This window comes from Paenibacillus dakarensis, from assembly GCF_001373415.1.
In the GTDB taxonomy this organism is placed as follows: Bacteria; Bacillota; Bacilli; order Paenibacillales; family Paenibacillaceae; genus Paenibacillus_AQ; species Paenibacillus_AQ dakarensis.
Genome location: NZ_CDSE01000025.1, coordinates 1 through 57671, shown reverse-complemented (window position 1 = coordinate 57671; position 57671 = coordinate 1). Strand labels below are relative to the sequence as shown.

The following is a 57671-nucleotide window of genomic DNA, read 5'->3' as shown; positions in this document are numbered from 1 at the left end:
GATTGCCGAGGAGCATATGACCATGGTGATCGTAACCCATGAGATGAGCTTCGCGAGAGATGTGGCTGACCGTGTTATTTTTATGGATAATGGTGAAGTGGTGGAGTCCGGTACGCCGGAACAAATATTTAATCATCCAAAAGTGGAGCGGACAAGAGCCTTTTTAAACCGGGCGCAGCAATAAGACTTAGAGAGAGGGAAGCTGGCATGAATGGTGCCGGCTTTCTTTTTTTATGATTGAAAAGATGGTCAGGGTGCAGGATGAGAATAAAATGAGAAGTCCTTCACAATATTAATGAGGCAAAAGCAGCGCTGTACATGCAAGTAACGAACAGGAGCAGGAGGGAAGTTTATGGATCAGCAGGAGCCGGATCATCTCGTCAATGCAGAACATATTTCGGAAGAGACACTTGAACAATCGTATGCTGAATTATACCGGAACATTGAACATTGGGTGGAACAATCCGAAGGAATTACGAATGTTCCGAGGCCCAATGTGTTTGAAGATCAGGAAGACACAATAGTTGACTCAATAAGCGATATGGATAAACAATAGTATAAAGTGATTATCAATCAATATTTGTAGCCGCTAAAAGATGGATACTTTAATTCATATTAGCGGTTTTTTAGTGTCATAATTATTTTTGATAAGTTGGGAACCAGACATTCGTAAAATGAGTCTTATTGTTTGAGGTGAATAAATTGGAACTAGATTTAAGTCATTTACAATATACGAAAGTCATGGATCGCCTATCATTGGAAGCAATAATGGATCAATATGGTATGGATGTTTGGAATGGTATGGACGGGCCAAGAAAGGTCCGTTCGAGAATGATGGCTTTACTATAAAGCACAAACAAGCAATCATGATGAAGATAGAAGAGAACGAACGATCAATGACCGGATATAAAAAATCGAATAATTCTCGTAAAAATATGCAGTGGGGTGTTTCAATTACAATCATATTATTCGTTGTAGCAGTGAGTTGGTTATGGAAATCGGATATATTAAACTCAAACTTAGTCTACAGAGCTCATAACATGCTAATGGAAACATCTTCTGAGGGGGTGTCACCTGCAATTTGGAATAGTGCCAAAACAGCAATGCTTGAAGTGGTAGGTAAACCGATGGAATTTGTAGATAGCAGGGAAACAGATAATAACGAAATATTATTGTCTTTCAGTGGTGAGGGGAAAGATCGTGCAAGTTTATGGATTGACAAGTCATCTAAAAAAGTAACAAAAGTGGATTCAATTGCAATATTACCGAAAAGTTCCGTTTCATCATTAGCAGATCAGACAGAAATGGAGTTACAACAGTTAAGTTATTCAGGTTCATTTGATTATTCTGTAGAAAGACAAGTTTTATATCGAGTTTGGAGTGATACTCAGAATGTCGTGAATACAACCTTTAGAAGTGAAGATGTGAACGTGGAATTTGAGAACGGCGATATGAAGCGAATCTGGATGCATAAGAATATTCAGGATATATCTGCTGAAGTTGATAATGAGGGAAGTATAGCGCTGAAAGAACTGCGTGGTGCTAGTGAGGTTCCCACGCTGTCCAAGGCATTTTATACAAAGTACTACAGTCTAGGATATGAAATATTGGAACTTCATTATGGTGAGGATGCCATTGTCTATGTAGATCTAGGCCGGGGTGAAATTGTACAGATTAGCGATTTATCCTTAAGAAATGCTTCTGATGGAAGCACAAAAGTGACGGATGTTAAAAATGTTAAAGACACAGTTGCTCCTCTTATAGATAAAATACTTGGTGTAAATATTAAAGATTACCAGGTGTCCATTGATAAGAAAAAGCCAGGACATTATATGTTTGTAAAAGAGGGAGTGCCAAGTATAACGGTTGCTTACAATTCGGAAAATTATATTTATTCGATCCGAAAAGAGATTTATGAAGAATAATTGACCTGCCATTAAGTAAATTTTAGTGGGAATGCTCGAAGCAGCGGAGGGGACGAAGCGTTTCCGGACAAGCGAAAGCGTTCGCCTTTGTGCTCTAATTTCTACGATATACAAGAATCATTCAGGAAATTAGAGCACAAGAGCGATGGGAGGAATGATTCGTATCCGTAGCGCCTCCCATTAGCAAAATGGGGCTAATCTCAAAATCTAAGACATTTGGGATGAACCCACAGGAGTGCAAATCGACATTCTACCTCAACATCATAATAATACTACCTATAATCGGCGTACCAATCATGGCGAATCGAAGCAATGCTTTTGGAGCTCGTGCCGTAAATTTGGCACCAATATATGAACCGATCATAGTTCCGGCAACGACCTGTAAAAGGAGGCTCCAGTCGATATAACCAGCTTGGAAATACCCGAATCCTCCGAATAATGCGATCGGCATAATGACAAGCATAGTTGTGCCCACAGCCAGTCTCATTGGCATATGAAACAGGATCATAAGGGCGAGCTGAATAAAGGGCGTTGAACCGATGCCGAACACACCGGACATACCGCCCGTAATAAGTCCCGAGATCGCTGCCATCAACCAGAAATGTGGTGATCGGATGGAAGTCAGTAAAGGACGACTGGAGATTGTCACTCGGGTACGAGCCCAGATTAGAATCCCGGAGAGAAAGAGCATCATGGCGGTAAACCATACGAGCTTGTCCTCTGGAATAAGTCGTGCTGCGAAGCTGCCCGAATAAGCACCGATGGCTCCGAATAAGCCGACAGCCAGACCTACCGAGAAGACGGTGTTCTTTTCCCGCATATGGCTGATTGATCCTGAGAGCATTGTAAACACCATCGCGGCGATCGAGGTGCCAAGCGCGGTATGGACTGGAATGTGAAACAAGGTTACGAGCAAAGCGATGATAAATCCGGAGCCGCCGGCACCAACAAATCCAAGGATAAGTCCCATCATCAGCATAGTGAAAAATATAGTCATGAGCATTCGCTTCCTTCTTGGGGATGTAAACAACTTATTCATTAAATACTAGGCGTCGGCTTCGCTTAATCATGATTCGAATGAAATTACTCCTTCACGATGAGTCCGAATATCTTGGTGAACAGGATTGATTGGGCCGGCGATATAATACAACCCTGCAGGTCCTCTAATGTACAGCCTAGGTTATGAAATTCTGCTCTGCTAAGATCAATTCCCGCCAGCTTCGTGCCAGAGAACTGTGCCTGGTCGATATTTGTCTCTGCAAAATCCACCTTCGAGAGGTCCGTATGATAGAAATCGGATTTGGTCAGAGACGTTGAGCGGAAAGATACCTGCTTCATATTCGAAAAACGGAACGTTGCATAATCTCCGGTACAGTGATGGAATGAAGCATTACGGATGGTTGCAGCTGTGAGATCAAGACCTAGTATTTTGCAGTGATTAAACTGTACCCGGTGAATAATAGCCTCACTGAAATCAGCATTCGATAAGTCACAATGATTAAAGACAACATCGGTCAGTTCCAAATGCCGGAGTGAAACATGCTCAAACGTGACATGATCAAATACGGTCTGGTCGAACATGACTTTATTGGCGTTCAGATAAGATAGCCGTCCATCCTGTAGTAAAGCCTGATTGAAGCTGGATTCATCCTGAATCTCAAGCTCAGGTATGTCAACACATTCGGGTGCCTTAGGGATTTTGGGGGATACAATTTTGATCGTTTCTTGGGTCGAACGTGAAGATTGGGACATTGAGAATTCCTCCGGTTATGAAAAATAGATCAGTTCAGCTGCTTATTTATTTGTTCATATTGCTTCAAAATTTGATTGGCCTGAGAGATGACCCGCTCTTTAAGTTCTTCAGGATGGGATACCTGAATATACGGGCCGTGGGACAAAATAATCTCGCACGCAGATTCTAATGTGTCGAATTGAACTTCCGCTTTCAGCCAGTGTTTCTTATATGGAGAATAATTAATAATTTTTACATAACGCTCTCTTTCAAGCCGGTTTAATCGAGATGCCTCTATTAAGAGCACAGCTGGATATCGCGGTAAGTTCTGCTTGAAATCGTTCATCGAAGCCTCCCAGTATTGAGCCAAATGAAAGTCAGCGGGGCGCTCGAATGAATCCTCAAGCATTTTGGCATCCAATAACCTTGATATCCGGTATGTGCGAATATCCCCTTCGGACTCCGCAGCAACATACCAAACGTTACGTTTGGCGATAAGCCCTAGTGGATGGACCACCCGTTCAACAATCCGGTCCTCACGCTTATAACGAATGGAGAGCTTACGTTCCAACCATACAGCATCTTGAACGGTGGATAAACAAGCTAACGTGTCCAGGACCGGACTCCAGCCGGCACCGTCAATATGGATGCGGGACCTGACCATTTCGGCGTCTTTACGAATGGAATCCGGAGAGGACGCTAATAATTTCTGAAAGGCGGATTTATAATGCCTCCTGATGCCTAAATCTGCTAACAGATTGTCCGGATTGGATATCAGCAAACTCATGAGCTCTTCTCTTTTCATGCCTGTCAGTTTGGTTTGATACTGTTCGGATAGACGCCAGCCGCCGTGAAGACCCCTTTCTGCATAAACGGGAATACCGGCGGCACTTAGTGCTTCCATGTCACGGTTAATCGTTCTTTCCGATACTTCGAGCTGTTCAGATAGACTGCGGGAAGTCATTTTACCGTTATTTTGCAATATGAGGAGTATGGACAGCAATCGGTCAGCTTTGATAACGTTCACATCCCTTACGCTCAAGTAAAATGTTTATATTAGTGTAACATGAAAATAGGACAAAGGATGTCATATATCATTTGCTACACTAAATACATAGATGATTATCCCAAAGAACTGGAGGTATAGATTATGAATAAAAAGCCTTTAGCTGGAAAAGTGGCGGTCGTTGCCGGAGCAACCAGAGGGGCAGGCCGCGGAATTGCAGTTATGCTGGGTGCTGCTGGTGCTACCGTATACTGTACGGGGAGAAGTACAAGAGAGAGCCGTTCAGATCTTAATCGTCCTGAGACCATTGAGGAGACGGCTGAGATGGTCTCAGCCCGCGGAGGAGTGGGTATTCCGGCTCGGGTTGACCATACACAGGAGAAAGAAGTGGAAGCATTTTTCAAACGGGTAGATGAAGAGCAAAATGGACAGCTGGATATTCTGGTCAATGATATATGGGGAGGCGAGCAGTATGTCCAGTGGGGTGTTCCATTTTGGGAGCATTCTCTCGCTGATGGTCTGTTGCTTCAGGAACGCTCAGTTAAAGCGCATCTATTGACAAGCTATTACGGAGCACCGCTTATGGTAAAGCGCAAGCAGGGAGTCATCATCGAGATGACTGATGGTGTCGGGTACCACTACCGGGGACAGTTATATTACAGCTTGGCCAAAATATCCCCGGTTCACTTAGCTGCCGCAATGGCGGAGGATCTTCGCGATTATCAGGTAACAGCGGTGGCTGTGACGCCAGGTTTCCTCCGATCCGAGCAGATGCTGGAATACTTCGGGGTAGCTGAGGAGAATTGGCGTGACGCCGTAGCGAAGGAGCCGCATTATATTGAGTCAGAGACGCCGTATTTTGTAGGACAGGCGGTAGCAGCACTGGCTGCAGACCCGAACGTGTTTAAGTATACGGGCAAATCGCTGAGCAGCTGGGGACTCTCAGATGTTTATGGATTCAGTGATATTGATGGAAGAAAGCCGCACTGGGGAAATTATGCTCTGAAGCAGGGGCTGATGGATAAAGAGAAGCTGGGTATGGAGTGATTTAATATATTGGGGATTAATAAAAATGGATTCATTTCATTGTAATAAGTTGGTTTACCATTGCTGAATATACCTTGGGGAGTATGGGTAATTATATATGAGTGTTATTTTTTCCTGAATAAAGAAGGAGGATTCATCATGTTTCATTACACCGTACAAACGAACAAATCGCCTAAACAAGCGATTTCGGATTTGACCGAAAATCTGAAAGAAGAGAAGTTCGGGGTTCTTATGGATTTGAATATGAAAGAGAAGCTGCATGAAAAGGGTGTAGAACTCAATCAGCTGTATCATATTCTTGAGGTATGCAACCCTGTTGAAGCAGAGAAGGTGTTGTCCGAGAATGCACTCGTTGGTTATTTTCTTCCCTGCAAAATTGCAGTCTATGAAGACCAAGGGGCAACAAAGATCGGGATGCCGAAGCCGACAGCACTCATCAACTTTATTGAGAATGATAAGCTGTCAACGATTGCAAAGGATATCGAGCAGCGTCTAATCCAATGTATTGATAAAAGTATTTAATATGGAGTCTGAAAAAGAGGCCTATTAGGCCTCTTTTTCAATGCGGAATTTTGGAAAAAATTCAGTGAAAGACAGCAGCGGCTTATAATTACCACGAAACGCTTTGTTTCTCAATACGTAGAGTAGGGAAGTGTAATCGTTATTTTTGGAGGGAAAGTAAATGAACAATGAATATGTTGTAGGGTGGGGGACACTCGCGCTCATAAATGCAGGTATTGCTCAGGGAAAGAATCGAAGCGGACTTAACTGGTTTTTACTGTCATTATTATTTGGTCCGGTGGCCACATTCTTTCTTGTGATCTCGGATAAAAGATAGGCAGGAAGCTTCAGTTGACACGGAGTAGTGTTCTTATTATCATATAATGTATACCCCTAGGGGTAATAAAAATGAGCTGTATTAGGGAGGAAATAGTTTGAGCACGATTGCTTTGGGTCCATTGATGATCCGGGCGGATTTATTGGCTTTTATTATATCTGCTGTCACGGGCTATATCGTTCTGAAAATGCGTCTTCGCGGTCGGGAAGAATCACACTGGATTACAGATGTCTATACGAATGCACTAATCATTGGGTTTGTTGCATGGAAATTCGGTATGATCGTGTTTGATCTTGTGCGGACAATTCAGAATCCATTATCACTGTTGTATTTAACGGGTGGGGATAAAGGCATTCTCCTTGGGACTGCATTAGCCCTCTTGTATATTGGATTCCAATTGAACAGGAAGCGGTCATTAACCATCCCCTTATTGAAAGCATCGGCTTTGGCTTTTTTAGCGGCAAGCTCTGCAAGATATGCGCTTCTAGGGTTGTGGCTTGATACCTCCGGATGGGACGATCTGTTGTATGTATTGCTTCATGCAATATTCGCTGTGATCGTTTGGTTGAAATTTGATTCTTCGATTCGATATTTTAACTCACTCGCTTTATGGTACAGTATTGGCTCAGTCTTTATTCGATTCTTTGATCCGGATCGTGACATTGTCATAGCCGGCCTTAGTGCTATTCAGATTGTATATGTCATTATGGCAATAATCCTATTGGCTTCTGACATGATCATTAATAAACCGAAACAGGACAACGTCGGCTAATCTTAGGAGTGAAATAGTCGAGGGAGAGGGAGCTTTATGAGGAAAAACTGGATTGCTATAGTAATTTTGCTGGGCCTGGTTTCCTGGGGCATTTATGATTATTCCAATAAGCAAGAAACGGGTCAAACCGGGACGAATAATGTGACAGTAGATCACTCCATTGAAGAAGGGCTTAAGATTGGAAACAGGGCACCTCAGTTCACATTGGAGACGAAAGATGGAGAACCGGTTAAACTATCTGATTACGCCGGGCAGACGGTTTTTTTGAACTTTTGGGCTTCATGGTGTCCGCCATGTAAGGTCGAAATGCCGTATATGCAAGATTTTTATGAGGAATATAAGGACAAGGATATGGTGATCTTAAGCGTAAATATGGCACATTTAGAGAAGAATTCGGACGATGCTAGTGCATTCCTTGACGAAGTAGGGGTTACATTCCCGGTTGCATATGATTCCAGAGGAGTTGTGACGGATCAATACCAAATCGTTGCTTATCCCACGACATATGTAATTAATGCACAGGGCGTAATTACGGATCGCTTTCAGGGAGCTATTGATCACAGCATGATGGTTAAAGCCTATGAAAAATCCCGCTGAAATAGTCAGCATAATAAAAGAATCTATATAAAGTAGACGTTTGTATCGGACATGGACTCACCTAGTGGAATAGAATAAATCAATTCAACGGGTGAGGAGGATGAGCGGTGCATAATATTTATCCGCTAACAGTAGAGACATGTAAACCATATGTAGGCCGTCAGGTCTGTGCTGTACTGCATGACGGTTCACAAGTAAGAGGAACTCTTAAAGGTGTAAGTGAAAGAGGCTTGGAGTTTGAGGAAGTGTATCCTTCTGTTGGCATATTGTCTACAAAATCCCGCAAGGCTAAGAAACAACCCTCTTCTAGTGTGAAGAAGAACGCAGAAGTTTCTGCTTTTGGTCCGGGATATGGCTACGGTTATGGCTTTGGATATCCTGGTGCTGCATTGGCGTGGACCTCCATTGCGCTGTTGTTCTTAATACCGTTTTTCTTTATCTGATATTTTCTGGAATGGCTGGGTATCAATATGTATCATAAAGCAGCTCTTAGCGGAGCTGCTTTTTTCGTGTTGTTAACACAGGGTTATCCGAATTAGTGACTTTAGACGGATCTGTTTCTTTAAGATCGGGAAAAAATGGACCCAGAGATTCATTGTGGACCGGGTATTCAAATTTTAAAATAGAAAAATGTGGTTATTGGGTTTTAGGGATGGTTAATAGTTTCTGAATTGATTTATATCCTTAGACAGGTTAATTCTAAAGCGCATAAGAAGGAGCGTCTTGTCCATGTCCAATCGTATTTTGATTACTCCAGAGCACATCAATCAGGTATCTACGCAATTTGCCCAATCGGGTCAGCAAAGCAGCGAAATTGTTCAGAGGCTTCAACAGTGCATACAGCAAATGGAAGGACAGTGGGAAGGAATCACCCGCGAAAGATTTTACGGTGAATATCAGCAGGCAAGAGTCACCATGAACAAATTCGTAGAATGCTTACATACGGTATCCACAGAACTGAATCAAATTTCTGTGAAATTCCGAACTACAGATGAATCAAGTACAAGCCCTTTAGCTAATAATGTGATGGCTGGCGGGGCTATGGCTGCCGGAGCAGGGGCTGGAGTTATAGCCGCAGGATCGGGAGCGGCGGCTGCAGGCGGTACGAGCACTGCAGCGAATTCAAAGAAAGATAAATCTCTGGTTGATAAGATGATCGATGGCGCCTCGGTCAGCGGAAGTGTGATCGAAAATGAGGAAAACGGGTTTTATACCAAGGCTATTTCTGGTGAAGCCGGAGCAAGTCTTACCAGCGGAGCGCATGCCGAGGCCACAATTGTTGAAGCAGGTTACTCAAATGATTATGTAGAAGGCTCTGTAAGCGTGGGCAAGGCAGAAGTGGAAGCTTCTATAAAAGAAGGAACATTGAGTGTAGGAGCTGAGGCTACACTGAATAAATATGAAGGCGGGTTAAAAATCCCTTTACCATTTACAGATAAAGAGTTAAACATCGGCGGATCTGCTTCGCTTGGCGTTGTTGGAGGATCAGCTGAGGTGGGAAAGTCAGGCCTGAAATTCCATATTCCGCTCGGTCCAGGAGCAAGTCTCGTAGGCGTAGGCGGAGAGATCACGATCGATTAGGACTGATCAAGGCAGAGGGGAGTCTGAAATCTTTGAGCGATAAACTTATTAAATTCAAGCAGATTATGATCGCTATTGCAATTATCGGGGTTCTAGGAACCGTGATACCGAATCTTTTGGATTCCAGTACTCAAGGTGTGGAAAAAGCGGTAATCGTCATTACTTTTCTAATTACGATTCCACTTGTTGTTACAGCTGTCTATTTTATCGGGAAGAAAATAATGAAGGGATGAATGGAATTGGAACTCATGCAAGCGGAACTCTTACCTATAGGATCTGTTGTAAAATTTAAAGATTGGGATCAGACACTGATGATTTATGGAAGGATGCAGAACGATTCCAAAACGCTGAAAAGATGGGATTATGTCGCCTGTTTCTATCCACATGGAAATTTGACATCGGATTCGAATATATTTTTCAACCATAAGGATATTTCAGAGGTTGTCTTTAAGGGATACGTAAACGATGAGGAAATTGCTTTTCGTGATGCATTGGTAAAAGGAATTGAGAAAGCTGAGCAGGCAAATTAAAGGACACCCAGGTGGGTTGTCATGGCCTCTTGGTATGAGAGGGCTGTCTCTGAAACAGAGTATTCTGTTGCGGAGCAGCTTTTTTTATGAGTGCAATAAATCATTGCCGAAAGACAATACATAAAGTAAACTGATAACAAAATAAAACAAAAGAAAACAAATATAAATAAATATTTGAAAACTTTTGTTACTGGAGGCGATGAGCATGCAAACCGAGTTTCTGCATCCGGCTGATCAATTGTTGATGATGATGGAACGGATTTACGGCTATGGAATGACAACGACATCGGGAGGTAATTTGTCCATAAAGGATGAGAACGGGGATATTTGGATTACTCCTGCCGGAGTTGATAAGGGAGCTTTAACGAGAAATGACATCGTATGTGTAAAACCGGATGGAACTGTATCGGGTCATCATAAGCCTTCAAGTGAGTTTCCATTCCACCGACTGATCTACCATACACGTCCGGACTTGAAAGCTGTAGTACATGCACACCCTCCAGCATTGGTGTCATTCAGTATTGTTAGGAGGATACCCAATACAAAGCTGCTTCCGAACGAAGAGCTTATAGTCGGTGATGTGGGAATGGCCGAATACGCACTACCTGGCAGTGAAAGGCTCGGCGAGAATATTGCCGCCGTATTCGCTCAAGGGATCAATAGTGTGATGCTTGAGAACCATGGTGTTGTCGTTGGCGGGTACAATCTGTTCGAAGCTTTCCGGGCATTTGAAACATTGGAATACTGTGCAAGATTGGAGATTAATGCGTATAGAATCGGGAAACCAATTGCGCTGAAGACGGTTAACAGGGATAAACCGCAATTATCAATGGATGAGTTTCATCCGGGAAGTTATACCACAGAGGAACGTGAAATCCGCAGAGAAATGTGCAAGCTCATATCGAGAGCTTATGATCAGGGGCTGTTCACCAGCACCCAGGGAACATTCTCACAGCGTCTGTCAGACGGATCATTTGTTATTACTCCATATGGTGATGATCGTAAATATCTACAGCCTGGTGATTTGGTACGTGTAGAAGAGGGACGACATGAGTCAGGTAAACTGCCAAGCCGGTCTGTTCAGTTCCATGAACTGATCTATAAAACACAACCACATGTCAAATCCATTATTATTGCGCATCCACCCAATATTATGGCATTTGCTGTTACGGACACTGCCTTTGATTCACGTACGATTCCGGAAAGTTACATTTTGCTGAGGGATATGCCGAAGCTTCCGTTTGGAATGGTCGTCCATAAAGCGGAAGAAGCGGCAGCCTATTTTAAGAAGGATACACCGCTTGCTATTGCTGAGAATGACTGTGTCATTGTCACGGGTTCGTCCCTTCTAAATGCATTTGATAGACTCGAAGTGGCAGAATACAGTGCAAAAGCTTTTATTGATACATTTGTTTTAGGTCCGGTTCAACATATCGATGATTCCAAGATTGATGACCTCAAAGAAGCATTTAACCTGGCTTAAGTTTATCTTCCGAAAAACAAAATAAAACAAAAGAAATGCCCGTTTATTTTTGAAATTTAACTATTCAAAAATAAACGGGCATGTTATTATGTTTTCAATACATTGGAAACAGGAATTCATCAAAGGTATCACATTTTAATTTTAAACTAACGTTCCAGGAGGGAGATTATTTCATGGTTCAAAGCTTATGGGATAAATCAAAGGCTGAACAGGCAAGCAGCACTTTAGATGAACTTGTTTATCGTTCTAATATCATTGGGGCAGACCGCCGTGTCTGCAATTGGGGTGGGGGCAACACTTCCAGTAAAACGACGGTAAAGGATTTTCGCGGTCGTGATACAGAAGTCATGTATGTAAAGGGAAGCGGATCTGATCTTGCTTCGATGAAAGCAGGCAATTTTACAGGGCTTCGGATGGATGACATCAGACCTTTGTTTGAGCGAGATGAAATGCCGGATGAAGAGATGGTTGCCTATTTGGCCAATTGTATGATCGATTCCAAAGATCCTAGAGCTTCTATTGAAACATTACTTCATGCATTCCTTCCATTTAATCATGTCGACCACACACATCCCGATGCCATCATTAGCCTATGCTGTGCTGACAACGGCAAAGAACTGGCCAAAGAGATTTTTGGTGACCGCTTTGTATGGGTTCCTTATATAAGACCTGGATTTACGTTATCCAAAATGATTGCAGAAGGCGTTATGAGCAATCCGAACGCCGAGTTGGTTCTTATGGAGAAGCATGGACTAGTGACCTGGGGAGATTCGTCCGAACAATGTTATGCCCAGACGATCAGAATCATTAGTGAAGCCGAGACCTTCATTGAAGAGAGAATCAATCCGGATCGAATGTATGGAGGTATGAAGCACAGCCCGCTTCCTGCTGAGGCGCGCCAGAGCATAGCTGCGGAGGTAATGCCTTTAATTCGCGGCGCAGTAAGTGATGTTAAGAAAATGATTCTTTCATTTGATGACGAGGAGGATGTGCTGGCATTTGTCGGTGGGAAAGACTCATTTGAGTTGTCTCAGGTGGGGGCAGCTTGTCCGGACCATCTGGTACATACCAAAATGATACCTCTCTTTATCGACTGGACACCGGATCCCGAGGATATTGATGGACTAAAGGTGAAACTGCAAGAAGGTATTTCTTCATATAAAGAACAATATAAAGCATATTTTGAACGTAACAAGCATGAAGGCGATGTCATGTTCGAGGCTGCTCCACGCGTCATATTGATACCTGGTGTTGGTATGATTAATTCCGGAAAAAGCTGGTCGAACTCTAAAGTAAGCGGCGCACTTTATCACCGGGCTATTGCGGTTATGCGCGGAGCAACCGCTCTTGGCAAGTTCGTTTCCTTGAGTGAGAACGAATCGTACAATGTGGAGTACTGGCCGCTGGAGCTGTATAAGCTGACACTTGCGCCGAAGGAAGCTGAATTCTCCCGCCAGATTGCCTTTATCACTGGCGGTGCAGGTGGAATTGGAAGCGAAACTGCACGGCGTCTTGTATCCGAGGGAGCCCACGTTATACTCGCCGACCTGAATCAGGAGGGAGCAGAGAAGGTAGCCGGAGAAATTAACGAGAAGTACGGGGAGAACCGGGCAATCGCTGTTAAGATGGACGTGACGGATGAAGCCGCGGTTCGTTCGGCTTATCAAGCATCAGCCGTTGCATATGGTGGCGTGGATATCATCGTGAACAATGCAGGTTTGGCCACATCCAGTCCTTTTGATGAAACCACGCTGAAAGAATGGAATCTGAACATGAATGTACTTGGAACCGGATATTTCCTGGTTGCTCGTGAAGCGTTCAAAATGATGAAAGAGCAAAGTATCGGCGGCAGCATGGTATTTGTAGGTTCGAAAAATTCCATATATGCGGGCAAGAATGCTTCAGCATACAGCTCAGTTAAGGCACTTGAAGCACATTTAGCCCGCTGTATCGCGGCTGAGGGCGGACAATACGGGATTCGTGTCAATACGGTTCTTCCGGATGCGATTCTGCAAGGCTCTGCGATCTGGAATTCCAACTGGCGGAATGAACGGGCTGCAGCGTATGGTATTGAACCAGATGAGCTTGAGGAGTATTACCGCAAGCGGACAACATTACTTGTAAACATCTATCCAAGAGATATCGCTGAAGGCATCGCGTTCTTCGCTTCATCCCGGTCTGAGAAAACGACAGGCTGCATGCTCACGATCGACGGTGGTGTCCCTGCAGCATTTAGCAGGTAGTACCTTGATTAATCCATGTAACTAAATCAATTGAAAGAGACGTTTTGAAGACGGTTTTTAACGTACAGTTCAAACGTCTCTTTTAAGGAGGGTATAGGATGCGTAAAGAAGTGGTACAGAGATTTGAAGAGGCGAAGCAGCTTTATGAACAGCACGGGGTCGATGTGGATAAAGCCCTGGAAAAGTTGGAGCAAATCAAGATTTCGGTGCACTGCTGGCAGGGGGATGATGTTCAGGGCTTTTTGTTCGGAGATCAGGAACTAAGTGGAGGAATATCGGTTACGGGACAGTATCCGGGTGCTGCGCAAACGGCAGAACAGCTTCGTGCGGATCTGCAAAAGGCACTCTCCATGATTCCAGGAAAGCATAAAGTGAATCTTCATGCCATTTACGCGGATACGGATGAGCAGGTGGACCTGGATCAGCTGGAGCCTAAGCATTTTCAGACATGGGTGGACTGGGCGAAGGAGCAGGGATTGGGTCTGGATTTCAATCCGACATGCTTCTCGCACGAAAAGTCCAAGGATGGATTCACTCTTAGCCATCCGGATCCGGAAATTCGGCGATTCTGGATTGATCATTGTAAGGCATCCCGGAGAATTGGCGCTTATTTCGGTGAGCAGCTGGGTCAGACCTGTGTGACGAACATTTGGGTTCCCGATGGTTACAAAGATGTACCGGTAGATCGTTTAACACCGAGGCAGCGCCTTAAGGAAGCACTGGATGAAGTTTTCGCTGAAGAGCTGAACCCGGCTCACAATCTGGATGCTCTTGAAAGCAAATTATTCGGTATTGGCTCGGAGGCTTATGTTGTCGGTTCCCATGAATTTTATATGGGTTACGGGATTAGTAACAATAAGCTGATATGTCTGGACGCAGGGCATTTCCATCCAACCGAAAGCATTGCGGGAAAGCTGTCGTCTCTGTCACTGTTCACTGACGGCATACTGCTTCACGTCAGCCGTCCGATGCGATGGGACAGCGATCATGTTGTCATTATGGATGATGAGCTGATCGAAATCGGCAGGGAACTGGTACGAAATAATCTGATTGAAACCACACATATTGGTCTCGACTTCTTTGACGGAAGCATAAATCGGGTTGCAGCATGGGTCATTGGTACCCGGAATACGATAAAGGCGCTGCTTCGCGCCATGCTCGAACCGACGGAGTCTCTAAAGAAAGCGGAATTTGAAGGCGATTACACAACGAGATTAGCCTTGCTGGAGGAATTTAAATCCTATCCTTTTGGCGCGGTTTGGGATTATTACTGTGCCCAAATGGGGGTTCCTGTCCGGGAAAACTGGCTTGCTGAGGTAAAGGCCTATGAAACGGAAGTACTATTGAAGCGTTAAGCAGCAATGGGGAGCATTACATCCGATGAAGAACGGGGAGGCCGCCTAATGAGTGTTCTTGCTTTTGATTTAGGGGCGAGCAGCGGCAGAGCGCTGCTCGGTCGTCTGAATGATCATAAGATGATTATTGAGGAAATTCACCGTTTTCCGAATGATCCCGTTCAAGTTGGTCAACGGCTGCAGTGGGATATTCTCCGTCTATATCATGAAATGAAGCAGGGTTTGTTAAAAAGCAAGCAGTTGAACGCTGCTCCGACCAGCATAGGGATCGATTCATGGGCTGTTGATTTCGGATTGATTGGTGACAATGGAGAACTTCTCGGAAATCCGTACCATTATAGGGATACACAAACCGAGGGAGTAATGGAACGGCTGTTTAAGGAGATCCCGGCATCTGAAATATTCAGCCGTACGGGGATTCAGTTTCTCCCGTTCAATTCCATTTACCAGCTCGCTGCAATGAGACAGAATCACTCACCCCAGCTGGAAAGCGCAAACAGACTTCTCATGATACCGGATCTGCTGCGTTATTTTCTAACGGGTGAGATGAACAGTGAGTTTACGAACGCTACGACGACACAGCTATACAACCCAGTGAAGAACTGCTGGGATGAAGATATTATACAACGGATTGGTCTTTCCAAATCATTGTTCTCTCCTGTAGTAAACCCAGGCACAATGACAGGCTCGCTGCGTTCCTCTGTTATGGGTGAACTAGGCGTTCCCGCTATTCCTGTGTATGCCGTTGCAGAGCACGATACTGGCTCCGCTGTCGTTTCCGTACCTGCACTGGAGCGCAGCTTTGCTTATCTAAGCTGCGGCACCTGGTCACTCATGGGTACAGAAGTGGATAAACCGGTGATCAATGATAAAGCTCGAGAACTCAACTTTACGAATGAGGGCGGTGCTTATGGTACATACCGTCTTCTGAAGAACATCATGGGTCTTTGGATTTTGCAGGAGAGCCGCCGTGCCTGGGAAAAGAAAGGCCTTGTGTATTCTTTTCCCGAATTGGTTAACATGGCTGAAATGGCTTCGCCATTCGTTTGTTATATTGATCCGGATGATGAGATGTTTCTGTCGCCAGGTGATATGCCCGCAGTCATCCAAGAGTATGCAGTCCAAACCAATCAACCTGTTCCTAGGGAACCCGGTGATATAGTGCGCTGCATTCTTGAAAGCCTTGCTCTAAAATACCGCTATGTCCTGGAAATGACAGAGCAATTGTCTGGACAACGGTTTAATGGTCTGCATATGGTAGGCGGAGGCATTCATAATGAGCTGCTTTGTCAATGGACGGCTAATGCGATTGGCAAGCCGGTATGGGCCGGGCCTGCAGAAGGAAGTGCCGTTGGCAATCTGGTTGTTCAGTGGATTGCCCGGGGAGAAATATCAGACATTTGGGAAGCCCGAAAGTTGATCCGTCATTCATTTGGAGTTAAGGTATATGAGCCGGAACAACAGGCAGAGTGGGAAGAAGCATTCGGAAGATTTCGTCAAATCATAGGTTTGACTTCAAAAATACAACAGTAAGGATGAAGAGATTTATGCTGGTTGCAGAACGTTATGAGAAGATTGTACATTTGGTCAACGAGAGAGGAAGTATCCGGGTAACCGAACTGAGTGAGCTTTGCGGCGTAACGGAGGAAACCATTCGCCGGGATTTAGACCGGCTCGAGGATTCGGGACGTCTTCGCCGGTCTCATGGAGGTGCGGTTAGTGTTAAGGATCAATCTACTCCTTGGCGTTCTCAACCTGAAATTCCTTTTACAGAACGTGAGATTATGCACGCTGAGGAAAAGCAGCGAATTGCAGAGGAAGCGGTTAAGCTGATTGAACCGAATCAGCGGATTCTGCTTGATGCGAGCACTACCGCCTGGTATATGGCCCGTCTGATTCCTGATTTTCCGTTAACGGTACTAACCAATTCCATCAAGGCTGCGGCTGAACTCGGCGGCAAGGAGAAGATCGAGGTGATCTCGACTGGAGGTATTATGGCACATCGGTCCCTCTCCTTTGTAGGTCCGCTCGCTGAGCGATCCCTGGATTCCTATCATGTGGATAAAGCGTTTCTATCCTTCAAAGGGATTCATTTGGAGAGAGGTCTTAGCGAGTCCAATGAGCTGCAGGCCAGAATCAAGCACAAGATGATCGGTATGGCAGATGATGTAATTCTGCTCGCGGATGCGAGTAAATTTGGAGTTCAGGCCTTCACGCAGGTTTCAGATCTTCAGCGGATCGGAACTATTATTACGGATAAACGTCTATCCGCTGAAGATGCAGCGCCATTCATAGAGCGCGGTATCCAAATGATCTCTGTATAACGTGATAGCCGGTTCACGCTGTAGGGACAATTATGCAGGATCCATGTTCAATCCCCCGATCTCGGGGGTTCTTTTTACAATATAAAGACTTGGAATCCATGTAAGCGTTAACAGAAACGGAAGCCGTCCTAATGGGCAGGTGAACCCGTCTCTTCTTGTAAATAGGCGAGATTATATGAATGGTAGGCGGGGTGCACATGAAAATATCCTTATTTGTAACATGCTTAAGCGAAGCTATGTTTCCGCGGGTATCGGAGGCGATGGTTCGGCTGCTTGCCCGTTATGGTGTAATACTGGAGTTCCCTGATATTCAGACTTGCTGCGGGCAGCCTGCATATAACAGCGGTTATTGGGACGAAGCCCGAAAAAGTGCCCGGACTATTTTGGATGCTTTTGAAGACAGTGACTTTGTCGTGTCTCCTTCAGGCTCCTGCACATACATGATTCATCATTACACTGACCTGTTTAAGGATGATCCAATCTACTTGAAAAAGGCAAAGGATTTACAGCAGAAAACGTATGAATTCTCACAGTTCCTTGTTAAAGTACTCGGGGTAACGGATGTCGGAGCCATATTTCCGCAAAAGGTTACGTATCATCCATCCTGTCACGGCAGCCGCCTGCTTGGAGTAAAGGACGAACCGATGGAGTTATTGCGGCAGGTGAAGGAGCTGGAATTCGTGCCGCTGCCATTTGCCGAGGACTGCTGTGGATTTGGGGGTACTTTCGCTGTTAAAATGGCGGATATTTCCGGAGCGATGGTCACCGAAAAGGTGGATCACATTGTCGAGACGGAGGCCTCTGTGTTGGTCGGACTTGATATGGCTTGCTTGATGAATATTGCCGGAAACCTCAGATATCGCGGGGAGAAGGTACAGGTGATGCATTTGGCAGAGCTTCTGTATGAAGGAGTGAAGCGAACATGAGTACATCCGGATCAAAAAAGATAAGTATGAAGCAGCGTTCCCGATTGGCGCTCAACAATGATTTTCTGCGGAGTGCAGTCCGGTTTACAACGGAGAGGCTTCGCAGCGGGAAATTGAAAGCTTCTGCAGATCACGGAAATTGGGACATATGGCGGGAGAGGGGGCGTCAAATCCGGCTTCAAACCATTGCCAATCTGGATTATTACTTGAATTTATTCGCTGATAATGCCCGGGCTAACGGGGTGCATGTTCATTTCGCCGAGACTGCGGAAGAGGCGGTGGATATATCTCTTGAGATTGCGAAACGGAATTCGGCTAAATCGGTCGTGAAATCGAAGTCGATGGTTTCAGAGGAACTGCACCTCAATAAAGCGCTGGAGTCTATTGGTGTGGAAGCGGTTGAGACCGATCTCGGTGAGTATATTATTCAGCTGGCTGATGAAACGCCGTCCCATATCATTATTCCTGCTATTCACAAGAACCGCTATCAGATTGCTGATCTGCTGTCGAAGGAAGCAGGAGAGACTCTTCCACCGGATACAACGATATTGGCTGGATTTGTCAGGAACAAGCTCAGAGAGAAGTTTCTTGATGCGGATATCGGCATGACCGGCTGCAATTTTGCCATCGCTGAAACGGGTTCCATGGTATTGTTTGAGAATGAGGGCAACGCCCGTATGGTTACAACACTTCCGAAGACACAAATTACGCTGATGGGGATGGAGCGGATTATTCCGTCCTGGTCTGATCTCGAAGTCATGGCAACTCTGCTCCCCCGTTCAGCAACCGGTCAGAAGCTGACGGTTTATATGTCAGGAATCACCGGACCGCGAAGAGAGCATGATGCGGATGGTCCGGATGAGATGCATATTATTATTCTCGACAATGGGCGGTCACTGCAGCTCGGTGATCCAGAGTTTCAGGAGCTTCTTAACTGTATCCGCTGCGGTGCTTGCCTTAATGCTTGTCCGGTCTACAGGCAAATCGGGGGGCACGCCTACGGCGGCACCTACAGTGGCCCGATTGGTGCCGTGCTCACACCTGCCCTGCAGAAAAATGTAGCTGAATGGGACGATATCGCCAATGCTTCAAGCCTATGCGGTGCCTGCTATGAAGCTTGTCCGGTGAAAATTCCGCTCCATGATATGCTGGTCTCCCTGCGCAGGCGCAAAGTTGAAGCCGGGCGAGGAGATAAGCTTGAAGGAACGGCTATGAAAGGCTTTGCGGCGATTATGGGCAACTCCAAACGCTTCAGAAGTGTTATTCGTCTCGGGAAGCTTGGACAGAAGCTGGTCGTTCGAGACGGAGAAATACGTACAAAAGTTGGGCCGTTAAAGGGATGGAATTCATACCGTGTAATGCCGAGCTTGCCCAAAGAATCCTTCCGGGACAGATGGCCAACGCTTGAGGAGGAGATTCGCCAGGGCATAAAGGAAATGGATTCCGGCATAGAGAACAGGCTGAAGCAGATTATTATAAAGCGTGAGAAGGATGGGGAGACCTCATGAGCACACAGCAATCGCATCAGGAATGGCTTGCTTCCATGGAGGAGAAGTCAAGAAAGAAACAGGCATTATTTATGAATGGAATCGCCGCCAAGCTGAACAGGCCGCGTGTACTGCAGAAGCCGGAGCATCCTTTTCGCGGCGCTCCGGATTTCTGGAATGAATTCAACTGGTCACAGGAAGATCGGATTCAACAATTCACAGTAAATATAGAAGCTGCTGGAGGCTATGCTGCTCACTTGACGAATATGGATCAGGTAAGGCAGTTTATAGCCGTGAAAGCTGAAGAAATGGGTGCACGCCGCATTCTTCGGCAAAATCAGATGGAGCTTACACAGCTTGACTTGGAGACCGTGCTGCCAAATACCGATATTTCGGTCTGGAATAATAACCATGACACCGACTGGCGTTCCAAAGCTGCTGAAGCTGATTTCGGTATCGTTGTAGCAGACTATGCCGCAGCTTATACAGGTTCTATGGTAGTTCTCTCTTCAGCTGATCAGGGCAGAGCAGTCAGCCTTCTGCCTACCGTACTTATCGCAATTATACCTGCGGATCGTTTGAAGACGCGGATCGGAGAAATTGTGGTGAACTTTGATTCGGCTGGGCGAGAAAATTTGCCTGCAGGCATTCATTTTATTTCGGGCCCAAGCCGCTCTGCCGACATTGAGAACGATTTAACCATCGGTGTTCATGGACCGGGCATTGTGTATGCACTTATTGTGGATCAGATATAATTTATCCATAAGAGCTACCTTAAAAAACACCTACACAAGTTTTAGCATCACTACGAATGCGGATCATTCTTCCGAGCACTGTTGTCCCCAGATTTCTTATTAATTGTGTTAATATTGTTGAAATCCGGGGACAAAGGTGCGCGCTTCGCTTCTCCAGAATAATTCCGCCTTCTCCGTTGAAGAATAGATCTTTAAATCATCTTAGCCTACAAGCTGGTTCCTGTACTCTGCAGGAATCAGCTTGTTTAACTTTCGCTGGGCTCTACCTTTATTATGAAATCGAATGAATTTTTCAATTCTTCTTTGTACATCATCGATACCTTTTATATAATATGTGATTCACCACAAGATGAAATTGACAATTCCACTCATCCTGTATTCGGTGGTACCCCACGGTCTTGGTACACTCTTCATAATTTGCTTTGATCTTAAGTTTCGAATCAGTACCGGGATATTATCCTTGCACTTCAATTAAGCGTAGTACCACTTCTGTTCAAGATTCGGAACAACTTGTTTTATGATCTTGATCTCTACTCCAATTCTCTGCTGGTGTAAGAAGGACTTATTTATGCTTGAGTTTAGATAAAGTATTGCATTGCATTATTACTTCCCTTTACGAGTTAATTTAGCGAGATCATCCCACTGTTCATCTGATACGTCCAGCAGCTCGTTAAACTGCCCCGCTCCTTTAAGCCATTCGCCGCCATCGATCGTTATGACATCCCCGTTTATATATCCGGCGTAATCCGAAATAAGATAAGCTGCCAGATTGCTTAGCTCTTCTGGATCACCTACCCGTGACAGGGGAACACGGTTAATCATCTTCTGCTCGAATTCAGGCGTCGGGGACAGCCTTGACCATGCACCCTCCGTTGGAAACGGTCCGGGAGCAATGGCTACCTGACGAATTCCGTAAGGGGCCCATTCTACAGCCAGAGAACGGGTTAACGCAAGCACGCCGGCTTTTGCCGCAGCCGAAGGAACAACGAAGCCGGACCCGGTTGAAGCATAGGTCGTAACAATATTCAGCATCGTACCGGTAATTCCTTGGTCGATCCATCGCTTACCAACTTCCAGCGTCGTATAAAAGGTCCCGTGCAATACGATGTTCAGCACAGCATCCACTGCCCTGTGGGAGAGACGTTCTGTTGGACTAATGAAATTACCCGCCGCATTGTTGACCAGCACGTCTATGTTTCCGAAATGGAACTCTACATCTTTAACAAGTTGTTGAACTTGTGCCGGGTCACGGACATCACAGCTCTTGTAATACACTTGATGACCAAGTTTGCTCATATCTTCGGCTGCAGCCTTCAGTACTTCTTCACGACGCCCGCAGATCGCAAGCTTAGCCCCTAGCTCTAAAAACTTCTCAGCAATAGCCCGGCCCAGCCCTGTGGCTCCTCCAGTGATCAACACAACCTTGTCCTGCAGCAAGTCTTTAGCAAACGGTCCCATCATTTCACGCTCCTTCAGATATGGCGGATGGAAATTACATATATAACCCAGCGTAACATTACACGATGTGGAATGGAATAGTGTGCACGACGGGTTCATAAGAAGGGTATTTGTAATCATTCCCGGTTAACTGAAGTAGGTCTCCAAGTTGGGTGAATTTTGTAGAACATATATGTACTTGGACACCCCAAACATTTACAGTGTAGGACCCCAGGATTATTTAAGTATACTTTTATAAATTTATGTTGATAAAGGAATACCTTTAATATATAACCTATATACCGAACAATCATTTGAATATTAAAGAGGAGGTATTAGTGATGCGTTTAAGAACGGTATCTATGGTAATGTCTTTGGTTATGCTGCTTCAAGTCATGCTGACTGTTGTTGTATCGGCTGGTGCTTACGACCCGGAACTGAAGGAATCTGAGCATGTGACAACAGGACATGATATGTTTCCGGCTATGATCATTAATGACTTTAATACACCAGAGGATGTTGGCACATGGAGAGCAGGGAAAAATACAAAAGAAATACAATATGTTACCAGTATTTTGAATGGACCTAATTCACCCTTTGAGGGAGCCGGTGCATTAGAACAAAATCCGGATCTGGTCAAGGTATATGAGTGGCGTACGATTTACAGGGAGTTTGAAGAGCCGCTCGATCTGTCCGATTATCGCTTTATGGCATTTGCTGCGAACAGCTGGGGATGGCAAGGATCAGCCGATTATGTAGTCAAGGTAAATCTGTACAGTGGAGAGGATAAGTTTGAAAGCACTGCTATGATCCGGCCAGACAGCTGGAAACGAGTGTTTATTAAACTCGCTGACTGGGCAGGAAGAAATGCTGTTACAAAAATGGAAGTTTCATTTATGCAGAATTTTGATTTGGATGGTGTATTGCCTGGTCAGCCTGGTTATGATTATTGGAATGGTCGTTTCCAAATCGACAATATTATAGCTACCAATGTCATTGATATGACCTTCAATAATGAAGGTGAAACCGAAGGCTTCACGGCTGTAAACGGATCGTTGGAATCGGCTGACGGGAAGCTGGGTTATACACTGAATGATGAAGGCACCTGGATCGAATCACCGGAACTGCAGATCGATGCCTCCAAGCGAAACGGGATGGAAATGACCATGACGAACGGAACGGGTTCTAATGATATAAAGATTCAGTGGAAAACGGAAGAGAGTGATTGGAATGAAGAGAATAGTAAGACATTCACTATTCCTTCGGAAGGAACATTCACACATGATTTCAATTTTTCAGATCATATGGGGTGGAACGGTGTCATCAAGGGTTTTCGTGTGATACCTGCTGCTTCATCCGGTACTTTGAGCTTCGATGAGATCCGGCTTAGACTGATGCCCGCAATTGAGAAGCCTTATGACGGGAAAGCCGGGGCTCGTATCGAAGGCGATGGACGAATTGTAATTGAAGGAACAGTGAAGCAGGAGTTCGTGGATGCTCATCCGTCTGAAAGGTTGTACTTGTTAGAGTTGGCAACGTACGAGAGCGTGAAAACCGATCTTGTGCATAAGCTCCCTCTGGCTGATACGGCGCTTGCAAATACATTTCGCTTCGAGAGTGACATCAAAGACGGACAGCGAAGCCGCCTGTATTCTAAATTTGTGGTAGCAGCAAGACTGCCTGACGGCAGTTATGAACCGATTGATGCACCGCAATACATCACGAATGCGGAAGTTTTGGCTGGTAATCATGAAGCATATCCGGAGGCACAGAGCATTAAAGGGCTGCAGGTTCAGATGACGGCAGACGCACAAGAACTTGGTATTAGCCATGCAGCATTAAATGTTCCGTACAACGAACTGATGTATAAATCAAATAATCATCCGGAGAACACGATTCCATACGAAGTGGAAGGTGAAACCTTTTACTTCCGTAAGAGCAGAATCGAGCAGTTAGACATTGGGGTTAAAAGCTTGTCTGACAATGGAATGATCGTCTCTCTCATATTGATCATGTACAATACGAAGGATCCGGATTCGGCTAACGAATACTTAATTCATCCGGACTCGGAGCCTGGTGGAACCGTCTATGCATTAAACACGTCTAATGAGATTGGCGTTAAATATGTGAAGGCGGCTACCCAATTTATAGCAGAGCGTTATTCTATGCCAAACGGACAGTACGGCAGAGCCGTTAACTACATTGTCGGAAATGAAGTGGGCCAGAACAAAGTATGGAACAACATGGGGCCCAAGCATGTGGATGCCTATGTTCGTGAGTATGCTCAAACCCTTCGTTTAGTTGATAGCATTGTGAAGTCTACCTATGCGAATGCCAGGACTTATGTGTCACTTGACCATTTTTGGAATGAGAAACTCAGTGATGATTCTACCTGGAAGTATGATAATAAGGTTATTGTTGATCGCTTAATATCAATGTCTCATGCTGAAGGGAACTTCTCATGGAATATTGCCCCACATCCTTATCCAGAGGATTTATTTAATCCACGGTTCTGGAATGACTCGACAGCAACGGATTCATTTGATACACAGCGCATTACCTTCAAGAACCTGGAAGTGTTAGTGGATTATATGAAGCAGGATGATTATCTCTTTAATGGGGAAATGCGGCGGATTATGTTGTCAGAACAAGGGTTCCACAGCTTAACCAATTCAGAAGAACATCAGAAACTCCAAGCTGCGGCTTATGCTTACGCTTATTATAAAGTTAAATTTCTCGATGGTATTGACGCCTTCATCCTGCATCGGCATGTTGACCATGGTGAGGAAGGCGGTTTAAACCTCGGGTTATGGACGCATGCACCTAACACGGTTGTAACACCGGATCAGCATAAGTATATTTATGATGTCTTTAAATATATCGATACGGATCGTTCACTTGAGGTAACTGAATTTGCGAAAGAGATCATCGGTATAAAGGATTGGAAAGATGCCATCCCTAACTTCGATCCTGCACTTCTTCAAGACCGTCAAAGGCCTATAACGAAAGGGATGGACTTTATACTTAAAGCTGACAAGGTCATCAAGGACGGAGGATTTGAATCCGGCGCAGACGGATACGTGGCATCCGAAAATGTAGGAACTGTGATTAATGAGACGGGGGATGCCTTTCAGGGCGAAGGATATCTTAGAGCAAGCATCGGCAGTCTTTATTCCTTGAACTGGTCAGGCGTGCAGAAAACGTTTGATAAACCGGTTGATGTGAGGAAAACACCATATTTCACAGCAGCGGTACAGCTTCCAAATGCCAATCCGGATAAAAAATATGTTGCAAAGTTTATGGTTTACAGCGGATTTGATTCTGTAGAAGGTACGGCAATACTCGATCCATCAAAGGGATGGCAGCAGCTGGCACTGCCGCTTGAAGGCTGGAAGGGCGCGAAGTCAGTAGACCGTGTGAAAATTTGGGTGCGCTCAGAAGGTGGAGACCCCTGGAGGGGTCAGCTTTGGATAGATGAAGCCACTTTCGCAGGAAAGGTCAAGGTTGATAAGGATTATGCCAATGTTGATACTCATGTCAGTAAGTTATCTCCAGAACTTGAGATTGGCACAAAAATTTCGGTTACGGTAACGAATCACGGTACCCAAAAGCTGAAGAAATTACAAGTAGAACCGTCTAAGGAATTACAAGCATGTCCGTGCAGCATTTCGCTGCATGATATCGAAACAGGGGGGAGCAAGACGTTTACACTCGAAGTAAGCAGCTACAATCCTATTCCAGGAATTGACCCCAAATTGACACTTAAGCTCGGTGCCCGTGACTTTATATTTCCACTTTAATGGATTGAACGTATAAGGATTGAAATCAATCTGGGACTGCGATGCTCTAAGTGGCATTGCAGTCTTTTTTTTGTTTTGTATATTTAGTTGTCAAAATAACCTATTAAGTATATTATGGTTATAATAAGAATACTTTAATGTGTCACATCTCATCTGAGCTTTGATATTAATAAGGATTGAACTTGATATTGAAGAATGTTCGATCTAACGGTGGCAATGCTCATAAAGAGAGGAAGGTTATAAGGATGGCGAAAAGAAGAGGAGAACTCCTGCTTTTCGATCAATGTGGAGGCATCGATGGACTTGGGCGGGAACTTCCTTCAATTAAGGACGCGGGTCCTTTACGCGAAAACCGGTATGTGGGCATATTCTACTTTCTCTGGTTAGGTCAGCATGGTACAGCCGGACCATATGACAACACCAAGATCCTCTCACAGTGGCCTGAGGCTGTGCACGATCCAGGGCATCCGGCTTGGGGACCAGAGAATTCATTTCACTTTTGGGGAGAACCGTTGTATGGATACTATTTAGGCGACGATTCCTGGGTACTGCGCAAACATGTGCAATTACTTACGAGTGCCGGTATTGACTTCTTAGTCTTTGACACAACGAATGCAGAGATATATAAAAAGGTTTATGATGAACTCTTCAGCGTGATGGACGAAATATATAATCAAGGTTTCAAGGTTCCTAAATTTGCTTTCTATACGAATACAAATGCCGGGCAGACGGTCTCGGAAATATATGATGATATTTATAAACCGGGTCGATATAAACATCTCTGGTTCCACTATAAAGGCAAACCTTTGATTATCAGCGATCCCGAAGAATGCGATGAAGAACAGCGTAATTTCTATACGTTTCGCCGCAATCAATGGCCTAATCAAGCGGCTAAGACGAACGGCTTCCCGTGGATTGAATTTCAGCGTCCGCAGCGGGTGTTCTATAACGATGAGGGCGAGAAGGAGATCATTAATGTTTCTGTTGCACAGCATCCAAGCGTAGCAATGAGTGATACTCCGTTTTACCAGTATGGAAACAACTGGGGTAGGGATTACCATGAGGGCAGAGAAGAAACGGAGGATCCTTCCCTAGATCAAGGCATGAATATAGCTGAGCAGTGGGAGTTCGCATTGAATGAAGACCCAACGATGATCTTCGTTACAGGCTGGAATGAATGGATTGCGATGCGCCTGAAAGGGACGTCTGAGCGCCCTGTATTGTTCGTAGATCAAGCTACACTTAATTTTAGTCGGGATATTGAGCCGATGAAGGGCGGGTATGTGGACCACTATTTTATGCAAATGATCGGGTACATTCGCCGCTTTAAAGGAATATCCAATCGGGATAACAGCTTAAACCGAACGATCACCTTAAATGCAAAGCCTGATTTTGACACATGGCACATAATAGCTGAGGAGTATAAGGATTTTAAGGGGGACACAGGCCACCGAAGACATGCAGGCTATGGAAGTCATTTATATATCGATGGCACAGGTAGAAATGATTTTGTCCTATTAAAAGCAGCGCATACGAATGAAAACTTATATTTTTATGTACAAACCAGAGAGCCCATCTCACCATATACAGATCCTAACTGGATGATGCTGTTGATTCGGAACCGAAGGCAGCGGGACTTCGGATGGGAGGGGTATCACTACATCGTCAACAGGAAAGTCAAGGATGAAAGAACAACATGGCTGGAGCGGAGTTCAGGTGGATGGAATTGGGAGCAGGTTTCTGAGATATCATACATTGTCCAGGATAATGAAATGCAAATCGAGGTGCCACGGGTTATGCTCGGAGTAAATGATCCGGATGAGGGAATCTGGATTGAATTTAAGTGGGTTGATCATATGCAGAATGAAGGAAATATCATGGATTTCTATCAATATGGCGACACAGCGCCGAAAGGGCGAATGAACTTTGTGTATAAAGAATCAGTTTGAACGGGAACGGAGTTTCAAATCAGACTTTCTATGCATACGTTGGAGGTATTGACATGATTAAAGAAAGCTGGAAGGCAAAATGGATCTGGGCGTCAGGGTATTCATCAGATAATAATGTATATGTAGAAGCCAGAAAAGCCTTTGAGGTGACCCTGCCTGTAACTTCAGCAGTGGCCCGGATTTCTGCGAATCAATCCTATAAACTATTCATTAACGGCATAGAGGTAGGCAGAGGACCGGCGCCATCGGATCTTTTATGGATGACTTTTGACACCTATGATATTTCTGGATATTTGAATGATGGTACGAATGTGGTTGCGGTTACTGCACATAATTTTGGGACTGATAGAATTGTTACGAACCAGCTTCAGGGCCCAGGAGGGCTCATATGTCAGCTGGATTTGTATGAATCGGTTAGCGATGTTGAAGATGAAACCCGTGCACAGATTATTGCCAGCAGCTCTGATTGGAAATGCAGGCGTTCCCCAAGGTGGAGGGAGGAAGTGAGCCGACTGCACATGTGGGGTGGATACCGCGAAATCATTGATATGTCAAAGGATGATGGCTGGGAGCAGATCCGTTACGACGACTCTCTATGGCCGAACGCTGTATCCATTGCTGATGCTGAGCAACCAGACTCGCCATGGCCTCGGCTCATTGCCAGGGAAATTCCTTATTTGAAGCAAACGCTTGTTGCACCTGTTGCTGTTGTTTCAGCGGAGCCCTATAAAGGGGCCATATCGGGTTCGGATTCTGTAGTATATTCAGGCAAGGATAAAGCTGAACTCAGTATGGATGCTTCCATACCCGGGTCCATTCCGCAAATTACATTTGACTTCGGAGCTGAGGTTGTGGGCTACCCGGAGATCGAAGTCGTTGCAGAAGAAGGTGGAGTACTGCAGCTGTTCTATGGTGAATCACTAGAAATGTCGCTTATGGACACCTACCTTTTGCGAAAAGGAATAAATAAGTTGACCCCATTCGGGAGGCGGGCCTTCCGCTATCTGAAGGTTTCCGTAATGGCGACACCGGTTCCCATTCAAGTTCATAATCTTCTTATGAGATTTGTTCATTATCCATACAACGAAGAGGGATATTTTCGCTGTAGTGATGAGAAGTTAAACCGCATTTGGGAGACAGGCCGCTACACAACGATTGTTAACAGTCAGAATCATTTTGAAGATTGTCCTTACCGGGAAGGCGCGCTATGGGTTGCGGATTCCGTAGTCATGGCGAAGGTTGTATATCAGACACTCAGTGATCCTTCGCTTGTAAGAAAGTCACTGCTGCAAGCTGCCAGAATACAAAATGAAGATGGTTCCATTCCAGGCACCGGACCTCAGCAGAACTCTTTCTTACTGCCGGATTTCTGTGCCCATTGGCTGTTCGGCATATCCGAATACTATGCATTTACGAAAGATACCGCATTTCTGAAAGAAGTTTGGCCCAATATAACAAAGCTTGCCGGCTGGTTTAAGAATCAGGAGGATGAAGCAGGTCTCTTTGCTAAGGCGGATCGGGATGGCATGTGGTGTTTCATTGACTGGTCTGATGATATTGAACGTAAAGACCGGGTAACCGCAATCTCGTGCTTTTATTATAAATTTTTGATGACGGCTTCGTTTTTGGCAAAGGAACTTGGAGAGCAAGAAGAACATATAAACTTTCAGCAAAAAGCGATAAAGCTTCGCGGAACGATTCGCGATTTGCTGCGTATACCTCAGACCTCGATTTACGCGGATTGCATGACCGATCAAGGGTTGTCTTCCAGTATAACCGCACAGACCAATTTTGCAGCGGCATGGTCCGGCATCATGGATAAGACAGAGGCTGCTGAATTTATACAGAATCATTATCTTTCAGGACGTTTGCCTAGTATTCGAGGAGCTTTCTTTTACCATATTGTATTGGAGACGCTTTTTGCGAATGGATATTCAGAGGAGGCAATCGTTCTCATCCGTAAATATTGGGGTGATATGCTGGATCGGGGAGCTACGACCTGGTGGGAAACATTCGATCCGGATTTACCGTTCTCCACAATACCAAGTCCTTACATGGGCCATACTCCAACCTATTTACAGGATGCAATTCCCGTAAGCCTCTGTCATGGCTGGGGAGCATCGCCTACGTATCTGTTGAGTAAGGAACTGCTGGGGATTGATGTTTCTACGTCAGGTATTGGTGCAGTCTCATTGAATCCAACGATCGTGGAAGGGATCGAATGGGCAGAAGGCTCCGTGATTCTTCAACAAGGCGAAATCCGAGCAGAGTGGAAAAGAGATCAGTCTGGGGTTTGCCGTTTCCAGGCATCTTTTCCGAAGGGGATATCATGGGTTGCGCCAGGTATATCAGAATTGTCTGTGGTGACCGAAGAAGAACGGATTCAAGTGGAAGGGATCATAGCCTCTTCTTCTAATCGGGGAGCAGCATTCAGCGAATCACAGGGCTAGGTTAGCACGGAAAAACAATAGGTGAATACAGGCAGCGTCAGGCCAATGATGGCCTGTGCTGCCTATTTGACTTGATTAAAGCAAATTCATAAAGTATACTTAACTCAATTTGGTAAGGAGTGATCACATCATGGAGATGGAAAAGTCGGACAAGACTCCGATGTATCAATATATAATGAACGATATCAAGCGGAAGATTGCTGCAGGAGAGTTAAAGCCTCATGATCCGCTTCCAACTCAGATTGAACTGGCTAAGGAATATAATACGAGTGAGATTACCTCTCGCCGGGCGCTTTCTGACCTGGTGCAAGAAGGATTTGTATATAGAATACGCGGAAAAGGAAGTTTCGTACACGATAATCCGTCTGCCACAGATTCAGAGGCGATTCGAGTCATTTATTTTGCTCACCGGAATCATGAAGTAGGAACATTTGTTCATCCGTTTTTCACCGATATGTTTGATGGGATCAGGGAAGTGTGTGAAGAAAACGGGATCATCTTTTATATGTGGGACATGGGGGAGGATTACAATCTGCCGGATGATCCTCATGCCGGGATTGTTCTGCTGACTTTAACGGAGAAGGAGAATTTTGATCTTACAAGATTAACCGCTTGGCAGGAGGAGAAACGGCGATTCGTGACGGTTCATTTCTACTATCCTCATTTGGGGATACCTTACGTTATCGTAGATAATCTTACCGGCGGTTATCTGGCCACCCAGCATCTGATCTCACAAGGACATCAGCGAATTGGTATCGTTTTGACCGGGAATTCAATTTTGGACCTGAACCAGGAGTTTTCATTGCGTTTACAAGGGTACAAGCTGGCACTATCACAGCACCAAATACCGTTTAACTCGGATCTGATCATTGTCATTCCAGGTGAGGATGAGAGGGTTGTTATGGGGGAAGAGGGCTTTAAAAGGTTGATGGCTTTGCCGGACCCGCCGACGGCGGTATTTGCTACAAGTGACTACAAGGCATTCGGAGCGATGAACGCGGCTAGGGAGATGGGCATGAGGGTCCCTGACGATGTCAGTATCATTGGTTTTGATGACGTAATGCTGAGTGAATACTCATACCCGAGACTTACAACCGTTAACCAAAATACACGTAAACTGGGCAAGCGCGCAGCTGAGATCCTTTTGTTCGAGTGGGGGGAGAACGGTGCTCCTTTACTCAAAGACGAAATCGTTCCAACACTCACAATTCGGGATAGTACTGCACCCCCATCATCCGAGAAATAAACCGGGAAATGATAAATAAGCCTAAGCTCCCTATTCATAGGGGGCTTTCTTTGTATACAATACCTCTATAGTTAAGGAATTCAATATAAAACTTCACTGAAACGGGTTCACTATATGAAAAAAGTGTTGCAATAGGCTTTTTACAACAGTATACTTTGATTTATAAAGTATACGAATAAGTATCCTCTATACTTTATATCTGAAGTGAGTCGGTTAAGTTAAAATTTTTGGAAGCGCTTCAGTGAAATTTATTTTGAAGTAGGGGGGATCAACGTGAACAACAGAAAAAGGTATATCGTTCTCTTGAGTATTGTAATGCTTTTGCTTTTACTGACAGCATGCAGCAAAGAAGCCCCGACACAAGTATCGGATAACGGAAATCAAGGCACAAAACAGTCTAACGGTGAGCAAGGGGGGAAAGAAACTCCCGAGAAAGAGCCTGCTGCAACAGAGCTGTCCGGAAATATTAATATCTCCTTGTCTAACGGTTCTGCATCTGTATGGAAAGCAGTTGCAGACAGTTATATGAAGAAGAACCCGGGCGTAAAGGTAAAGGTTGATAATAAGCCTGCAGAAGGATACAAGGAGTGGTTGACTGCTCAGTTCGCAGCAGGTCAGCCTGATGTTGATCTGGTTACGAACAATGAAGTCATAGGATTGGTGAACGATAAGAAATTCGTGGACTACTATCCTTACTTCGATAAAGTGAATCCTTACACAGGTCAACCATGGAAGGATACTCTTGATCTGAAGGCCATGGGGATTAATCTTGAAGCTGTTGGCACCGAAGATCATCTTTATAATCTTAACTTTGAGTCCGTCCAAATTGTTTGGATATACAACAAGGAGATTTTTAAAGAGGTAGGGGTGACGGAAGCTCCAAAGACGTTTAACGAGCTGATTGATGCTTTTGAAAAGGTTAAAAAGGCCGGATACACACCTCTAGCTCTTGGTGGTGATTCCAAATCCATGTGGAGCGGCCGGGCAGGCTGGTTGGTTCGTATTTATGCAGACCAATATATGCGTGATTACATTCATGCCATTCGCTCACAAGAGCAGGACTATACTTATCTTCCGGAACTGGACGATAACTGGACCTACGACTTAAACGATCCGTATAACGACTCCAACAGCAAGGTTACGAAAAATGACATGCGTCTCTGGAAAGCTGTTAAAGATAAGGAAGGTCCATTTAAAATCGAAGGAAACCCGCAATGGAAAGCATATTCAGAAAATTTGAAGAAGCTGTTCTCCTATACACCTGAGGGATTTTTTGGCGTGAAGGAAGAGCAGGCCTATAACCTGTTCCTTACCGGGAAGGCTGCAACGATGCTGGGAGATCCCGGGTCATATTGGCAGCTGCCGAAAGATTTTGCGGACGAATCCAAAACGGGTGCGACAGGCGGTGTGAAACCGTTTGAATACGGATTTTTCAATATGCCATCTATGGAAGGGCCAGAAGTTATGGCACCGGCACGTACCATTCAGATCCCTGTCGGTTTCTATGGAATTGTAAATAAAGATGCCAAACAGAATGAGTTGAACGTTGACTTTATGATGTATCTGACCAGCCCAGAAGGATACAACATCTATCTTCAAGCGATTCAAAATAGTAAAGATGCTGCTCTTTCCGGTTCGCCGGCCATTAAAGGAATTACGCTTCCAGATGAAATGGCTTCTGCATTCGCGAACTTTGAGGCTATCGGAAACACCGAAGGTTATAGTAGTGCAGCTAACAATATAGCGCGCGGTTTATGGGATTATCAGCCATCTGTTCAGGATTGGGTTGGTTTAATACAGCGCTACTTCAGTGGTAAAGTGACAACAGACCAATATCTGCAGCAGCTTCAGGCGAATATTGATAAGTATTTGGAGCCTGCAATGAAAGAACACAAGAAAGAGCTGTCTGATCTTGAACATCCGGAACGCCGTCCTCCAGAACGTTAATAGATAGTTACCCCGAATCTGCACAAGTCTTTTTGTGCAGATTCGGATTATTATGCAGCGGCTAAAGGCTGCCCTGGTGAAAGATAAAAGGAGGATTACCATGAGAAAAATCCCAGGGATATTCGCTATGCTGATCATGCTTCTAGGTCTTATCCCGGGAGCAGTTATGGCTGAAGACAATTGGTCAATTGAAGATGCGGGAAACATAACCTCCCTTTCTGTCTCAGAAGATGGAAGCAGGTTGGCGATTGGAGCTCATAGCGCTAAAGCATATCTCTATGATACCGAAGGGAATATTATTTTCGAGGTTGCCGCGGGTAACGTTGTGACAGGTGTCGAACTGCTTGCTGACGGCACACTGCTGGTTTCATCGGATGACAGGCATCTGTATGCTTATGATGCTAATGGTAAGCAGCTTTGGGATGCAAATTTGAAGCGGCAGATCAAGAGCATGTCAGCCTCACTGGATGGATCGATCATCGCGGTTGGCATCCAGCGCAGTAATGACATTGTACTCATTAATGGAGCAAACGGCGAGCAATCCGGCAGTATACCTATTGGGACAACTATACGGGAGGTCAATGTTTCCGCTAATGGTCTATGGATTGCTGCAGCTACCAGTGATCAATTTGCTTACCTCATGGACCAAGAAGGTAATCTGCTGCATAAATTCAGCGCCAATAATCAAATTCAATCGATGGCTGTGACGGACGATGGCCTGGTTGCGATCGGCACCGCATCCAATAATGTAGAGTTATTCGACCAGAACGGCAAGGTACAAGAGTCGATTAAAGTGCGTGATATTGTAACGGACGTTGCATTTTCGGAAAGTGGAGATATGGTTGGTATTTCTGATTTGTCAGGTAATTACTATATCTTCGATCAGAATGGCACACGGCTTTGGGAATCAAAAATTACCGGTGAAGGCCGTGGCGTTGAGTTTGATAAACAAGGCAAGTCGCTTTTTGCAGGAACAAACGATGGCCGTATTTTCAAATATGATGTAGGCAGTGTGATTGAAAAAGCGAAGATCCAGGCAAAATGGAGTATGATCTTCTGGGTTGCCGCGGGCCTTGTCATTCTAGCAGCTTTATTGCTCACATTGCGATACATGAAGAAGCGAAACCGGCTGGACATCTTTCGTCAGATTTGGAACAGCAAGTACATATATCTTGCCTTGGCGCCTACATTCATTCTTGTATTTCTATTTCTTTATTATCCGGCATTTTCCGGATTGTTTCATTCCTTATATGACTGGCAGCCGGGTGGAAGGACAACATTCATTGGTTTAGCCAACTTTGAACGTATGGTCCATGATCCTTACGTGATCAAGGGAATCTGGAATTTAATTATTCTGATTATTACCGGCCTTGTGAAGGCACTTATACCCGCGCTAATCGCAGCTGAATTGATCTATCATCTTCGAAGCAAGAGGCTGCAATATGGTTTTCGTACCGTGTTTACCATATCGATGGTTATACCTGGCGTAGCCTTACTGTTGATTTGGCAAAACTTATACGACCCTAATGTGGGATTAATCAATAACTTTTTGGAAATCATCGGACTTGGATCGTGGAGTCACGGCTGGTTAGGAGACCCGAATACGGCTTTATGGGCCCTCATATTCATTGGTTTCCCGTTTATCGGGATTTTACAGCTGCTTGTGTTCTATTCAGGTCTTTTATCAATACCTAACGAACTGATAGAATCAGCTAAAATCGATGGAGCTAGCCTGGGTCGGATCATACGGTCTATACACTTACCGCTTCTAAGTGGACAGTTCAAGTTCTTGATTATAATGACTTTGATCGGCATCATACAGGATTTTAACGGAATTATGATTGTTACAGGCGGTGGACCCATGGATTCAACTTACGTTCCCGCACTGCAAATGTATTATGCTGCTACCAAATTTAATGATCTTGGTTATGCTTCTGCGCTTGGTGTCAGTATGTTCTTGGTTATCCTGGTCATTACAATCATTAACATGAAACTTATCAAAACGGATGATTAAGGAGGGATATCCTATGTACACCAGTCCTGAAGCGAAACCCTTGAAGGTTGAAAATCTAAGCAGAGTAAAGAAGCCCGAATGGCGATTCAAAAAATATTGGAGCTTTCCTCAGCTTATGATTATTGCCTTCTTGAGCTTGCTTGTTATTCTAATGCTTGTACCGATCCTGTTCATGATCGTCAGCTCATTAAAGAGCAACGCACAGATTCTCGGGAACTTCTGGGCACTGCCATCACCAGCGAAATGGGGCAATTATAGCGAAGCGCTTAGCAGCATCTGGCGTTATATGTTGAACTCTGTGTTATATGCAATTGGCGCCAGTTCGTGTGTAATTCTCCTCTCGGCCATCTCGGGATATATTTTTGCCAAGAAGACATTCCCCGGTAAAGAACTGCTCTTTATGATGATGCTTGCCATGATGATGATTCCAGGTGTCTTAACCTTGATTCCGTCGTATGTTCTATACGATAGCTTAGGGCTCACTAATACACCTTGGGTTATCATTATAGCAGGAGCAGCAGGAGGTCAAATCTTCGGAACGTTCCTGTGCAGAAGCTTTATGTCAGGATTACCGAGTGAACTGTTTGAAGCTGCTCGGATTGATGGCGCATCAGAAATCCGTGTTTTTTTTCAAATTGTTATTCCTCTTTCCCTTCCGATCCTGGCGACACTTTTCATTATGCAGACCGTTGGTGTCTACAATGATTATATTTGGCCTTTGCTTACGATCCAGGACAGCAATCTTCAGGTTATTGCCGTAGGGCTTACTATTTTTACGAAGCAGTTCGGCATTACGGATATGGGTACACAGTTCTCGGCTTATGCGATCTCGTCCGTGCCGCTAATTTTGATTTTCTCTTTTGGGATGAAGTATTACATTCAAGGCATGACGCAGGGCGCGTTAAAAATGTAATTTGGAAATGGAACGGGGCATCATGATTCCGGGGCTTCTTACGGGATGTGGTGCCTTATTTTAATCATTGTCTATATGAAAGGGCGGCTGTTTAATGAAGAACCTGGATGTAAAGCTCCCGCAGTGGATATGGAGCAGTAGACGTGAGGAAGATAAAGAAATTGAGCTGCGTAAGACCTTTTTTCTTGAAGCGCCTGTACAAAATACTGAATTTCACATCGCTCTTACGGGGGCAGTCGAAGTGGAATTAGACGGAGTCCTTGTAGATGTGTTAGAAGAAAGTGCAGCTAATGTGTGTGCGTTTCGCGTTATGGAGAAGTTCCCAGGAAACCTGCAAGCGGGTGAACACACGCTTGTTTTACACATTCGGTGTCAAACAGCCATGCCGGTGGCACCGATTAGCATTCATTTGCATGATCGATTAGTCGGGTGTATAGCGTATCTTAATGCGGAGAACTTATGGATTCCGACAGATGATACATGGATGGCGGGGAAGGAGAGAGCTGTTAGTGTTTGCCTGCTTGGTGAAGAGCCATATGGAGATTTGGAAGGCGGGCCTGAATGGTTTGTGGCCGGAGGTTTCGGGGATATTGAAGCATCGCCGTTAAATAACTTGAATCTGCTGTCATCAGATTATGCCGAGATATTCATAAATAGTAATATGTTAACCATTAACGGCAAGGGTAAGGGAAGGATACCTGTTCAGGATCCGGTCCGAAATGAGTTGCATCTTTTTTACCATGTGCGTAAGCAGACAGAATGGCGGGAAATGAATGGAATCCTCCGTCAGGCTGAACTTTCGGAGATACCGTCCTATGTGCTGGACCTCGGCAAAGAATATAATATGCGGTTTCATATAATCAACCGGTCTGATGTGCCGCTCACAATAGTTTGGAACGGTGCCGAGTCCCTTCCTGAATTGGATAACTATGAGGGACTTATGACAGAGGTCCTTCAGCTGAAGGAAGGTGAGCAGATAACCAGTCTTCCACAGGGATTGCGGTATTTGCGCATGTACATCCTTTCAGATAAAGACCATCCTTTCGAACTGGAAATGAGGGTGGAAAAGGTTGGCGTACCTCTTATTCAAGCAGGGACCCTTCACACGGATTCAGTGCTCTTGAAACAAATTTTTGATATTTCCGTTCATACCAATCAAATATGCCATCAAATCGGGTTATGGGACGGGATTAAGAGGGATCGGCTCAATTGGGCGTATGATTTTTATCTGGCGGCCAAAGCAGATTATGTATTATGGGAAGACCTGTCGGTCCTTCGTCGCTCAATCGTTGAACTCGGGAGAGGGACGCCGGAAGGCTATTGGATGAATGCGATACCAGCTTATACGTTATGGTGGATCAATAATGTGTGGGAATACTTTTTACATACAGGAGATAAGAATTTCGTCGTATCGTTGAAGGAGGAAATGGTAAGACATTGCAAATTAATTAAAGGTAATATAGATCCTGTTACTCATGAATTGAGGAACGTTACGCCTACACTGATCGAGTGGGTGCCGATGGAGCCTGAAGAAGGTGAGTTAAATATGCAGGCACTGCTTCGCATGACAGGAGAAAATGTACAAAAGCTTAAGCGTTACATTCCCGAAATGGCTGCACTTCCAGACTGGGGTTATCCTGAGTTGGAAGGGAGCAGGTTCCTGTCCGGTAAACAATTAATCACAAAATTGCTCGGTATTATGGCTGGTTATGTCGATAATCAAGAGGCTGAAGGATTTCTACGTTCTTATGATGTACAGGATCCAATCACCCCCTTGTCGGCATACTGGCTTGCAGATTGCTGTTCTGAATTCGGTCTTCAAGAGAAGGCGTGGGAGGCAGTCTCCAAAGTGTGGGGCAAAATGCTGGAGGAAGGGGCTACGACCTGCTGGGAAAGTGTGACGCTTCAACATGAATCCGACTTCCATGACGCATTGACGACCTATACGGCATATGACTCCTATCGGATCAGCCTATGTCATAGTTGGGCCGGTATGCCCGTACACTGGATTACATCCCGCGTGCTGGGTATTCAGCCGCTTGAGCCTGGTTACCAATCCGTATCAGTTCGTCCGCAACCGATGAATGGGGTCACTACGTGTATTGGTAGTATTCCTACTCCATTAGGAACAATAGAAGCGGGGTGGGAGAGCACGGAGCCGGGAGAGTATATCCTGCGACTTCCAGAAGGGATGAAATTGAGTGTGAATTCTGGTTAATAGAAATATAAGACGATAATCGTTTAAATTTGAATCATGATATGGAGGTATCAGATGCTAAAAATCAAAGCTGCTGTCGCAGCGCTTTTAATTGCTGTATCCATATCTGGATGTTCAGATTCCCAGCAACAGCAGCAGGATACTGCTGCGTCCCCAGAGTTACCAGCAGCAGTAGAGACTGAAAGTGAACTGTTTACCGTGATTGCTGAACGACTGGACACCCCATGGTCAATCGATTTTGACGAAGACAAGATATATATTAGTGAACGTAAAGGGAATATTGTCACTGTTGAAGATGGACGTTTATCTCGTCTCCCGGTGCGTACGTCGAAAGAAGTTAAAGCGGTTGGTGAGGGCGGATTCCTTGGTCTTGTGCTGGCTGAAGATTTTCCGAACACAGGTCAGGCTTATGCCTACCATACATACGATCAAGATGGAGAAACGATGAACCGTGTTATTGTTATTAAGAAAGAAGAGGATCAATGGGTAGAGGTGAAATCGTTACTTGAAGAAATCCCGGGATCAAATGTTCATAACGGGGGGCGATTGGCCATCGGACCGGACCAGCACCTCTATATTACAACCGGTGATGCCGGAGATGGAGAGATGTCACAGGATGAGAGAAGCTTAGGCGGCAAGATCCTGCGGATGACTCTGAAGGGCGAAGTACCAGAGGATAATCCTTTTCCGGATTCTTTTATTTATTCGTTGGGCCATCGAAATTCACAGGGATTGGCGTGGAACGATGAAGGGGAAATGTACAACTCGGAGCATGGTCCCTCTGGAACTCCGGGCGGTCATGATGAGATAAATCTGATTTCTGCCGGAAACAATTACGGATGGCCGGATATATTTGGTGACGAAATGAAAGAAAACATGAAAACTCCCGAATACCATACCGGCGACGAGGCGATTGCGCCTTCAGGCATTGCATTTGAAGGAAGCGATCATGTGCTGGTTGCCGGCCTTCGGGGAGAGTCTCTTTACCGCTATAATATCCGAAATAAGAGAATAGAAGTAATTTTGGAAGGGGAAGGACGGCTGAGGGATGTGAAGATTAACAAAGGTAAGGTTTATCTTATTACAAACAATACAGACGGGCGTGGAAGACCTTCAGACGAGGACGACCGACTTGTATTATTAAAAGATTAAAGTTATCTAAGGAATCATCATTTAATATAAATATGAATAAGTATATCCATATCATAATTTATGTTTGTATATCTTAGACCGAAACCGGAATAGAACATTATAGTGGAGAGGGGGATAATCCCATGTATGTTATAGGATCTGCCTGTATAAATGAAAAGGCGGGTGAGTGTGTCGACGTATGCCCTGTCGATTGCATTGAAGAAGGGGAAGATCAATTCTATATCGATCCGGATATTTGTATTTCTTGTGGCGCGTGTGAAGCAGCCTGTCCTGTAACAGCCATATTTTATATCGATGATCTGCCGGAAGAAGAAAAGCCCTATTACGATAAGGCTGTTGAATTTTACAAAAATAAATAGTTATATGAAAAAATGAACACCCTTCCTTAGCAGGTACCAATTTACGCTGGTTCACCTTTTAAGAGAGGGTGTTTTTTTATGAAGGATTTACTTTCCACACATTTTCCACACAAAATGTGGTTATTTATATATAGCCTCGTCTACATGTTTGGAAAAAACGATCAATGTGAAGGGAGATTTATCTATGTCACATGAACAAATGCAACAATGTATCGACGAATGCTTGCGCTGTATGCAGGCTTGTAACCATTGCTACTCTGCTTGCCTGGAAGAAGAAGATTTGAAAATGATGAAAGAATGCATCCGTTTAGACCGGGAATGCGCGGATCTGTGTGCATTTGCAGCCCATGCGATGTCAATCAATAGCTCCTATGTAAAACAAATTTGTGAGGCTTGCGCAGAAATGTGTGAGAAATGCGGAAATGAATGTAAAAAACATGACCATGATCATTGTCAACAATGTGCTGAAGCGTGCTTCAAATGTGCAGAAGCTTGCCGTACGATGGCAGCTTAATCATAGTCATATAGAACGGGTAAAGCAGCCGGATCCATCCGGCTGCTTTTTTTGTACCTTAATCGAAGAAGGGATACATCTGAATCTGTTAAATAAATCGTCAAAATAAATGGCATAAATTACATTATTGTCATTCATTTCATTGACATATCTAACCAATCTATATTACATTATGATAGGGTTACAAAATATTAATCAATATGCCGAATTTCGTTTTTGAAAACGGGGGAACCAATCCGGGTGAATTATTCTCGAAGTAGAGGGAATATAGGATAGACCTTCAGCCGAACCCTTAGCTAACTCCGTAGGCACCGAAGGGAGAAAGTGGTTTGAAGAAAGTCATATTATCTTTACTAGGGTCTGCACTTATTTTTTCTTCCGGCTCTTTCACGGCATTCGCGGATACGCCGAAGCTTCAGAGTCAAGTGACGCAATTGGTCGGAACTCCTTATAAATGGGGTGGAACGACAGAAAGCGGCTTTGATTGCTCTGGATTTATTCTGTACATTTTTAACAAACATGATCTGAATTTGCCTCGTACATCTGCTTCTCAAGCGAAAGCCGGAGTTCATGTAGATCAGGATGATCTTCGATTGGGAGATTTGGTATTCTTCAATACGAGTGGAAGAGGAGTCTCTCATGCCGGAATTTATATCGGCAACGGTGAGTTTGCGCATGCATCAACTAGTAAGGGTGTTAGAATCAGCAAGCTGTCGGAACCTTACTACAAGAACAGCTACGTTACTGCTCGCCGGGTTATCAGTCAAGAGAATTATGTTCAGATGGTAGGATCGGTAAACTAATATATGAATCAAGAGTCCGCGATGAATGTCGCGGGCTTTTTGTTGTATAATGCGCTAAAAGAGGCGAAACGGGAGGCTTGGTCATTTGGCATACTTATTTCGTAAAGAAATATACAATTGGAGCTCTTGGGGGGCTGTCTATCAGTCCATCGAGGACTTTCGTCCGCTTATTCAGGAGATCTTCACACGTGAACAGCTGGTCGGGGCGGAACATATTTCACATTTAACGCCAGGGACTAACGCCGTTTTTAAAGCAGGGAATTATGTAATCAAAATTTTTGCCCCATCGGAGTCGGGTCTAGATACAGATCGGGATTATTTAGCTGAACGGAAATCCATGTCGAGAGCTATCCTTCAAGGAATTCATACTCCGTGTATTGCAGCAGCCGGAACCTTCGAAGATAAGTATGAATTCAAATATATCATTATGGATTATATTGAGGGGCGTAGTGCAGGGAATGTCATAAGTGAATATACATTGGAGCAAAAGTGCTATTTTGTAGAACAACTTACGTTAAATTTAGCGAAGCTGAATATAGTGCATGGTGAAGAAACAAGCTGTGAGGTCATTAGAGAGAGGGTAATTCATAATGATCGATGGAATATCGTATCCCTTAATGTTAGAAGACAAATGGCCGATTTTCTGAACCTGTATGAGATACAAAACTGCGTATATGTTCATGGAGATTTAACAGGTGACAATGTACTGATTGATTCGATAGGAAAGATGTTTATCATTGATTTTGCCGATAGTACCATAGCGCCGGGAGAATACGAATTTCCGCCGATTATATTTGAATTGTTTCATAGTGATGCACAAGCCGTACAGGAATTTATTAATGGTATGAATATGCAGTATAATGAGTTTGTGGATCGATTATTTGCTGGCATATTGTTACATGAATTTGGCGCGAATTTCGTGAAATCTATTTATGAGAAGTATACAGGCAGAGAGATTGGAAGCTTATCCGATATTTATGAAATTAAGAGACTGATTCATACGCATCTCGTGCCGGATCCTCTAATTACATAAGCGAAACTTATCTTAATAAGGAGGGAAAGACTGCGTGTTCAAATTCTGGAAAGGCCGGGAGAAGAACAAATCTGCTCCGGAAGGTTCCTCAGCATCTGTTACAGATATACAAGTAAGTTCAGAAGAGAAGATTGTAGAGTTAAAGGGAAGAACCGTTCAGCGACATGTCGCTCCGGTGATCGGGATGACGATCGTGGACCTTGCCAATCAGAATGAAGTGGATTGGAATTCCTTTTGCAAAAGAGGGACCTGCGCCCGCTGTCGTTGTCTTGTAAGTGAAGGTATGGAGTACTTGTCCGTTCCAAATGAAGCCGAGGAGATGCGGCTCGATCCCGAAGAGATCGATGAAGGATACCGTTTGGGATGTCAGACGAAACTCGAGAAAATCGGTGTTATATCCATAAAGCACGCCCCCTATTTTTAGACTATATAACATCAAGATGTTATCCGGAGAGCCTGTTAACGGGTTGTCCGGATTTTTTATCTATAGGGAGGGCGAACGAAGGGGCCAAAAGAAAAGTTATCTAAACTTTTTTCTGGCCTCTTCTTGGTGCAATAATTTGTTAGCTAACTTTTGGATGGAATATTACGTACTTGATCTCTGAACGATGTTGGAGTCTGACTTGTTACTTTCTTGAAGAGCATGGAGAAATATTTCTCGTTCCCATACCCGACCTGTGAAGCTACTTCGTGAACAGGGAGATTGGACTCGGCAAGAAGCCGTTTGGCTTCCTCAATCCTGCGGGAGATCAGATAATTGAAGGGAGAATCACCAATCTCTTTTTTGAATAGATGAGACAGGTAATGCTGGCTGACATACAGTGTATCTGCGATGTCTTTCAGGCTGATGCTCTGTGTATAGTTTTTATCGATGAATTGCTTGGTACGAAGTGCGATTTCATTCTTTCCTTTAAACTCCTGAAACTGATGCTTCACATCTACAATCCGGTAGATTACCGTAATGAGGGACATAAGCAGATTCGTGCTCAGCGTCTCATAGCCAAGAACCTGTGAATCGCATTCTTGAAGTATTTCAGATAGATAGCTCTCTACTTTATAAGCATACTTCCCGCATGAAATAACGGGATCTACATAGGGAGGAAGCAGCATGCCCTGTGGGACACCATCAATATGAAGATTATCTACTCCACAATAAATGACCTTGAAAGGCCCTGTTGATCTGAAATGCTCTTCATGAGGCATACCCGGATTATATACAGCGACATCACCTTGAGAGAGTTCATAGGCTTTGCCTCCGATCATAAATTCTCCGCTTCCTTCGACGATATAAATAATCTCGCAGTAATCATGAATTTGCGGCGGCCCATAGAAAAAAGACTCATCTACAACCTGACCTGCAAACAGAAGCCCCGGATTGCGTTTAAAACGGAATTGATCACTTTTGCTGTATGGTATTTCGATTTTAGGCACCTGATGTCCCTCCAAAATCTGATAATAGCTTTATTATACAATGAACTTCATTATTATTGCTGTCTTGTCATTAAGATACAACAATATAGTGGGTTATCTCCTGTTAAAACCCTCTTTAGAATAGATTTAATGATAGAAATCCAAGGAGGTAACAAATCATGATTGAAAGCGATTACAGATGGAGAGATGGATTCCCGAAGATCGGCATTCGTCCAACGATTGATGGCAGAAGAAAAGGGGTGCGCGAGTCGCTCGAAGAGCAAACCATGAATTTGGCAAAGGCGGTTGCGAAGCTGCTTTCTGACAGCCTCCGTTATCCGAATGGAGAACCGGTAGAGTGTGTCATTGCGGATACTTGTATTGGTGGTGTTGCTGAAGCGGCGGCTGCTGCGAAAAAATTCAAGAATTCCGAGGTTGGCTTGACGATTACCGTGACACCTTGCTGGTGTTATGGTACGGAAACGATGGATACAGATCCATCCCTGCCCAAGGCTGTATGGGGCTTTAATGGTACAGGTCGGCCTGGTGCAGTGTACCTGGCAGCCGTATTGTCGGCACATGCTCAGAAAGGGCTTCCTGCATTCGGTATTTATGGCGAGGATGTTCAGGATGAGGGAGACACCGTTATTCCGGATGATGTCCAGGAGAAGCTGCTTCGCTTTGCAAGAAGCGGTCTATCGGCTGCTTATATTCGCGGGAAGTCATACTTGTCGATGGGTTCCGTATCTATGGGTATCGCGGGTTCGATCGTCAACGATGCGTTCTTCCAGGAATACCTTGGAATGCGTAATGAATATATCGATATGAGTGAGTTTACACGTCGTCTGGAAGAAGGAATCTATGATCCGGAGGAATATAACACAGCACTGAAATGGGTTAAGGAAAACTGCACAGAGGGACCGGATAACAATCCGGAACACTTGCAGTCCAGTCGTGAGCGTAAGGATCTGGAGTGGGAAACGGTAGTCAAAATGACATTGATCACGCGTGATCTTATGATCGGAAACCCTCGTCTCGCTGAGCTTGGCTTCGAAGAAGAGGCACAGGGCCATCACGCTATTGTTTCCGGATTCCAGGGGCAAAGACAATGGACGGACCATTCTCCTAACGGTGACTTCCTTGAAACGATTCTAAACTCATCCTTCGACTGGAATGGTAAGCGTTCACCTTACATCGTTTCTACAGAGAATGACAGTATGAACGGCGTGAATATGCTATTTGGATATTTGCTGACAAACACGGCTCAAATTTTTGCCGATGTGAGAACGTACTGGAGCCCGGCTGCAGTTGAACGTGTTACAGGCTACAAGCTTGAAGGCAGAGCAGAAGGTGGAATTCTTCACCTGATTAATTCCGGTTCAGCAACACTTGATGGCACAGGTGAGCAGGAGCGTGATGGCAAGCCTGCTATGAAGCCTTTCTGGGAAATTACAGATGAGGAAATAGAGAAGACATTAAAAGCTACACAATGGAGACCGGCTAACGTAGAGTACTTCAGAGGCGGCGGCTTCTCAACCGATTACTTGACTCGTGGCGGTATGCCTGTAACGATGTCCCGGTTGAATTATGTTAAAGGACTTGGCCCCGTGCTTCAGATCGCTGAAGGGTATTCAGTAGATCTGCCCGAGCACGTACATGACACACTTGATAATCGTACCGATCCAACATGGCCTACAACTTGGTTTGTTCCAAATATAACAGGTCAAGGAGCTTTTACAAGCGTTTATGAAGTAATGAACAACTGGGGAGCGAACCACGGCGTAATCAGCTATGGACATATCGGAGCAGACCTCATTACACTTTCTTCGATTATTCGGATTCCAGTCAATATGCACAATGTGCCGTCTGAGAAGATGTTTCGTCCTAGAGCCTGGGGACTGTTCGGTACGGAACATGCAGAGAGCGCTGATTTCCGGGCATGTCAAAACTTCGGTCCGCTGTATAAATAAGCAGGCAGACGAAAAGGAGAGAACCCATGCAAAACTTAGATACACGAAACGAGCTGTGTAAATACGCACGTAAAATCGTGAATGATGGATTGGTTGTTGGCCCAGGTGGAAATATCAGTGCCAGAGCCGGAGATAAGATGTACTTATCTCCGAGCGGCTTTGCGCTTGAAGAAATTGAGCCGGAGCAATGGATTGAAGTCGACATTCCTACAGGAGAGATAACGGATACCGGACTTCGTCCTTCATCTGAGGTGCTGATGCACTTGTACGGATATCGTGTAAACCCGGATATAGGTGCGATGGTGCATACCCATCCGTCTCATTGTATTGCGTTTACGTTGATTGAACAGGAACTTCCGATCATGTTCCCGGATCAAGCGGCCCTCGTTGGCAGAACGGCTTATATTCCATACATTATTCCAACAACAGATTTGCTTGCGGATGCTGTAGCAGAGAAGGTAGTCCTGGCTAGTTCCATCTTGCTAGGCAATCATGGCCTGGTTACGACGGGAAGAAATCTCCGCGAAGCATACTATCGCACGCAGGTGGTGGAGGAAAGTGCAAAGATCTATTTGAGTGCCCGGGCGGCGGGGGCACCTAAGCCGTTAACGGATCAAGAGGTTGATGATATCGCTGCACTTGAGAGCGAGGATTACCGTATCCAGTTACTTCAAAAAATGAAATAACGAATTTCTTCGACTTGTTGAACAACCTCTTATAGGGTGGTGCTTGTATGAAAGATACATCTGCTGTGCTTGCCTTTGATATGGGTGCAAGCAGTGGTCGGGCGCTGATCGGTGAAATTGTCCGAGAGGAAGAGGGGAATCTGGGGAAGCTTCGAATCACAGAGATTCATCGTTTTCCCAACATACCTATACAAATGGGTGAGCATTTACATTGGAATATCGCTGCTCTTTTCCAGGAAGTGAAGAATGGGATTCAGAAGGCTTTCCAATCCGGATTTACCCCAATAAGCTATGGAATGGATACGTGGGGAGTTGACTTTGGGCTAATCGACCGCAATGGTGAGCTTATCGGCATACCTTATCATTACCGTGACACGCAAACGATCGATATGGTGGAGAAGACTTGTGCCCAGGTTGGACGTCAGCGACTGTTTGACGAGAGTGGACTTGAGTTCATGCCATTTAACACGATCTTTCAGCTGCATGCCATGGTAAAGGCGAATTCCCCAAAGCTGGATATTGCAGACAAGCTGCTGTTAACACCTGATCTGCTGCATTATTTTCTGACAGGTGAGCAGGTTTGCGAGTTTACCATGGCCACGACGACACAGCTTTATCACATGAAAAATAGGGCTTGGAACATCCAGCTTATCCAAGAGCTTGGTCTTGATCCTTCCTTGTTTCTTGATCCGATTGAACCTGGAACGATTATTGGCCAACTTCAGCAATCCGTATGCAAGGAACTGAATGTTCCAGCGATTCGGGCTATCGCCGTCGCTTCTCACGATACGGAATCTGCTGTGGTAGCTGTGCCGGCCGATTCGACATCCTTCGCTTACCTGGTATGTGGAACATGGTCTCTCTTGGGTACGGAATTAAGCGAGCCGCTCATTAATCAGGATGTGCTGGAGCTTGAATTCTCGAATGAGGGAGGCGCCTTTGGCACATTCCAGCTGCTTAAGAACATCATGGGCCTTTGGATTGTGCAGGAGTGTAAACGGCAATGGGATCGGGAAGGTGGAGAACACTCGTTCAGTGAGCTGGTAGAACTGGCTCGCGAAGCTGAGCCCTTCCGAAGTTTCATTGCCCCGGATGACCTGCGATTTATGAATCCACCAGATATGACGGCTGCCATACAGAATTATTGCCGGGAAACAGGGCAGACGGTTCCGCACAGCAAGGGTGAAATCGTACGCTGTATATATGAAAGTCTTGCTCTTCGGTACCGGGAGGTGCTGGAACGTGTAGAGCAGCTAACAGGAAATTATTATGCAGGACTCCATATGGTTGGCGGGGGAATACAGAATGAGCTGCTCTGTCAATTTACTGCGAATGCTCTTGGTCGACCCGTATGGGCTGGGCCTATTGAAGCCAGCGCTATTGGTAACATGCTTGTCCAATTTATTGCTAACGGTACGATTCAGAGCCGGGAAGAGGGGATTGAACTTGTAAAGAGGTCTTTCCCTCTGGCCTTGTATAAACCGGAAAAAAGTGAGGAATGGGATCAAGCATTTATTAAATTCATCAGTATAACTGCGGTGTCCGTGTAGGAAGCTTGGGTGTTGTAGTTAGTAAACGTTACAAATCATAGAAGGGGCCGTCCTCGGGATATTTGTTCTTGAGGGCGGCCCTTTGCTTAACAACAAAAGGATAATTCACCCTATTCCTCGAATGGTTAGTACATGAAATTGATCAGGGGGAGCACATAGATGTTAGAGAATAAACAAGAGTGGATTGTTGAAGCAACCATATCCGATATGCAGGAAGCTATGGAACAAGGCTTAATTAGCTCAGAAGAGCTAACTCAATTATATTTGGAACGTATCAAGTTATATGATACTAAGCTTAGGTCCATCCTCGAAGTGAATCCGGATGCGATCGAAATCGCCAAAAGTCTGGATATCGAACGAAGAGAGCACGGGAGCCGCGGGAAGCTGCATGGCATTCCAATTGTGCTGAAAGATAATATCGATACAAGTGACCGGATGCATACGAGTGCAGGGTCACTAGCCCTGGCAGATTCTTATGCGGCTGAAGATTCCTATGTTGCTGCCAAGCTGCGAGCGGCTGGAGCCGTGCTTCTAGGAAAAGCGAATATGACGGAATGGGCTAATTTTATGTCCACGACCATGTGGGCGGGATACAGCTCCAGAGGCGGGCTTGTGCTAAATCCATATGGTCCCGGTGAAATATTCATTGGCGGATCAAGCTCAGGGTCAGGCACTGCTGTAGCAGCGAACCTTTGCGCAGCTGCGATTGGCACTGAAACCTCAGGTTCCATTATCAGTCCAGCCAGCCAAACCTGCCTTGTCGGCATAAAACCTACCGTTGGTTTGGTTAGCCGCAGGGGAATTATTCCGATTACATATACGCAGGATTCCCCAGGGCCGATGACAAGAACTGTTGAGGATGCAGCAATTATACTTAGTGCGTTAACTGGAGTCGATGAACGGGATGAGAAGACACTTGCCAGTAAGGAGCATGTGAACCAGGATTACACCGATTACCTGGATGCGAATTTTTTGAAGCAGGCTAGAATCGGTATCCCGCGTCATTATTACAAGGAACTTGATCCGGATCGACTGGAGATTATTGAAGCTGCTATACAAGTGATGAAGGAACAGGGAGCTGTCATTATAGATCCGGTAGACCTTCCAAGTCAGGACACCTCCTGGAAGTCTGTAGTTTTACATTATGAGTTCAAAAAATATCTTAATGATTATTTAGGTAAACTTGATCCTTCCATTCCGGTTCATTCCTTGGCAGATGTTATAGACTTCAATAATAAACATGCCGACAAAATGCTGAAATATGGACAGAATTTACTTTTAAAATGTGAAGCGACGAGTGGAACACTTGCGGAGCAGGAGTATCAGGACAGTATCCAGCAGAATCTTGAACTTGCAGGAAGACAGGGCATTGACTATGTTTTACGGGAATACCGGTTAGATGCAATCATGTTCCTGGGTGATGAGGACTGCAATGATCTGGCGGCTCAGCTCGGTTATCCTTCAATTACTGTACCGGGTGGCTACGCTAAAGATGGGGTTATTGCTCCAGGCGGTTATAATACGAAGGGACCGCAGGGCATCACTTTTGTTGGCGGAGCCTTCAGTGAACCGACTCTATTTAAAATTGCATATGGTTATGAACAGGCGACCCGCTGCCGAAAGGCTCCGGATATGGATCGAATATGTTAATGATCTGACAGGAATGGGGAATAGTTAATATAAACTGTCCGATCATGAGCGGCAGTGCTCACTGGAGAAAGGGTGGTACGTATGAAACGCAGCTTACAGCATGTTCCCTATGGGTATGAACCGCCAAAAGAAGGAAATAAAGGATCACTGATTTATTATGATTCTTTTCAAGATACTCAGGAGGCTGACTTGGCGTTAGCGCTTGAGCAGCTGGATAAACTGTCTTTTAAGAAGCTTATTTTGTACCCGCTGCATGAGGAAACCGTGAAACGGATGTCTAAAGAGCCGGTCAGTGCGTTTTACAAACGGGAGAAGCTGCTCAATTCATGGGTTGAAGAGATCGGGCGCTCGGATGTAATCGTGGAATCCTGGGATGGAAAACGTAAAAAATATACGCCTGTAGATACAGCACTTAGACACCTGACAGATAAGTATCCTGGACCGTATTTTATGTTGATGTCGCCGGAAATGGCGAATGCGTTCGCTTCGTTCTCTTCCTTTGAGGAGTGGATTGTGAAGTTAAGGTTAATCCTGTCAGCGGAGCCCCGTTCGCTTCATCCGCGGCTGGAGAAGTTTAAACATCGCTGGGATGTTATAGGGAAAGACCGAGATATGTAATTTAAAGTTATAAAAAAAGGGCTAACTTCATTTTCATGAAGTTAGTCCTTTGATTTTCCTGGTTACATTCTCACAATAATAGATCCTAAGGTTTCAGTACAACCTTGATGCACTCATCCTCATGCTCACTGAACATCTTGTAAGCGTCACTTGCATTCTCAAGCGGGATTTTGTGGGTAACAATTTCCGTTGGGTCAAACTCGCCTGCTAAGATTTTCTTAAACAAAAGTGGCATGTAGTGAATGACCGGTGCTTGTCCCATCTTCAATGAAATATTTCTTTCAAATATTTCTCCGAGCGGGAATTGGTTGTATTTTGAACCGTAAACCCCCGTGATTTGAATATTTCCGAATTTTTTCACCGCTTTAATCGCGATTTCCAGCGGACCGAGTGTACCGCCTTGCAGCTTGAGCTTTTGTCCAATCGCTTCCAGGGCTGATTTCTTGCCGTCCATACCAACACAGTCTATTACAATATCGCTGCCGCCTTGGGTTACCTCACGCAGATACTCGCCCACATCGTCATAGTCATCAAAGTTATAGATTTCAACGTTATTCATCTTCTTGGCATGCTGCAGACGATAAGGTTCATGATCAATGGCAATGACACGTTTGGCTCCTTTCATCCAAGCGAACTTTTGAGTCATCAATCCGATAGGACCACATCCCAGCACAATCACTGTATCGCCTGGCTTCATGCCGGAATTTTCAACACTCCAGTAAGCGGTTGGCAGTACATCGGACATAAACAGCACAGCCTCATCTTCAAGCTCGCATGATTCCGGAATGACAAAAGGCATGAAGTTCCCGTAGGGAACATGCAGGTACTGTGCTTGTCCTCCCGGATAATTACCATAACGCTCTGTAAAGCCGAAATACCCACCGGTATGAATATCCGGGTTACGGTTGGAGTTATCGCATTGACTCTCCATATCATGATTACAGTAATAGCAGTGACCACATGAAATATTGAATGGAAGAACCACGCGATCTCCCTTCTTCACCTTTGTTACTTCAGGTCCAACTTCTTCAACAATCCCCATGGGTTCGTGACCGATAACATAATCCTTGTGAGCAGGCAGAGCTCCTTGGTAGATATGAAGATCCGAGCCGCATATCGCTGTTGAGGTAATACGTACGATAATGTCATCCTTCTTTTGCAGAACCGGGTCCTGTACTTCTTTGACTTGTATGTCCTTGGCTCCTTGAAAAGTGACTGCTTTCATTAGATCCCTCCTAGAATATGAGCTACTTGATAAGTACCCGTTTTTGGCAAACATGAATTTTGCTTCTATAGGAATTTCACTTCTGAATAGAGGAAAAGCAGGCAGATGGTCTTCTTTATAATCATTGTTTGTTAAAGCAGAGTAATTATGCCATGAAATAAAATATGATCAAACTGCTTATAATGACGAATTTAGCATATTATTAATGTTGCAATAGTGTGCGTCGTACAGTATAATCAAAACAGGAGTTGATTATATGGCTGAAGTGAATGAAATTATAAGTGGATTAATGCAGGAATTAAGACGCGGTACGATTATTCTTGGTGTATTAAGTCAGTTGAAGGAACCGCAGTATGGCTATTCTCTTGTAACCATTCTGGAGGATAAAGGAGTAAATGTAGATCCAGGAACCCTCTATCCGCTTCTTCGAAGATTGGAGAAGCAGGAGCTTCTTGAAAGTCAGTGGGATACGAATGAAACCCGTCCCCGGAAATATTATTCGCTTTCCCCTTTGGGCGAGGAAGTGTATAAGCAGCTTTGTGTGGAATGGAGAAGTATGATCGTGAGTCTGGAAGGCTTGCTCGAACATGGAGGAGGATAAAGTATGGAACTCATTAAAAGGTATGTTTATGCGGTAACACAGAAGCTTCCTGAACAACAACGTGCAGATATTGACAAGGAATTGACAAGCTTAATTGAAGATATGCTGGATGAAAGAGTTGAGGGTGGGCCGATTAGTGAGAGGGATATTGAAGAAGTGCTCACTGAACTCGGAGATCCTGCTCTACTGGCAGCGAAGTATAGAGGGAAAGAGCGTTACTTGATCAGTCCTGAGAGGTTTGATCCTTATGTGGCAGTTGTCAAGGTAGTTATCTTTTCGATTTTGATTGCGATTAGTGTAGCTTCTATAGTCGAATTTTTGATGAGTCCTAATGAAGCTGTAACGCAGTTCGCTGATTATTTAGCAACGTTATTCTTTGCAAGCATTCAAGGTTTCGCATGGGTAACCATTGTGTTTGCTTGGTTGGACTACAAGGATCTGGGAAGTGGCAGTAAGCGTATCAGGAATAATAGATGGAAGCCATCGGATTTACAAGCGATTCCTGACACGAAGTCAGTTATTAAGCCAAGCGAACCCATCTTGGGGATAATATTTTCCGTAATCTTTCTGGTCCTGTTTACCTTTGCTCTTGAGCTTGTTGGGGTTATCAGAATTCATGATGGTCATTCTTTTGTGATTCCTGTCTTTAATACAGAAGAGTTTGGTAAGTATATACCTTTTATATGGATCGTCACAGCGATCGGTATTTTGCGGGATTGCTTGAAGATGGTGACGAGAAAATGGAACATCCAAATTGTTGCTGTTCATTTGTTTTTTAATATCACTTCACTCATTCTTATGGTTGTTATGTTATCCAATTCATCCATTTGGAACCCCGCTTTTATGAGTGAACTGGTGAGTGCAGGTCTCATAACCGAAGGCAGCGAAAGTTATGGGGTAATTGCGAATGTATGGAATCAGGCAAGGGAAGGGCTTATTTACATTATTGGATTAATTACTCTGATTGATTCAGTGGCAACAGGGCTGAAGCTTTATCGCCGAAAATAAATAGAGTTGGGACATACGTACCCAGGTTGTATAAAATCACTTGAAGTTTGAAACACATGAAACCGCTTCTTTATAGATGGCTGCTGTTTTTAGCTGCACTTCATCTATAAATTGGCGGTTTCATTATCTTGCGAGAGAGGCTGGAGGCTAATCTGCAGCTAAGCTTAGATCAATTCTTTCCTCTTTCGAAGATAAAAAAAGAGAATGGCAGAGGTTGCTGAGCAGAGGAGGGCAAGAAGGCCTATGAAACCATAGCCTGCCTGAAGACCAAGCAGGGATCCCTCCGATGCACCGTGGGTGCCTTGAAAAAATTCACCAACTCCATCGATAATGACACCAATCAGCAGGTTGCCAATCACGCTGGCAATCCCCATAAGCGTCACTGTAAATGTAATTGCCGAGTCAGTGCTGGTAGGATAGCGTTTTGCAAGCAGGGCCATGACTGTCGGATAAATCGGAGCAATACCGATGCCTGCAACTGCGAATAGAATTGCAGCTTTTTGTCCGATTAAAATGGCTGCGATGCTGCAGATCCCCGAGAAAGCGGCAAACAGCATAATGGATAAGGTATAACCGATCTTATCAGTAACGGGACCGAGAAATAATCGTGACAGCATGAAGAAGAGAAAGAATATGGAGAGCATGCTGGAAGCAGCATCAAGGGACCAGCCATAAGCTTTTTCTAAGTAATACACAAGCCATCCGCCTACAGCCATCTCCGACACGACCCCGAATGACAACAAAGCGACAATTAACCATGCGACTTTATCCTTGAAGAATTGTTTCAAGGGGATCCGCTCTGAAGTGATTTGATCATCACCTGGAAATTTCCCCATTATTGAAGGGATGACGGGCAGGAGAGACAGAGACAGCATCACGAGATACATTCCCCGCCACCCCAGCTCTCCCCCAAACACACTCCATCCCATCATGGAAGAAGCGATGACAGGAGCGACTGTGGAGCTTAAGCCGTAGAAGAAATGGGACAAGTTCATCATGGTTCCGGTGTTTTTGGTAAAGATTCGGGCAGCCATGATCGCAAGTCCAATTTCCAGCATGCCGTTGCCTATGTACATCAGAAAATAGGACGCAGATAAGAATGCATAGTTCGTTGATAAATACATAAGAACGCCGGAAATTGTCATGGAACTGAAAGCTAATATAGCGGTCCATTTGATACCGAGTCGAGCAGATAGCAGGCCTGTGAACGAACAAGCTATTAAATACCCGAGTGAGTTAACAGCCAGCAGTAACCCGAGCTGCATTTCATCAAGCTGGAATTCGGATTGCATTTTTGGTATGGCCGGACCTTTAATATTCTCCGAAAATCCAAAGATAAGGAAGCCTCCAAATACGACGAGCAGCAGCATGAAATAGTTCCACTTGGGATGTGCCTGCTTTTTGATCTTAGTTGAGTTTGGCAAAACCATTTTCCCTCCGAAATAATTACATTTGTATTGTGCAGATAATCTTACTACATATTGGGATCGATAAGAATGAAAAGTGTAATTTTTTATGAAGTTCACTATTAACAGATCAATCCATTGTTATATTGCAAGTTATAAAACAAAATAATTTTGACAAAAATATGTCTTATATGTGTCAAATTTATGTACATGGGTGGTATAATAAGGTAAGATGTCTTGTAAGCACTTACATTAAAATGATAATTTTCAGAATGGAGCGGATCATAATGAATTATCCAATTAAATATGCGACCAGAATGAAAGAAGTTATCTTCTTATCGTTATTATTCAGTATAGTTATGTTTCAGATAGGTGTCTGGACGCAGCAATCCTATCCTGTATTGTTTTATGCTCAGATGATTGTAAATGTAGTCTTGGTGATTGCACTTGTGATTGAGATGTATGCTCGATTGGTGAAGCGGGGCGTTGAGATCCAGAGTGATTCTGATACGATCCGAATCCATGGAGAGACCATTAGAGCAGAGGAAGTAGAAGCTATACGAGTATCGGGATGCTTGAGTGCGTCATTCAGCTTCAAATTGAAAGGCAAGAAGAGTCCAAGGGTTGCCAGCAGCTTTAAATTTATGGATGCCAATTGTGAAGGGATTCGTGAGATCATTCGCTGGGCAGAACGTCATAATGTAGAAGTGATCAAGATTGGACCACAATCGTCCATGATAAACGTATAGAAATGGATTTGGAATGAAAAGGCTTTGCCCAGATGGAGGGCAAAGCCTTTTGTATATATTATTTTATATTTCAATATGTTCTTTAAACCAACGCACAATGTGATGTAGTCTTCGAACGCGAAGATGCGGATGCCCGCTTCTGGATAAATTATGATCAGCGCCAGGGAAACGAACGAGCTGTGTTTCTTTATTGAGCCTTTTTAAGGCAACAAACAGCTGCTCTCCTTGTTCAATTGGGCACCGTAAGTCTTCTTCACCGTGAAGAATCAGCAGCGGAGTGTGAACCTGACTAACATAAGCGAGTGGGGAGTGCTTCCACAGCTTCTCAAGATGTTCCCAAGGATTTCCCCAAATCTGATCTTCTGTGAAAAAGTAACCAATATCGCTAATCCCATAAAATGAAATCCAGTTGGATATGGAACGCTGAGTCACAGCGGCCTTGAACCGGTCAGTATGTCCTACGATCCAGTTGGTCATGAAGCCGCCGTAGCTGCCTCCTGTAACACCAAGGCGTGATTCATCTATAAATGAGTATGTCTTCAATACATAATCCACAGCTTCCATAAGGTCTTGGTAATCGCGACCACCATAATCACCGCGGACTGTATTAACATGAACCTGACCATAACCGTGGCCACCGCGAGGGTTTGTGTAGAACACTGCATATCCTGCTGCGGCTAATAGCTGGAACTCATGCATGAAAGTGTGGCCATACATCGCTTGCGGTCCTCCGTGAATTTCTAGAATAGCGGGTACTTTGGATCCCTCAATGAAATCGACCGGCTTCACGATCCAGCCCTGAATCGGCCAGCCGTCAGCAGTATCAAAGGTAAACATTTCTGGTTCACTTAGCTTAATTTCGGACAATAAATCTTCATTACACCAGGTAAGTCTGGTTTCCGTCCCGGCTGCATTTTGATATGTAAATAGATCACCAGGCTGCAACGGATCTGCAGCAGCAAAAATGATGTTCTCATCCGGAGTAAGAGCGAATTGATATATTTCGCGATCTCCGCTGATCACAACTTCATGTCTTGATCCATCCAAAAAGAAGCGCCCGACGTGAACGCCGCCATTTTGACTGAACTGAACATAAACGGATTTCTTATCTTTACTAAATACCGGAGAAGTACCGGCACCGGCACGCATATCACTGACACAGGCATGTCCAAGCTGAATATCAAGGTCTTCATACAGCTTGTGGCATTCTCCTCCGTCGACAGGGATAAGATGAATTTTGGTTAGCGTTGCGAATCCGCAATTGAGATCATCGGCCAGCATGAGGATGGACTGCCCGTCTGGTGTATATGATACCGAGTCAATAGATAGGCCTCCGTCCGTTAGCTGCTTCGAGGATGTTCCACTCCGGTCTGTTACAAACAGGTCATTGGTAAGTCGCTGGTCAGGATCCGGGTGCGATTCAGAGACGATGTTCGAAGTGTACGCAATATTTTGTCCATCCGGAGACCAGGCGAAGGATCCGATATCGTGGGGGCCGGTCGTAAGCTGGGTGCTTGTTTGATTGGCAAGGTCAGTAATAAACAAATGTTGTCGGCGGTTATTCCACAGGCCGCTGCCATCTGATTTATACTTGATCCGGTTTACAATGATTTCTTCAGGCAAAGAGGATGGTTCTGACTGCTTAATGTTCTTAGCCTCATGACATTGCTCGTCGATCTCAGTTTTGACGAGCAGAGCTGAGCCATCCGGTGCCCATTGGAATGCACTAACACCATGTTTATAATCGGTTACAGACTGGGCTTCCCCTCCGTGAGCCGGAATGATCCAGACTTGATGTACATCGTTCTTCTTGCGAAGAAATGCTAGCCTGGATCCGTCCGGTGACCAGGCAGGTGAGGTATCCTGTTCTCCCGTTGTATAAGGAATGTCCTGAGACCCATCTGCATTCATTAAACGAATATGAGAATAGTAGCTGTCATGTTTCTCACTTACTTTTTTTAGGACATAGGCAATCGAGCTGTCCCTAGGAGAAATAACGGGGTCATTCACCCATTGAATCCGGTACAGGTCTTCTTCTGTAATAACACGTTTCTCACTCATGCTGTTCTGCCTCCTGCTTATGATTAGATAAATGAATACCGAACCATATTATCCCATTTATAAATCTATAAATCTATACAAAACAATGATTTAATCTTGACCTGAAATGCTTTTCATACATTATGCTTGTCAGGTGAAGAATATTGCAACTTAGGAGGTACACATACATGAATACGGATAAGAAACTGATTTTTTTTGATATAGACGGAACATTGCTGGATCATGAAAAAAAGGTGCCAGCCTCCACGAAAGCTGCTCTCCAGGAGTTACAGGCGGGTGGACATGAGATTGCTATCGCAAC

At 44.7% G+C, this 57671-nt stretch carries 51 protein-coding genes and 1 riboswitch (1 of these 52 running past the window's edge); of the genes, 43 read left to right on the top strand and 8 right to left on the bottom strand.

Features of this window, described 5'->3' with window-relative positions; genetic code table 11:
- The 3 genes from BN1234_RS07260 to BN1234_RS07250 all read left to right on the top strand — a co-directional run.
- Positions 1–184, top strand: the final stretch of a protein-coding gene (locus BN1234_RS07260; protein ID WP_054955999.1) for an amino acid ABC transporter ATP-binding protein. 563 nt of this gene lie to the left of the window's left edge; 184 of the gene's 747 nt are visible here — the last part of the coding sequence; its start codon lies beyond the left edge, outside the window; it ends in the stop codon at positions 182–184.
- A 168-nt stretch (positions 185–352) separates the two neighbouring features.
- Complete coding sequence (locus BN1234_RS07255) at positions 353–556, top strand: hypothetical protein (RefSeq protein WP_054955998.1); 204 nt, start codon at positions 353–355, stop codon at positions 554–556.
- 235 nt (positions 557–791) lie between these two features.
- On the top strand, positions 792–1925 hold the full coding sequence (locus tag BN1234_RS07250) for a hypothetical protein (RefSeq protein WP_054955997.1): 1134 nt from the start codon (positions 792–794) through the stop codon (positions 1923–1925).
- A 250-nt stretch (positions 1926–2175) separates the two neighbouring features.
- Here BN1234_RS07250 and BN1234_RS07245 read toward each other — a convergent pair whose 3' ends face one another.
- From BN1234_RS07245 to BN1234_RS07235, 3 genes are all read right to left on the bottom strand, one after another.
- A complete protein-coding gene (locus tag BN1234_RS07245; RefSeq protein WP_054955996.1) occupies positions 2176–2922 on the bottom strand; it encodes a sulfite exporter TauE/SafE family protein in 747 nt (248 codons plus the stop codon).
- Between the two features lie 86 nt (positions 2923–3008).
- On the bottom strand, positions 3009–3677 hold the full coding sequence (locus BN1234_RS07240) for a pentapeptide repeat-containing protein (RefSeq protein WP_054955995.1): 669 nt from the start codon (positions 3675–3677) through the stop codon (positions 3009–3011).
- Between the two features lie 29 nt (positions 3678–3706).
- Positions 3707–4675, bottom strand: a complete 969-nt coding sequence (locus BN1234_RS07235) for a helix-turn-helix transcriptional regulator (protein WP_054956010.1) — start codon at positions 4673–4675, stop codon at positions 3707–3709.
- Between the two features lie 132 nt (positions 4676–4807).
- Here BN1234_RS07235 and BN1234_RS07230 point away from each other — a divergent pair, with 132 nt between their 5' ends.
- The 17 genes from BN1234_RS07230 to BN1234_RS07155 all read left to right on the top strand — a co-directional run bounded on the left by BN1234_RS07230 (position 4808) and on the right by BN1234_RS07155 (position 20601).
- On the top strand, positions 4808–5710 hold the full coding sequence (locus tag BN1234_RS07230; protein WP_054955994.1) for an SDR family oxidoreductase: 903 nt from the start codon (positions 4808–4810) through the stop codon (positions 5708–5710).
- A gap of 138 nt (positions 5711–5848) precedes the next feature.
- Complete coding sequence (locus BN1234_RS07225) at positions 5849–6232, top strand: DUF302 domain-containing protein (RefSeq protein ID WP_054955993.1); 384 nt, start codon at positions 5849–5851, stop codon at positions 6230–6232.
- 160 nt (positions 6233–6392) lie between these two features.
- Positions 6393–6548 (top strand): hypothetical protein, encoded by a 156-nt coding sequence (locus tag BN1234_RS22465; RefSeq protein WP_170308001.1) that lies wholly within the window; start codon positions 6393–6395, stop codon positions 6546–6548.
- A 97-nt stretch (positions 6549–6645) separates the two neighbouring features.
- Complete coding sequence (locus BN1234_RS07220; protein ID WP_054955992.1) at positions 6646–7320, top strand: hypothetical protein; 675 nt, start codon at positions 6646–6648, stop codon at positions 7318–7320.
- Between the two features lie 36 nt (positions 7321–7356).
- Positions 7357–7917 (top strand): TlpA family protein disulfide reductase, encoded by a 561-nt coding sequence (locus tag BN1234_RS07215; protein ID WP_054955991.1) that lies wholly within the window; start codon positions 7357–7359, stop codon positions 7915–7917.
- Positions 7918–8024: 107 nt separating this feature from the next.
- Positions 8025–8360, top strand: a complete 336-nt coding sequence (locus BN1234_RS07210) for a hypothetical protein (RefSeq protein WP_245640116.1) — start codon at positions 8025–8027, stop codon at positions 8358–8360.
- 286 nt (positions 8361–8646) lie between these two features.
- Positions 8647–9498 carry a WXG100 family type VII secretion target gene (locus tag BN1234_RS07205; RefSeq protein ID WP_054955990.1) on the top strand — a complete coding sequence of 284 codons (852 nt, stop codon included), beginning with the start codon at positions 8647–8649 and terminating at the stop codon, positions 9496–9498.
- Between the two features lie 32 nt (positions 9499–9530).
- On the top strand, positions 9531–9731 hold the full coding sequence (locus BN1234_RS07200; protein WP_054955989.1) for a hypothetical protein: 201 nt from the start codon (positions 9531–9533) through the stop codon (positions 9729–9731).
- 15 nt (positions 9732–9746) lie between these two features.
- On the top strand, positions 9747–10028 hold the full coding sequence (locus tag BN1234_RS07195) for a DUF4176 domain-containing protein (RefSeq protein WP_156337168.1): 282 nt from the start codon (positions 9747–9749) through the stop codon (positions 10026–10028).
- Positions 10029–10233: 205 nt separating this feature from the next.
- The gene (locus tag BN1234_RS07190; protein WP_054955988.1) at positions 10234–11511 is read left to right on the top strand and encodes a class II aldolase/adducin family protein; all 1278 of its coding nucleotides are present in this window, start codon (positions 10234–10236) and stop codon (positions 11509–11511) included.
- A gap of 173 nt (positions 11512–11684) precedes the next feature.
- On the top strand, positions 11685–13754 hold the full coding sequence (locus BN1234_RS07185) for a bifunctional rhamnulose-1-phosphate aldolase/short-chain dehydrogenase (RefSeq protein ID WP_054955987.1): 2070 nt from the start codon (positions 11685–11687) through the stop codon (positions 13752–13754).
- Between the two features lie 98 nt (positions 13755–13852).
- Positions 13853–15109 carry an L-rhamnose isomerase gene (rhaA, locus tag BN1234_RS07180; RefSeq protein WP_054955986.1) on the top strand — a complete coding sequence of 419 codons (1257 nt, stop codon included), beginning with the start codon at positions 13853–13855 and terminating at the stop codon, positions 15107–15109.
- Positions 15110–15157: 48 nt separating this feature from the next.
- Positions 15158–16642 carry a rhamnulokinase gene (locus tag BN1234_RS07175; RefSeq protein ID WP_054955985.1) on the top strand — a complete coding sequence of 495 codons (1485 nt, stop codon included), beginning with the start codon at positions 15158–15160 and terminating at the stop codon, positions 16640–16642.
- 14 nt (positions 16643–16656) lie between these two features.
- On the top strand, positions 16657–17433 hold the full coding sequence (locus BN1234_RS07170) for a DeoR/GlpR family DNA-binding transcription regulator (RefSeq protein ID WP_054955984.1): 777 nt from the start codon (positions 16657–16659) through the stop codon (positions 17431–17433).
- A gap of 197 nt (positions 17434–17630) precedes the next feature.
- A complete protein-coding gene (locus BN1234_RS07165; protein ID WP_054955983.1) occupies positions 17631–18359 on the top strand; it encodes a (Fe-S)-binding protein in 729 nt (242 codons plus the stop codon).
- Positions 18356–19867 (top strand): LutB/LldF family L-lactate oxidation iron-sulfur protein, encoded by a 1512-nt coding sequence (locus BN1234_RS07160; RefSeq protein WP_054955982.1) that lies wholly within the window; start codon positions 18356–18358, stop codon positions 19865–19867. Before BN1234_RS07165 ends, BN1234_RS07160 begins: the two co-directional genes overlap by 4 nt.
- A complete protein-coding gene (locus BN1234_RS07155) occupies positions 19864–20601 on the top strand; it encodes a LutC/YkgG family protein (RefSeq protein WP_054955981.1) in 738 nt (245 codons plus the stop codon). The genes BN1234_RS07160 and BN1234_RS07155 overlap by 4 nt, the downstream gene beginning before the upstream one ends.
- Positions 20602–21204: 603 nt before the next feature.
- Here the strand turns inward: BN1234_RS07155 and BN1234_RS07150 are convergent.
- The gene (locus BN1234_RS07150; RefSeq protein WP_054955980.1) at positions 21205–22059 is read right to left on the bottom strand and encodes an SDR family oxidoreductase; all 855 of its coding nucleotides are present in this window, start codon (positions 22057–22059) and stop codon (positions 21205–21207) included.
- Between the two features lie 320 nt (positions 22060–22379).
- Between BN1234_RS07150 and BN1234_RS07145 the strand changes: the two genes are divergently transcribed.
- The 14 genes from BN1234_RS07145 (at position 22380) to BN1234_RS07080 (ending at position 42860) form a co-directional block, all read left to right on the top strand.
- Complete coding sequence (locus BN1234_RS07145; RefSeq protein ID WP_054955979.1) at positions 22380–25838, top strand: DUF5722 domain-containing protein; 3459 nt, start codon at positions 22380–22382, stop codon at positions 25836–25838.
- 245 nt (positions 25839–26083) lie between these two features.
- The gene (locus BN1234_RS07140) at positions 26084–27787 is read left to right on the top strand and encodes a hypothetical protein (protein ID WP_054955978.1); all 1704 of its coding nucleotides are present in this window, start codon (positions 26084–26086) and stop codon (positions 27785–27787) included.
- 53 nt (positions 27788–27840) lie between these two features.
- Positions 27841–30237, top strand: a complete 2397-nt coding sequence (locus tag BN1234_RS07135; protein WP_082423131.1) for an alpha-L-rhamnosidase-related protein — start codon at positions 27841–27843, stop codon at positions 30235–30237.
- A gap of 130 nt (positions 30238–30367) precedes the next feature.
- Entirely contained in the window at positions 30368–31483 is a 1116-nt protein-coding gene (locus BN1234_RS07130) for a GntR family transcriptional regulator (protein WP_054955977.1), read from the top strand.
- Positions 31484–31756: 273 nt separating this feature from the next.
- Positions 31757–33430, top strand: a complete 1674-nt coding sequence (locus BN1234_RS07125; RefSeq protein WP_054955976.1) for an ABC transporter substrate-binding protein — start codon at positions 31757–31759, stop codon at positions 33428–33430.
- Between the two features lie 100 nt (positions 33431–33530).
- Positions 33531–35444, top strand: coding sequence for a DUF5711 family protein (locus tag BN1234_RS07120; protein ID WP_054955975.1), 1914 nt, complete (start codon positions 33531–33533; stop codon positions 35442–35444).
- Positions 35445–35457: 13 nt separating this feature from the next.
- Positions 35458–36357, top strand: a complete 900-nt coding sequence (locus BN1234_RS07115; protein ID WP_245640115.1) for a carbohydrate ABC transporter permease — start codon at positions 35458–35460, stop codon at positions 36355–36357.
- Between the two features lie 94 nt (positions 36358–36451).
- Complete coding sequence (locus BN1234_RS07110) at positions 36452–38575, top strand: alpha-L-rhamnosidase C-terminal domain-containing protein (RefSeq protein WP_054955974.1); 2124 nt, start codon at positions 36452–36454, stop codon at positions 38573–38575.
- A 54-nt stretch (positions 38576–38629) separates the two neighbouring features.
- The gene (locus tag BN1234_RS07105) at positions 38630–39727 is read left to right on the top strand and encodes a PQQ-dependent sugar dehydrogenase (protein WP_054955973.1); all 1098 of its coding nucleotides are present in this window, start codon (positions 38630–38632) and stop codon (positions 39725–39727) included.
- Positions 39728–39849: 122 nt separating this feature from the next.
- Entirely contained in the window at positions 39850–40086 is a 237-nt protein-coding gene (locus BN1234_RS07100) for a ferredoxin family protein (RefSeq protein WP_054955972.1), read from the top strand.
- Between the two features lie 184 nt (positions 40087–40270).
- Positions 40271–40600, top strand: coding sequence for a four-helix bundle copper-binding protein (locus tag BN1234_RS21820; protein WP_082423130.1), 330 nt, complete (start codon positions 40271–40273; stop codon positions 40598–40600).
- A 191-nt stretch (positions 40601–40791) separates the two neighbouring features.
- Positions 40792–40926: riboswitch (cyclic di-AMP (ydaO/yuaA leader) on the top strand.
- 3 nt (positions 40927–40929) lie between these two features.
- Positions 40930–41403, top strand: coding sequence for a C40 family peptidase (locus tag BN1234_RS07090; RefSeq protein ID WP_054955970.1), 474 nt, complete (start codon positions 40930–40932; stop codon positions 41401–41403).
- 85 nt (positions 41404–41488) lie between these two features.
- Positions 41489–42436 carry a phosphotransferase gene (locus tag BN1234_RS07085; RefSeq protein WP_054955969.1) on the top strand — a complete coding sequence of 316 codons (948 nt, stop codon included), beginning with the start codon at positions 41489–41491 and terminating at the stop codon, positions 42434–42436.
- A gap of 34 nt (positions 42437–42470) precedes the next feature.
- Positions 42471–42860, top strand: coding sequence for a 2Fe-2S iron-sulfur cluster-binding protein (locus tag BN1234_RS07080; protein WP_054955968.1), 390 nt, complete (start codon positions 42471–42473; stop codon positions 42858–42860).
- A gap of 143 nt (positions 42861–43003) precedes the next feature.
- Here the strand turns inward: BN1234_RS07080 and BN1234_RS07075 are convergent, their stop codons facing one another.
- Complete coding sequence (locus BN1234_RS07075) at positions 43004–43867, bottom strand: AraC family transcriptional regulator (RefSeq protein ID WP_054955967.1); 864 nt, start codon at positions 43865–43867, stop codon at positions 43004–43006.
- 158 nt (positions 43868–44025) lie between these two features.
- Here BN1234_RS07075 and BN1234_RS07070 point away from each other — a divergent pair, with 158 nt between their 5' ends.
- The 5 genes from BN1234_RS07070 (at position 44026) to BN1234_RS07050 (ending at position 50320) form a co-directional block, all read left to right on the top strand.
- On the top strand, positions 44026–45816 hold the full coding sequence (locus tag BN1234_RS07070; RefSeq protein ID WP_170308000.1) for an L-fucose isomerase: 1791 nt from the start codon (positions 44026–44028) through the stop codon (positions 45814–45816).
- Positions 45817–45842: 26 nt separating this feature from the next.
- Complete coding sequence (locus BN1234_RS07065; RefSeq protein ID WP_054955965.1) at positions 45843–46502, top strand: class II aldolase/adducin family protein; 660 nt, start codon at positions 45843–45845, stop codon at positions 46500–46502.
- Between the two features lie 47 nt (positions 46503–46549).
- Positions 46550–48052, top strand: a complete 1503-nt coding sequence (locus BN1234_RS07060; protein ID WP_054955964.1) for a rhamnulokinase — start codon at positions 46550–46552, stop codon at positions 48050–48052.
- Between the two features lie 159 nt (positions 48053–48211).
- A complete protein-coding gene (locus BN1234_RS07055; protein ID WP_054955963.1) occupies positions 48212–49702 on the top strand; it encodes an amidase family protein in 1491 nt (496 codons plus the stop codon).
- An 81-nt stretch (positions 49703–49783) separates the two neighbouring features.
- Positions 49784–50320 carry a hypothetical protein gene (locus BN1234_RS07050; RefSeq protein ID WP_054955962.1) on the top strand — a complete coding sequence of 179 codons (537 nt, stop codon included), beginning with the start codon at positions 49784–49786 and terminating at the stop codon, positions 50318–50320.
- 85 nt (positions 50321–50405) lie between these two features.
- Here the strand turns inward: BN1234_RS07050 and BN1234_RS07045 are convergent, their stop codons facing one another.
- Positions 50406–51545 carry a zinc-dependent alcohol dehydrogenase gene (locus tag BN1234_RS07045; RefSeq protein WP_054955961.1) on the bottom strand — a complete coding sequence of 380 codons (1140 nt, stop codon included), beginning with the start codon at positions 51543–51545 and terminating at the stop codon, positions 50406–50408.
- 256 nt (positions 51546–51801) lie between these two features.
- Between BN1234_RS07045 and BN1234_RS07040 the strand changes: the two genes are divergently transcribed.
- Both BN1234_RS07040 and BN1234_RS07035 read left to right on the top strand, forming a co-directional pair.
- On the top strand, positions 51802–52146 hold the full coding sequence (locus tag BN1234_RS07040; protein ID WP_054955960.1) for a PadR family transcriptional regulator: 345 nt from the start codon (positions 51802–51804) through the stop codon (positions 52144–52146).
- 3 nt (positions 52147–52149) lie between these two features.
- Complete coding sequence (locus BN1234_RS07035) at positions 52150–53154, top strand: HAAS signaling domain-containing protein (protein ID WP_054955959.1); 1005 nt, start codon at positions 52150–52152, stop codon at positions 53152–53154.
- Positions 53155–53318: 164 nt separating this feature from the next.
- Here BN1234_RS07035 and BN1234_RS07030 read toward each other — a convergent pair whose 3' ends face one another.
- A complete protein-coding gene (locus BN1234_RS07030; RefSeq protein WP_245640117.1) occupies positions 53319–54524 on the bottom strand; it encodes an MFS transporter in 1206 nt (401 codons plus the stop codon).
- 323 nt (positions 54525–54847) lie between these two features.
- On the opposite strand from BN1234_RS07030, the gene BN1234_RS07025 reads away from it, so the two are divergent.
- Positions 54848–55309: a hypothetical protein gene (locus BN1234_RS07025; protein ID WP_054955957.1), complete on the top strand. Its 462-nt coding sequence runs from the start codon at positions 54848–54850 to the stop codon at positions 55307–55309.
- Between the two features lie 63 nt (positions 55310–55372).
- Here BN1234_RS07025 and BN1234_RS07020 read toward each other — a convergent pair whose 3' ends face one another.
- Positions 55373–57370 (bottom strand): alpha/beta hydrolase family protein, encoded by a 1998-nt coding sequence (locus BN1234_RS07020; protein WP_054955956.1) that lies wholly within the window; start codon positions 57368–57370, stop codon positions 55373–55375.
- A 167-nt stretch (positions 57371–57537) separates the two neighbouring features.
- On the opposite strand from BN1234_RS07020, the gene BN1234_RS21815 reads away from it, so the two are divergent.
- Positions 57538–57671, top strand: a 134-nt coding sequence (locus BN1234_RS21815; protein WP_156337164.1) for an HAD family hydrolase, incomplete at its 3' end; no start/stop codon positions are given.

What these genes read in the sequence shown, in the direction of transcription:
- BN1234_RS07255 (WP_054955998.1), top strand. Translation starts at nt 353, where the DNA reads ATGGATCAGCAGGAGCCGGATCATCTCGTCAATGCAGAACATATTTCG.
- BN1234_RS07245 (WP_054955996.1), bottom strand. Translation starts at nt 2,922, where the DNA reads ATGACTATATTTTTCACTATGCTGATGATGGGACTTATCCTTGGATTT.
- BN1234_RS07240 (WP_054955995.1), bottom strand. Translation starts at nt 3,677, where the DNA reads ATGTCCCAATCTTCACGTTCGACCCAAGAAACGATCAAAATTGTATCC.
- BN1234_RS07230 (WP_054955994.1), top strand. Translation starts at nt 4,808, where the DNA reads ATGAATAAAAAGCCTTTAGCTGGAAAAGTGGCGGTCGTTGCCGGAGCA.
- BN1234_RS07225 (WP_054955993.1), top strand. Translation starts at nt 5,849, where the DNA reads ATGTTTCATTACACCGTACAAACGAACAAATCGCCTAAACAAGCGATT.
- BN1234_RS22465 (WP_170308001.1), top strand. Translation starts at nt 6,393, where the DNA reads ATGAACAATGAATATGTTGTAGGGTGGGGGACACTCGCGCTCATAAAT.
- BN1234_RS07215 (WP_054955991.1), top strand. Translation starts at nt 7,357, where the DNA reads ATGAGGAAAAACTGGATTGCTATAGTAATTTTGCTGGGCCTGGTTTCC.
- BN1234_RS07205 (WP_054955990.1), top strand. Translation starts at nt 8,647, where the DNA reads ATGTCCAATCGTATTTTGATTACTCCAGAGCACATCAATCAGGTATCT.
- BN1234_RS07195 (WP_156337168.1), top strand. Translation starts at nt 9,747, where the DNA reads ATGCAAGCGGAACTCTTACCTATAGGATCTGTTGTAAAATTTAAAGAT.
- BN1234_RS07190 (WP_054955988.1), top strand. Translation starts at nt 10,234, where the DNA reads ATGCAAACCGAGTTTCTGCATCCGGCTGATCAATTGTTGATGATGATG.
- BN1234_RS07185 (WP_054955987.1), top strand. Translation starts at nt 11,685, where the DNA reads ATGGTTCAAAGCTTATGGGATAAATCAAAGGCTGAACAGGCAAGCAGC.
- rhaA (WP_054955986.1), top strand. Translation starts at nt 13,853, where the DNA reads ATGCGTAAAGAAGTGGTACAGAGATTTGAAGAGGCGAAGCAGCTTTAT.
- BN1234_RS07175 (WP_054955985.1), top strand. Translation starts at nt 15,158, where the DNA reads ATGAGTGTTCTTGCTTTTGATTTAGGGGCGAGCAGCGGCAGAGCGCTG.
- BN1234_RS07170 (WP_054955984.1), top strand. Translation starts at nt 16,657, where the DNA reads ATGCTGGTTGCAGAACGTTATGAGAAGATTGTACATTTGGTCAACGAG.
- BN1234_RS07165 (WP_054955983.1), top strand. Translation starts at nt 17,631, where the DNA reads ATGAAAATATCCTTATTTGTAACATGCTTAAGCGAAGCTATGTTTCCG.
- BN1234_RS07160 (WP_054955982.1), top strand. Translation starts at nt 18,356, where the DNA reads ATGAGTACATCCGGATCAAAAAAGATAAGTATGAAGCAGCGTTCCCGA.
- BN1234_RS07155 (WP_054955981.1), top strand. Translation starts at nt 19,864, where the DNA reads ATGAGCACACAGCAATCGCATCAGGAATGGCTTGCTTCCATGGAGGAG.
- BN1234_RS07150 (WP_054955980.1), bottom strand. Translation starts at nt 22,059, where the DNA reads ATGGGACCGTTTGCTAAAGACTTGCTGCAGGACAAGGTTGTGTTGATC.
- BN1234_RS07145 (WP_054955979.1), top strand. Translation starts at nt 22,380, where the DNA reads ATGCGTTTAAGAACGGTATCTATGGTAATGTCTTTGGTTATGCTGCTT.
- BN1234_RS07140 (WP_054955978.1), top strand. Translation starts at nt 26,084, where the DNA reads ATGGCGAAAAGAAGAGGAGAACTCCTGCTTTTCGATCAATGTGGAGGC.
- BN1234_RS07135 (WP_082423131.1), top strand. Translation starts at nt 27,841, where the DNA reads ATGATTAAAGAAAGCTGGAAGGCAAAATGGATCTGGGCGTCAGGGTAT.
- BN1234_RS07130 (WP_054955977.1), top strand. Translation starts at nt 30,368, where the DNA reads ATGGAGATGGAAAAGTCGGACAAGACTCCGATGTATCAATATATAATG.
- BN1234_RS07120 (WP_054955975.1), top strand. Translation starts at nt 33,531, where the DNA reads ATGAGAAAAATCCCAGGGATATTCGCTATGCTGATCATGCTTCTAGGT.
- BN1234_RS07115 (WP_245640115.1), top strand. Translation starts at nt 35,458, where the DNA reads ATGTACACCAGTCCTGAAGCGAAACCCTTGAAGGTTGAAAATCTAAGC.
- BN1234_RS07110 (WP_054955974.1), top strand. Translation starts at nt 36,452, where the DNA reads ATGAAGAACCTGGATGTAAAGCTCCCGCAGTGGATATGGAGCAGTAGA.
- BN1234_RS07105 (WP_054955973.1), top strand. Translation starts at nt 38,630, where the DNA reads ATGCTAAAAATCAAAGCTGCTGTCGCAGCGCTTTTAATTGCTGTATCC.
- BN1234_RS07100 (WP_054955972.1), top strand. Translation starts at nt 39,850, where the DNA reads ATGTATGTTATAGGATCTGCCTGTATAAATGAAAAGGCGGGTGAGTGT.
- BN1234_RS21820 (WP_082423130.1), top strand. Translation starts at nt 40,271, where the DNA reads ATGTCACATGAACAAATGCAACAATGTATCGACGAATGCTTGCGCTGT.
- BN1234_RS07070 (WP_170308000.1), top strand. Translation starts at nt 44,026, where the DNA reads ATGATTGAAAGCGATTACAGATGGAGAGATGGATTCCCGAAGATCGGC.
- BN1234_RS07065 (WP_054955965.1), top strand. Translation starts at nt 45,843, where the DNA reads ATGCAAAACTTAGATACACGAAACGAGCTGTGTAAATACGCACGTAAA.
- BN1234_RS07060 (WP_054955964.1), top strand. Translation starts at nt 46,550, where the DNA reads ATGAAAGATACATCTGCTGTGCTTGCCTTTGATATGGGTGCAAGCAGT.
- BN1234_RS07055 (WP_054955963.1), top strand. Translation starts at nt 48,212, where the DNA reads ATGTTAGAGAATAAACAAGAGTGGATTGTTGAAGCAACCATATCCGAT.
- BN1234_RS07050 (WP_054955962.1), top strand. Translation starts at nt 49,784, where the DNA reads ATGAAACGCAGCTTACAGCATGTTCCCTATGGGTATGAACCGCCAAAA.
- BN1234_RS07045 (WP_054955961.1), bottom strand. Translation starts at nt 51,545, where the DNA reads ATGAAAGCAGTCACTTTTCAAGGAGCCAAGGACATACAAGTCAAAGAA.
- BN1234_RS07040 (WP_054955960.1), top strand. Translation starts at nt 51,802, where the DNA reads ATGGCTGAAGTGAATGAAATTATAAGTGGATTAATGCAGGAATTAAGA.
- BN1234_RS07035 (WP_054955959.1), top strand. Translation starts at nt 52,150, where the DNA reads ATGGAACTCATTAAAAGGTATGTTTATGCGGTAACACAGAAGCTTCCT.
- BN1234_RS07030 (WP_245640117.1), bottom strand. Translation starts at nt 54,524, where the DNA reads ATGCTGCTGCTCGTCGTATTTGGAGGCTTCCTTATCTTTGGATTTTCG.
- BN1234_RS07025 (WP_054955957.1), top strand. Translation starts at nt 54,848, where the DNA reads ATGAATTATCCAATTAAATATGCGACCAGAATGAAAGAAGTTATCTTC.
- BN1234_RS07020 (WP_054955956.1), bottom strand. Translation starts at nt 57,370, where the DNA reads ATGAGTGAGAAACGTGTTATTACAGAAGAAGACCTGTACCGGATTCAA.